Source organism: Cyclobacterium sp., from assembly GCF_014762705.1.
Taxonomy (GTDB): Bacteria; Bacteroidota; Bacteroidia; order Cytophagales; family Cyclobacteriaceae; genus Cyclobacterium.
Genome location: NZ_JABURL010000080.1, coordinates 57,672 through 115,342, shown reverse-complemented (window position 1 = coordinate 115,342; position 57,671 = coordinate 57,672). Strand labels below are relative to the sequence as shown.

Below are 57,671 nucleotides of genomic sequence, written 5' to 3'. Positions count from 1 at the left end.
GCGAATTTTCCTCTATCAGTACATTCGGAGAAATGCCAACCCAGGAAGGCTACAAAATGTCAAAAAATGACACTCACAAAATCATGCATGTGGCACTTCCCATCAGCAAGGAAACGGCTTTGATGGGTTCTGATACCAGTGAACATTATGAAAAAGCCACCTTTGGTGATAATTTTTCCATTTCGATCCATACAGATACAAAGGAAGAAGCCGACAGGTTATTTAATGCCCTTTCAGAAAACGGAAAAAAGACCATGCCCATGGACCACACTTTCTGGGGTTCTTATTTTGGCATGCTGAAGGACCAATTCGGCATCAATTGGATGGTCAGTTTTGAAACAGGGACACCATAAACGGTATTCAAAGATAAGGAATAGACCACCATTTAGTTTATTGTTTTGATCCTTTGCCTGGACGCCGCGAATTGAACGAAGAAAACCCTGACTCCCAATAGCGTAATTTTAGAATAAAAATTATTTTGGCATTTGCTATTTTATTGATCTGAGGAATTCATTCTAAAGCATTATTCAAAGCAAAAAATAATGTTTAAAAAACCCTTGTATTATCATAAATTAATTTTTAAATCAACAGGGTTATAGAATATTATTCCTGATATATCAACTAACACAAAATTAAATATATTTTTTAGGCTGAAAATGCCTTGTTGTCGGTTTCATGGAGTTCTGGCATAGTCAAATGCCCTTATTCTTAACCGTAATTTTTTTAGGGATTGATGAAAATTTAGCTTAAAATCCTTATTACCAAAAACATGAAACCGAAAAATTTTCAAAGTTCTACCAGAATGCAGGTCAAAAGAAAGGACACCTTGAATTGCTTTTTGTTGGCTACACTTACCCTATTTTCTCTGGGCTGTTCTTTTAAAAGGGTGAGCAGGGAATTAGTACAAGTAGAAGAAATAAAACTTAACAGCCAAAATAATGAGTATCTGAAGGTTCACATGCAGAATGGAGATGTTTACATTTTTCATTCCTGGAAGGTGGACAAACCCAACGAAATCATTTTCGGTTTTGGAAATCATTTGGATTATAACCGAAATTTAATTGAAACCAGGGGTGGAACAGGTTTAAGTCCTTCTGAGTCCGAACGTATTCATACCCAATTTTTGATTCCGTTTGATGAGATTGTCATTCTGGAAACCAATCAAAAGGGAAACAACCCAGGTGTGGCGGCAATGGTTTTGGTAGGTCTTACAACAGGTGCCTTTTCCCTCTACTGTAGTATCAACCCCAAAGCCTGTTTTGGATCCTGCCCGACCTTCTATGTTTCCGGATTAGATGTACAAAACCTGGTCGGAGAGGGTTTTTCGTCTAGTATTTCCAAATCTTTTGAAGACACAGACATAGATTTGATAGATTTAAACATGGAAGATGGGGCTCCTTTACAACTAATCTTGAAAAATGAAGCCCTGGAAACACACTTGGTTAATAAAGTCAATTTGCTCTCGCTAAGGAAAAATGAAGTAAACAGGGTTTTTCAATCCTCAAATGGTGATTTCCACGAAGTAAAAGACATAGAAAATCCTCTAAAAGCAACCTATCATTCTCAATTGATAACGGATTTTGTTGCGACGAAAGATGATAAAGAATGGTTTAGTCTTGCTGACACTTTTAATTTGTTAAAGAAGGAAACTTTATTTTTGGAATTCAGCAATCCAGGGGTCAGTTCGGGATTAATTATTGAAAAGCGACAAACCTTAATGACTACCTTTCTATTTTATCATTTTTTTTCTCTTATGGGCAATGCCAGCAGTCATTACCTGGCAGGAATGGAAACTTCAGAACCAGGACTTTCCAAAAAAGTAAGGGCTTTCCAGGAGTTACTTGGTGGGATAGAAGTTTTTTATTTAAATGATAAAGGAAACTGGATTTTCCTTGATAAAATTGCAGAAGACGGTCCAATTGTCACGGACTCCCATCTTGTTACCCTCCCATTGTTAGATACCCCGATTATAAAGATAAAACTTAAACTAAACCAGGGATTGTGGAGGATCAATACTTTAAATCTAGCCGTTTTGGAGCGAAAGGTAGCACCGGAAATACATGTTCCCCTTCAGGTAAAATCCAATACTACCAATTTGGCAGATACGGTTGCGTTGAGTAAACTTAAGGGCGACGGATACCTGGTTACTTTCCCGGGAGAAGCTTATACCCTGGATTACGGTATAACTTACCGAAAGGATAGGGAATATTTCGTTGAAAGTAAAGGATATTATATTGAATGGATGCGAGAAGAGTGGTTGGAAGACCAAAATCTTCAAGGAGCAAGGCGGGCAATGCTTCATCCTGAGAAATTTTTGAAGGAGATGGCATTGCCATTTAAGGCTATAGAGCCTAAAATGGAAGAAATATTTTGGAACACCAGGATTTCAGGCAATGGTACACCGGGTAATGATTATTAAAAAAATTTGTATTGCTCTGGTATTTTCCCTGGCAGCATGTAAAATAAACTCCGTTCCTGTTCCGAATGGAATGGAAGTGGATCGCATTAGTTTGTCCAGCCATCCCTATGGTAGTTATATATCGGGTATGGATACCAACAATAATTATTTTGCTGGTGAATTGATTGGGTTCAGAAATGACACCATGGTAGTACTTTCTCAGACCTTACGTCTTATTACAAAAACTGAAGTATCCCATGCCCGGGTAATCATCTATAAACCAAAAAATTACAATGCGGGTTTTCTTATGTTGGCCCCGAACCTAGTAATGATGGCGGCAGGCATCCCATATGGAGGGTCCGCATTGGTCATTGGTGTTTTATTTTCAGCAGTTGATGTTGCAGGAATAATGTCTGCCAAAAGTTGGGAAAAATCAGGCTTCAACTATGTCGACTGGAGTGAAAACCCCAATAAACTTTTGCTTTACAGCCGGTTTCCTGCTGGAATTCCATCCCAAATTGACCTGACCGCCTTACAAGCAGAAAACAAATATTAAGGCCTGTTTGATTAATTTTAATACAAGGCTCATGGTAGCAAGCCTTTGGCTTCTATTTGGTTAAAAGGCCATTTGCATTTACCCGAAAATTATTTTTCAAATAAATAGTAGCGAATGGATTTTGCATTTTAATACATACCGTATTGGGTGTAGATTGTATCTACATCCCTTTTATCCCTTGACTTACAAGAACGAGGCATTTGTAATGCCGGGTTTCATGAAAGTACGTAAATGTTTTTGCGGTTTTAAATAGCAGGTACATTCGGCCATTGCGAATGGCTTTTTGCCAAGTCTTATCTGTTTATAAACCCGAAGATATGAGGGTGAAGTTGCAAACTTCACCCAGTAAACCTACTTCACCGAGCACCATATTTCTCCTGGCATAAACTGTATTAAATTCCATCAAATAATCTGCCTATTAACAAATCAGACCATCAAACCATCAGATAATCAGACCATCACCTCACAGGTACCCACAACACCGCATCGGCTACCACTGCCCCATTTGCATCTTTATTGGAAACTTCCACAAATGGGGAAGTATTGGATTTTAATTCAAAGTCTCCCAAATGTACCCATTCCCCGGAAGTTTGACCCTCTACCCTGATGTCTTCTTCTTTTACCAACATTTCATGCTCTTCAAATCCATCGCCAAGTAGGATATGAGTTTGGGAACTGGCCTCCTGTGTTCTGGAGAAATAAACATAAACATTATATTTTCCTGCATCCTGCACTGCCGCGGTGAATCGAACGGATTTATCACTACTACCCCCGGATTCATCCCTAAGAAAACTCGGGCCGTAACCTCCCCTACTCACCTGTTCCCAGTCCCCGGTCACCGTCACCATACCTTCATCATCATTGTCCACCAGGATATCTGCCGTACTCCCATCTGCCAGAGGATTGGATTCCAACTCTTCCTGAAGGGCCGACACATCAACTTCCTGAACCGACAGCTCCCCGTCAATGGCCATACAGGCCGCCACTGCAGATGATTGCCCCAATACCATAAATACCGGCTCCATGCGGATAGATCCAAAGGCAATATGGCTGGCCGACATGGCCGCCGGGACAAACAGGTTTTTGGCTTCTTCGGCCTGAGGGATTATGGAGCGGTAGGCAATGGGGTATGGCCCAAAACCACCTATTTCCACATTTCCTTCATTTTTAACCATCTTTTTACCCTCCTTTTCGATCACGATCCGCTGAATATTGTGGGAGTCCATGGTGTAGGCAGCCATGCCAATACCATCCTCCACCACCTCATCTCCTACACAATTGGCCTGGGTCATGACATATTCACCTATCATTCTTCTCACTTCCCTCACATAAAGCTGTGGCGTCCAGTTTCCATTATCCACATATTCGTCTTTGGGGTATCCCCATTCCTGCATTTGCTCCTGGATTTCTGCGGGTACGCGGGGGTCTGTTTTGTAAAAATAAAGCAGGGATTTGGTGTAATGGGTATGGGCATCTATGATTTCCTGCCTGCGTTCGTAATCCGCTTCGGGATACTCATGATTCATGCCAATCATATCAGTGGAAAAGCCGCCCCGGTTATTGATGTCTGTTTTATGGTTGGGCATGTGGCTCCAGATAAAATAATTATTGAGACTTTTTCGGTCGGGTTGGGCTTCAAAAAGCCGGACCAGCAGGTCAAACATGGCTGGATCATACCCTTCCGGTTCGGTGATCTCCACCCTATTGGCCGGGTCATTGGTCAGGCAGATCCGGTAATTGTAGGCCTGAATTTTATCGTCTCCGGTCCCATCCGGTTCCAGCTCATCTTCACTGATACCCCATAGTAATCCGCTGGAGGGGTCACCCGGAGTCTTGTATGGATCTATGCCATCCGGAAACTGGTGGCCGTTCATTAGCTGTACGCCGTTATAGGTCTCTCCATAGACCTCATTGGCTTCCCTGCCGATAGCATAACTTACACCCGACATGGCCATAAGGTCCCCCTCATAGGTGGCATCAATAAACATTTTTCCAGATACAGATCGGTGATCCTGGGAGGGATCACTGGATTTTTCCAGTTGAATTCCCTTGATAAAACCATCTTCTTTAATGGCCTCGATAACACGGTAATCGTATTGCACTTCAATCCCTGCCCTGTCCAGGTATTCCTCCTGAAAGGTTTTTTTCGCCACACTGGGTTCAAATATCCACTGTTCAAACTTGCCATAATGATCTCCCAGTCTCCGGTAAAAATCCCTTGATAATCCTGTCACCGCATATTTGTTGCCAATATCGGTATAGCCCAATCCCCCCGTGGTCAAACCACCCAAATGAAGGCTGGGCTCGATTAACAAAACCGATTTTCCCATGGTTTTTGCCGTATAGGCAGCAATGATACCGGCAGAATTGGCTCCATAAACCACTACATCATAGTTTTCTACTTCAGACTCCTTATTCGTAGAACAGGAAATGGTTAGGAAAGCAAGGACAAAACAAAATGATACAATTAAGTTTTTCATGATATTGGAATTTTGTTAATTGATTCTTTTAAACAGCAATAGCCGCACATCCATGACCTGGTCACCCGGGATCTCCAGGGCCTTCAGTACCAATTCGGATCTTCCCTTTTCCAATTTGATTCTACCCATGGGCATGGGTTTAAAGTCTTTTACATAGGACTCCATTCTTTCCACACGATCGTTCTCCATCCCCCTTAGAGGAGGGTCATGGGCCTCTTTTACCTGTGCCTGAACCTGATTTCCACCGACAGAAAGTTGGATTCTGGAACCCAGATTCTTTTCACTACAGGTATAATACACTTCAACGGCAAATTCACCGGCTTCCATGACCTCCACATTCCAGGTAATGCTATCCTGCGTGCTGCTCCAGTTGGTAAAAAAGGAGTCATTGGGGAATCGGTTGCTGCGCTGTATATTTCCATGAGGGTCAGCATCTCTTGCTGGCATTTGGGTATAGGTAGCTCCCGGGTAGCCAAGGGTAAAGGGTCTGGCATTTCCATCAAACTCAGCAGCCATTTCCTCATTCCAATCTGTTTTCGCAAGGCTAAGTTGCCTGGCAATTTCCGGATACTCAGCGGCAATATCAGTAGATTGCCCGGGATCGGCCTCCATATCATAAAGTTTGCCCTCAGGGTCCATGCGATAATGCTGGGTCCTGACACTGGTATTTCCATTCCAATGGTTAAAGATCATCCTGTCTTCCCAATGGGGATTGTCTTCCAACATGATGGGAGCCAGGCTTTTACCATCCAACGGCTTATCTAAAGAAGGACTAATGCCGGTCAAATCCACTAAAGTGGGCAAAAGATCAATGACTCCTGCTATTTGTGGAATGGATTTTCCCTGCGGTAGCCTGCCTGGCCATTGGATAAAAAAGGGACTTCGAACCCCACCTTCGTCAGTGGAACCCTTTCTGCCTTTCATGCCTCCATTCCAGCGAAAGCTGTTGGGGCCATTATCGCTGAGGTAGATCACAATGGTATTTTCTTCCAATCCCAATTCTTCCAGTTTGCCCATTACCCTACCCACATTCCAGTCTATGTTTTCACACATGGCCAGCGCAGCTTTGGTAAATTGTAAATCTTCATTTTGATTTGCAGGCAAAACCATTTCCAATTCCTTAGCTTCAAATTTATCCCACCATTGGCCTGGTACCTGCATGGGAGAATGGGGAGTATTGTAAGGAAGGTATACCAGAAATGGGGCATCTTGCTTGTCTTCTATAAATTCCAGGGCTTTGTTGGTCAAGTCATCCACGAGATATCCTTCCCCCTTTACCAGCTTGCCGTTTTCCTCCAGGGGAGGACTAAAATAATCGCCCCAATGTCCGGAGCAAAAACCATAAAAATAGTCAAACCCCCGTGCATTGGGATGATAGGGATGCTGCATGCCATTGTGCCACTTTCCGAAAGCTGCTGTGGCATAGCCTGCTTCCTGAAACAGATCAACAAAGGTGGTTTCATCCAAGTCCAATCGCTCCTCTCCAGCTGAGGTACCCCTGACTCCTCCCCTCAGGTGGTACCTTCCGGTTAGTAACTCGGCCCGTGTAGGTGAACAAACCGGTTCCACATAAAAGCGGTCGAAACTCAATCCATTTTGTGCCAACTGATCAATATTTGGTGTATGCAGGTTGGTATTGCCGCTGTGGCTCAGGTCCCCCCAACCCTGGTCATCGGATAAAAAGATGACCACATTCGGAGGGCTGGAGGCTTGTTGCTGCACGGGCTGATCACAACCCATGCAGCAGAAAAGACTCAGGAAAAAAACGAATAGGGGTTCTCGGTGGAAGGGCATGAAAGTTAATTGGAAGCGATTCTGTCGGCTAAAGTTAGGACTTGTCCATCCTGCAGCAATTGTTCCTTCAAAGCTGCATAGGAAAGATCCTGCACAGCGATATCCTGGTTCATGGCCATTACAGCCGCTGTAGCAGCCGATTGTCCCAAGATCATAAATACCGGTTCCATCCGAATGGAACCGAAGGCAATATGGCTGGCAGATACCGCTACCGGAACAACGAGATTTTGGATCTCTTCTTTCTTAGGCACAAGTGAACCAAAAGCAATTTCGTAAGGCTGAGGCAAAGAAACCCCGATATCGCCTTCATTGTGAACGTGGCCATTTTCGTCCACATACCGCTGAATATTGTGTGAATCAATGGTATAAGAACCCATCCCTACAGATTCAGGGGTAGGTTTTTTCTGCAACAACTCATTTTCAGTCATCACGTATTTCCCAATCATGCGCCTTGCCTCCCTGACATAAATCTGATGGGGCCAGTTGCCGTTATCGGTAAACTCATCTTTGGCCAATCCCCATTGCTGAAATTCCTCCTGGGTTTCTTTCGGCACCCTGGGGTCATTGGCGACAAAATAAAGCAGACCCTTTTGGTAATCTTCGTGTTCCTGAATGATTTCTTTTCTGCGTTCATAACTCGCTTCCGGGTAATCGTAGTTCATACCGATATTATCCGAGCTGAAGGGTCCGTGGTTGTTGGTGTCGGTTTTACGGTTGGGGATCATGTCGAATTTCCCGAACCATTCCCTCCATCCGGCATCAAAAATTCTTACTAGCAATTCATATTGGGTAGAATCATAATTATCAGGCCTTGGGAAGGGTACCCGGTTATCGGGGTGGTTGGACATGCAGGTCCGGAAGCAGTAAGCCTGTACCTTATTGTCCCCTTCACCTTTTACGCCAGGATCTTCCTCACTGATTCTGGGTAGTAGTCCGGAAGAAGGATCACCAGGTATCCAATAGGGATCTATGGGCTGGTCCAGCACTTTGAAGTGGTGTCTGTGATGGAAAACACCAGTCTGTACCCCGTTCCATTCCTCATCATACACACTATTGGCCTCCCGACCTACATGGTAAGATACGCCGGAAGCTGCCATCAGGTCGCCTTCATAGGTGGCATCGATAAACATTTTACCTTTAAATTCCTTCCCACTTAGGGTCCGGATGGCAGTAATTTTGCCATCTTCTACCGTAACGCCGTTTTCCCGGTCCAGCCATTCATCCCGCAAAATTTCAATATTCAGCTCTTCTACCCACTCATCATATACCTCTTCAGCCACATGGGGTTCAAATATCCACATGGTACGAAACTCCCCGTCAATGGCGGGAGTTCCCTGACCCTGATTGCCAAAATCTGCCCGATCTTCCCATTTCCAGGCATCTTCCTCCTGGTATTTGTTATAGACGCGTTGGTAGAACTCCCTGGACAGGCCACCGATGACTTCTTTTTTACCCGTATCGGTCCAGCCCAGGCCGCCGGCAGTCAGCCCCCCCAGATGCGTATCCGGAGAGATTACGATAACGGATTTTCCCATTTTTTTTGCCTGAATGGCTGCAGTAATTGCTCCGGATGTACCTCCGTAGACGATTACGTCTGTAATTTCTTCCTGCTCTTCGGCCGGGCCACAGGCAATAAAAGCGAATAGCAAAGAAAGGGCCAACAGGGCACTTTTAAATGTTTGTAAATGTATCATACTTTAATAAATTATAGCGCTTGTAGATTTTCGTTTACTGTGTTTATGGGTTTAATTCCATTTTCTCAGGATCCCAGCCCATTATTTTCTTTTCAAAATAACTGATATTTCCTGCTTCCGTGGGTCCGGAGGCCCTAAGGCCGAATACCGCATCTTCGACGACTGGTTTTCCGGTTTGGATGGAGTCAAAGAAATTAACAAAGTGCTCGTACCGGTCTCCTTTGTAATCAGGGGGAACCTTAAACTCAAACTGCGAAGGGCCTACCAAAGAAGCTTTGGGCGGGTATTTTTTATAGTGATCTGCCTTTATAGCCTCCTGCATGGCTTCGGGGAAGCTGTTGAGAGACATTCCCGGATCTTTGGGAAAAGGTGTTTTTCGCAGTGTTAATCCAGAAAACCCTATTGAAATATCCCCTTCGGACCCTACGATCCGAAAAAGAAAATTATCCCCTCCTCCACTGACCAGATTGGTGCGTAATGCCAGATTGAAGGCAGGATGTTCTGGAGAATCCGGGTAATCAAATAAACCCAAATGAAGGTCAGGAACGTCCCTGCCGTCTTTCCAATACCGAAGACCACCGGTGGCAAGCACCCGATTCGGCCCTTTAGACCCAGTGACAAAGTGCAGCATGGACAGCATGTGAACGTAGAGGTCACCCGCTACCCCGGTACCATAATCCCGGTAATTTCTCCACCGAAAAAAGCGCAAAGGATCCCAGGGTCTGTCTGGAGCCTGTCCCAGATAAGTATCCCAATCAACCGTTTCAGGTGAGGCATCCAAAGGAACCGTATACTGCCAGGCTCCTCTGGCACTGTGCCGGTCTATTTGAGCCTCTGCAAAATTTATTTCTCCGATTTCCCCGGCATCAATCAGTTCCTTTGCTTTGGCATGAATGATGGAGCTCACGTATTGGCTACCTACCTGAAATACTTTACCGGTCTTTTGCTGCATTTGTATAATCGCATGCCCGTCTTCAGATTTTTGGACCATGGGTTTTTCGCAATAGACATGTTTGCCTTTTTCCATGGCATCCAGACATATTTTCTGGTGCCAATGGTCTGTCGTGGCATTGATTACGGCATCTACATCAGATCTCTCCAGGATTTCCCGGTAATCCTTGGTGGTAAACAAGTCCTTTCCCCAAAGCTCTTTGGCCCGGACAAGCCGACCGTCATACAGGTCACAGGCAGCCACCACTTCAACTCCATTTACCATCAGGGCTGTATTGACATCACCTATGCCCATTCCTCCGGTTCCGATGACGGCAATGCGGATGTTGTCATTGGCAGCCGGCATTTTTCCTTGTTGGGTTGGTTTCAGGTATTGTACAGAGGCGGATGAGCGCATGCCTGCTGCCATGGCTGAAGGGACGCCTGCGGCCAGAGCAGCTGAAGTACTGAGTCTTTTTAGAAATGACCTGCGGGTTTTGTTGGGTTTCATGTGTCTATAATTGTTTTTTATTTGCCACATGGAATCTCGCATGGTTGTTAGTCATCCCAGTGTGTGACGGCTACGTCATGCTCGATTTCATGTGTTTATAATTTTATTTCATATGTCAGATGCCTGCCTTCAGACAGGGAATCTTTGACGATTAAAATTAGTATTCCTGTCTGAATCAAACTATAGGACTGAAAGGTTTACTTGTGTTCGAGGATTTGCTGATCTTCTTTGAGCTTTGCAGCCAGTAGTTGGTAATCCAGATCCTGAACAGCCACATTTTGGTCTATGGCCAAAGATGCGGCAGTAGCAGCAGACTGTCCCAATACCATAAAAACCGGTTCCATCCGGATCGACCCAAAGGCCACATGCGTTGAACTCACACATACCGGAACCAATAAATTAGCGGACTCCCCTTTTTTCGGAACAATGGCCCGGTAAGGAATGGGATAAGGATCAGGTACATGGGCTTCAAAGTTACCTTCATTTTGCACGTATCCATTGTGATCCACAAAGCGCTGCACCATATGGGAGTCCATGCCATAAGCGGCTAAACCCACTACATCGGCTACAGGAGGCTCCAGGCCTTCACAATCCCTTTGGGTCACCACATAGTCGCTGCGCATTCTTCGTGCCTCCCGGATATAAAGCTGGGGTGTCCAACCCTCTCTTTCCTCAAATTCATCCTTTGCCATGCCCCATTTGGAGACCACATCCCTCACTTTCTGCGGAATGCGGGGATGATAAGCCAGTGTCCACATCAGTCCTTGCTGGTATTCCAGGTGCCGTTGCGCAATGGCTTCCCGCTCTTCATAGCTGGCCTCTGGAAAATTGTGGTTTTGTCCTACAAAGTCCGTAGAGAAACCTTTTTGATTATTGGTATCCGTTTTTCGGTTGGGCATGGGGGTATTGATCCAGGGTACCAATGGGTCACCATAGTGGTACATTTCTTCCAGAGGCCCGGTGGCCGCCTCGTAATTTCTAAACAAAAGCTCGTATTCGATCTCCTTGTAATTGTCTGGCTTTTCAAAGGGAATCCGGTTATCCGGATGATCGGTCAGGGTCATTCTAAAGCAATATGCCTGAAGCTTATCGTCAGCAGTACCGTCAATCCCAGGGCCACCCTCAATGATGAAGGGCAGTAAACCACTGGAGGGATTTCCTTCTTCCACGTATGGATCCACTCCTGGGATAAAGTTATGGTGGATGGCATTGCGGGAAACATTGTTTTTAAGGGTCCTGTTATAATAGTTTGCCTGTACTCCGTTTAGGGTTTCACCAAATTCGCTATTGGCCTCTCTTCCCACCATATAACTCACCCCCGCAGCTGCCAGCAAATCCCCTTCGTAGGTAGCATCCATAAACATTTTGCCCTTATAGGTTTCACCACTTTCCATGGTAATGGCAGTAATGCGGTTATTTTGTGATTCCACTCCATTGGCCCGGTCCAGGCGCTTTCCGGTCACCAACCTGATGTCTTCGGCAGCCATCATCTGTTCGTATACCGCTTTGGCTGCAGAGGGTTCAAAGGTCCACATGGCATCTTCCCCCTCTTTGGACCTTCCCTGATCAGGACGGGTAAAGTAATCTGACCGGTCCTGCCAGGTCCAGTTGTCCGGATTGTCATAATAGCTTTTGATCCCCTGGTAAAACTCCCTGGAGATCCCACCTATGGCTTGCTTATTGCCAATATCTGTTGCTCCCAGGCCTCCGGTGGTCAGCCCTCCAACATGATTGGAGGGTTCGATCAGGATCACGGATTTGCCCATGCGGGAACTTTGAATGGCGGCGGCTACTCCGGCAGATGTTCCTCCGTAAATGACGATATCATAAGATTGGTTTTGTCCCAGGGCCGGATGAAAGGCCAGAACTGAAAAAAGGAAACATAAAGCGAGTAATAGACTTTTCATATGATTATTATTGTTTTTTAGGGGTCATATGGAATCTTTGACGATTAAAATAATCATGGCCCAATGTGATTAATGATTATTTTAATCGTGTCGATTTCATGTATTTTGATGTTTTAATAAACGGAATCTAAGTAATTATAATAGATTGAATCTAAGCAATTTTTATTATTCCAGCCTTTGTTTGTGGGCTATTAATTCTGTTTTTAATTTATTGTAGGGTAAATCATGAACGGTAAGGTCATTGTCTATGGAAATGGAAGCAGCAATAGCAGCAGATTGGCCCAGCACCATAAATACGGGTTCCATACGAATGGAACCAAACCCAATGTGTGTGGCACTCAGGCATACAGGAACAAACAGGTTATTGACTTCCCCTTTTTTGGGTATAATGGATTTGTAGCTGATTGGATAGGGACCTTTCACAGATGCCTGCACATTTCCCTCATTCTGTACATAGCCATTGTGGTCAACATACCGTTGGATATTATGGGAATCCATGCCGTAAGCTGCCAGGCCCACTGCATCGTCAGCGACTTCCAGCCCTTCACAGTGGTGTTGGGTCATTACATAATCACTTACCATTCTTCTGGCCTCTCTAATATACAATTGGTTTTGCCAGCCATCTTCCCGTTCAAATTCATCCTTACAGGTACCCCATTGTGATACTACATTGCGGATTTTTTCAGGCATTCTGGGATGATAGGCCAGGCTCCACATCAGACCCTTTTGGTAATTTCTATGGGCTTCGATGATTTTTTCCCTTTCCTCATAGGAAGCTTCCGGGTATGCGTGGTTCTGTCCAGTAAAATCCGTAGAAAAGCCATGGTTATTATTGGTATCCGTCTTGCGGTTGGGCATGGGAGAATTGATCCAGGGAAGCCTGGTTTCTCCTGCCTCATAATTCCGAAAAAGCAATTCGTAATTAATTTCTTCGTAACCCGGGGGTTTTTCAAAAGGGATCCTGTTTTCAGGATGGTCTGTCAGGCACATGCGAAAACCATAAGCCTGTACTTTTTTATCACCCCTTCCATCTATACCTGGACCGCCTTCAATAATGTAAGGCAACAGACCACTTTCAGGATTGCCTTTTTCCACATAGGGATCCACTCCTGGTACAAAATTATGGTTGGCAGCATTTTTGGACAAATTGCCTTTCAGCGTAATGCTCCAGTGGTTTGCCTGAACGCCGTTCACCGTTTCCCCATATTCCTCATTACTCTCCCGACCTACGGTATAACTAACACCTGCGGTTGCCATCAAGTCTCCCTCGTAAGTCGCATCCATAAACATTTTTCCGGAATAGGTCTTTCCGCTTTCCATGGTAATGGATTGAATCCTGCCCCCGGATTTGCTCACACCTCGGTCGGAGCGGTCTAACCTTTGATTATAAAAGATATCTATGTTTTCGGCAGCAATCATTTGCTCGTATACCTCCAGGGCAGCTGAAGGCTCGAAGGTCCACATGGCATCCTCTCCTGCTGCAGTACGGGTCTGGCCGCCGTCCTGATACTCCTCCGGGGATTGCCATTTCCAGTTTTCGGGATGCTCGTAATGCTTCCGGATATTTTGGTAAAATTCCCTTGCTATTCCTCCAATGGCTTGTTTGTTGCCTATATCCGTCTGGCCCAGACCACCTGTGGTCAGCCCTCCCAACCTGCTGGAAGGTTCAATGAGGACGACAGATTTGTCCAAACGGGAAGCCTGAATCGCTGCTGCAACGCCTGCGGATGTTCCTCCGTAGATAACCAGGTCATATGGCTCATTCTGCGCCATTCCAACCCGGACAGGTCCCGTTTCCAGCAGCAAACAAATGGTTAAAATCAGATAATGCATGTCAGTTTGGGTTTTATAATTTGCTACCTGGCAGTAGTTATTCAAGTCTCTGCCTGTAGGTAATTAATTCATTTCTTAAGAGCTGATATGGAACAGCCTGTACACTGCTTTTGGCATCAATTGCCAGGGAAGCTGCTATAGCTGCCGACTGACCCAGAACCATAAATACCGGTTCCATGCGAATTGAACCAAAGGCAATATGTGAGGCACTTAGACAAACAGGAACCAAGAGATTTTTCGCTTCACTCTTTTTAGGAACAATGGATCGGTAACTTATGGGATAAGGTCCAGGCACGCTACCTTCCACATTCCCCTCGTTTTTTACAAAGCCATTGGCATCCACATACCGCTGTACGTGATGGGAATCCATTCCATAGGCGGCCAGAGCGATAGGGTCCTCAGCTACTTCCAGCCCTTCACAATGGTGTTGGGTCATGACGTAATCACTCACCATCCTACGGGCCTCTCTTATGTAAAGCTGCGCAGGCCAGCCATCCTCCCGAGCGAATTCATCCTTGCAAGTGCCCCATTTTGAAACCTCATCACGCACTAGCTGAGGGATTCTGGGATGATAAGCCAGCGTCCACATCAGGCCCTTTTGGTATTCCCTGTGTGCTTGCGTGATTTTTTCTCTTACTTCGTAGTTGGCCTCAGGATAAGCATAATTTTGCCCGATAAAATCGGTCGAAAAGCCATGTTTGTTATTGGTATCTGTTTTCCGGTTGGGCATGGCCGAATTGGCCCAGGGAAGGTAAGGGGTTCCATAATCATACATTTTCTCCAGGTCTCCTGCCACTTCGTAATTCCTGAATAACAATTCATAATTTGCCTCATCATAGGAAGCCGGCTTTTCAAAGGGAACCCTGTTTTCAGGATGATCTGTCAGTGTCATCCGAAAACAATAGGCCTGAATTTTTGCGTCCCCGCTACCATCAATTCCCGGTCCTGTAGAAGAAATGAAGGGAAGCAATCCGGAATCCGGATCACCAAGCACGATGTAAGGGTCCACCCCATCCACCAAATTATGATTTCTCCCATTCTTAGCCGGTTTTCCGCCTAGGGTAACACCATATGTATTGGCCTGAACACCATTGAGAGTTTCTCCATAAAGGTGATTGGTTTCCCTGCCAATCGTATAGGATACGTTTGCCGCTGCCATCAGGTCTCCTTCATAGCTGGCATCAATGAACATGCTCCCATAAATTCGTTTCCCGCTTTCCATCTCCAGTGCTTTTATGCTTTGGTTTTTCATTATTACGCCGGTCTTGCGGTTTAGTCTTTCATCATAGACGAGGGTAATGGAACTTTCATTGGCAATCATCTCTTCCAGAACGTGCAAAGCTGCAGAAGGCTCAAAGGTCCACATGGTTTCCTCTCCCTCTTCAGAACGGGAATAGGCCACTCCTTTGTAATTTTTCTTTTCCTGCCATATCCAGTTTTCAGGCTGATCGTAGTACAGCTTTATATTTTGGTAAAACTCGCGGGCTATTCCCCCGATCGCTTGCTTGTTTCCGATATCCGTTTGTCCCAGACCACCGGTAGTAAGCCCTCCCAGCCTGTTTCCGGATTCGATCAACACGACTTGCTTACCCATTCTAGCTGCTTGTATGACGGCGGTGATCCCAGCGGAAGTCCCACCATAAACCACCAGGTCATACTTGCTAACCTGAGAGAACACCTTAGGAGACTGGCCAATGCAAAGAATGGCGCAAAGGATGATCTGAAGGAAAAAAGCAAGACATTTCTTTGCTCCTTTTGCCTGGGCAGCATTAATAGGTATGGGAAGGGATTCCTGCCCCAACCGTTTGGGGAAGGAATCCCTGAAATTATCAATTTTCAGCATCAGCTCCGGTATCAATAACCCGGATTCTGGGTCAATGCTGTATTGGTTTCCAGTTCAATTCGGGGTATGGGCCAAAGGTAATCCCTGTTGGGATTGAAATCCCGGGTTTCTACAACCACCATTTCATCCGCATTGCTGATATGATCGTAGCTAGGTGTGCCGATGGCATCGATCATGGGGGGCTCGTTGAGCCAGCCACCTTCACCATATCGGTTTACCCTGCCCCGGTAGGGACCGGGAATCACCTCTTCGGCAATGCCCCACCTGCGGATATCGAAATACCTGAATCCCTCTATACCCAACTCATGTCTTCTTTCCTTACGAACCAGATTTCTCATTTCCTCCTGGGTCTTTCCTGATGCAATGGGTGGCATTTGAACCGATTCTCTCTGTCGGATAGCATTGATGGCATTATAAACGCTTTCGTCAATTTGGTTCAGTTCCACCTTGGCTTCGGCATAATTCAACAAAACTTCACCCAGGCGGAATATCGTCAGGTTCTGATCAGTAGACCCTACATCTGTTGGATAATTGGCCACATCCACATGTTTGCGGTACAGGTAGCCAGTAAAGGAGGCATAGGCATGTTGTGCTTCGATATTGGGTACCCGTACGCTATCTTCTCCCTGAAATTCCCAGGTCATGGTGCTGTCGCTATGCGTTTCATAGATCCAGTTAACCAATCGGGAACCAGGTACCACCAAGGTGTAATCCAATCTGGGGTCCCGGTTTTCAAAGGGACTTTGTGGGTCATAAAGTGGCGATTCATCAATCGGTAATCCATCTATGCAGTCATAGGTATCTACAAAATCCTGTGGCGGCTTTTTATTGGAATGGCCCAATGCCATTCTGGACCAGAAATTTCTTGGCATATTATGCGTTTGTACTCCCCTCAAATATTGGATGCGGGTGATTACCTCCGGAGAATTATCCCCCGCAAAGGTAAACATGCCTTCGTAATCCGGATCAATTGAATAAGCCTGAGAATCCATAAGCTCCTTTGCTGCACTGGCAGATTCTTCCCACCTTTCATTCCATAAAGCCACGCGCGACATCAACGCCAGGACAGTTCCCTGGGTAATTCTGCCCTTTTCAGTTGCTTCCATGGGCAGGTAGGCCTTTATTTCATTTAGCTCGTCCATTACAAAATCAATCACTTCAGATTTTGGGGTCCTGGGCGTTTGCGATTCCTCCAGGGTCAGTGTAGTTGTCACCAGAGGAACGTCTCCGTACAATTCGGCCAGGTAAGCGTAGAAATAGGCGCGGATAAATCTGGCTTCTCCTACGAGCCGGTCATATTTGGCCGGATCCATTTCATCCCGCAGGTGGCTGCCTCTGGAGGTAATGAAGTTGGTGCGGTTAATGGCCCGGTAGAAATGGGACCAGAAACCATTCGTAAACCCATTGTCGGCATTTTGCTCTCCCCTGCCCAGGGCCTGAAGGGTACTCCCGTTTCGGTCCCAGCCATCATCAGAGGCAAAATCGAAAGACAAAAACCAGGCAATTCCTGCAGGCCAATACCAAAGACGGTTATACACTCCGGTCACGGCCATTTCCAATTCGGTTTCATTTTCAAAATACGTCTCACTGGATGGAGAATCCAGCGGCATCCGCTCCAAAAACTCATCTTCACAAGAAGCAGAGAAGAATAGAACGGGAATCAATAATATATATTTAATTAGATTTTTCATCGGTTCCTGCTGTTTAGAAGTTAACATTCAAGCCCATGGTGTAGGTAGTCATCTGCGGATACCAACCCCCATTGCTAACGGGTGCTTCCGGGTCGTAGCCCTCATAAAAATCCGTAATGGTAAACAGGTTTCTACCACTCAGGTAAATACGTGCCCGCTGGATATTCAGCCTTTCGAGGACATTTTCAGGAAGGGAATAACCGAATTGTAGGTTCTGGCCCCTTAAATAGGCCGCATTCCGCATCCAAAAGCTGGAATTTTGTTCGTTATTAGTTCGGTTCCAGGCCAATCTGGGAAAGGAGGCATCCGGATTATCGGGGGTCCAACGGTCTTTGTGCTGTTCCTGTACTGTACCACCCAGGTAAAAGGGCATGATGCCCTGGCCAAACAGGTAGCCATCCGCTTTGCCTACTCCTTGTAAAAACAAGGAGAAATCAAATCCCTTGTAATCGGCATTAAGCCGCAGACCAAAGGTATGCCTGGGTATAGGGCTGCCAATCACTGCAAGGTCCCGGTCATTAATCATACCGTCTCCATCTACATCGCGGTACTTGATGTCACCCGGAGCAATGTTTCCAAATTGATCGGCATGGTTGTCCACCTCTTCCTGAGTTTGAAACAAACCTTCCGAAATGTAGCCGAAAAAAGAGCCAATGGGGTACCCCTCCCTGTTTACGGTCAGGCCGGTATTTTCAATACCGCGCATGTCAATGATTTCGTTGCGTACATCGGAATAATTGACCATAACGCTATAATTCAAATCCCCTACCTTATTGCGGTAATTGACCATCAATTCAAAACCATTGTTTTTTACCTCCCCGGCATTTTGAAAAGGAGCACTTAATCCAATGGTCTGAGGGATATTCAGCGGAAGGAGAATATCTTTTGTCCTCCTTATGTAATAATCTGCTGCCACATCCAATTTGCCCCAAAGGTTTAAATCCAATCCAATATCAGTGGTTTCGGTCATTTCCCATTGGATGGATGAATTGGCCATGCTGTTCAAAGCCGCACCCGGAGCATTAGCCTCATCAAACACATAATCCTGGGCTCCTCCTCCAAGGGACATAAATGCGGCAAAGGGATACAAACCTATATTTTGATTGCCCAATTGGCCCCAGCTGGCTCTCAACTTCAACTGATCAATGATGCCGGAATTGCCCTGCATGAAATTCTCCTCCGAAATCCGCCATCCGGCAGAAAAGGAAGGGAATACACCCACACGGTTGCCTTCGGCAAAGCGCGAGGAGGCATCCCTACGGACATTCCCCTCCAACAGGTACCTTTCGTCGTAATTATAGGTAACCCTGCCGAATACAGATTGCAACGCCCAGTGAGAGGCGGCACCACCTGTTTGTTCATTCGCCCGGTTACCTGCATTGATCTGCTGGTATTGGGGCAAAGGAAACACCTCCCGATAAGCAGAAATCCACATGTTGGTCTGGTCTTCCTGCTGGTACCCTGCGGTGATTCCAAGGGTATGTACTTCATTGAAAGTTCTGTCCATGGTAACAATTGCCCGGATGTTGTTGTACCATTCACGGTCAAACCTTTCGCTCAAAGAATTACGCTGGGGCACAAAATGGGTAGGGGTTACTCCATCCCGGGCATAGGTCTGGGTAATATTTGAAAAACTTTTGGTATGAGGATTCCAGAACTTGGGGGCATACATCAATTCAGCCGACAACCAATCGGTAATTTTATAGTTCAGACGGAAGTTAAGAATGGCATCCAAACTTTCTTCCGTTCTCAGGCCGCCATCTTTGGCACGCGCCAGCGGATGATCACCATTCCAGCCTTCTCCATAGCGCCCGTTGGACAATATGCCAACTTCATTTGCAGGAATTCTTCGCATCCAGTGAAAAACATATCCGGTGCCTGAGGACGGTTCCCTTTGATATGCCCTTCGTAAAAATATATCTGTGGACAATGTCAATTTATCGGAAACGTTGACATCAGAGTTGAGCCTGAGGTTAAACCGGTTAAAATCGGTATTGGGAATGATACCGTCCTGGTCCAGATAACTGATAGAACCAAAAACCCTTGCTTTTTCACTTCCGGCATTGATACTTACATTATGATTTTGCATAAAAGCCGTATTTTTTAGAGTCAGGGCCTGCCAGTCTGTATTTGGGTACTTATCGGAAGGCATACCGGCCCGGTAATCAGCAAGGAATTGTTCAGAATATTGCGGGTCATTACCCACATTGGTAAATGCTTCGTTGGCCAACTCCATGTGATCCAATGCACCTACAATTTCCGGCATGCGGGTAGGTACCTGAAAGCCTGCATACATGTTGTAATTGACACGTACACCTTCTACCCCTCTCTTAGTGGTGATGAGGACTACGCCATTGGCGGCACGTGCACCATAGATGGCCGCTGAAGAGGCATCTTTCAAAATAGATATGTTTTCTATTTCATTTGGATCCACATTGTTAAGACTGGTTTCTACTCCGTCTACCATAACCAAAGGGTCGGAATCTCCCAGGGTACCGATTCCTCTGATCCGAATGGCTCCCCCATCTGATCCCGGCTGACCGCTTCGTTGGGTGATGGTCACCCCTGGTGCTATTCCCTGTAGGGCCATGGAGGTCTGACCTACCGGCTGGTTCACGATGTCCTCTGAAGTAACCGTGCTTACGGCTCCTGTAAGGTTAACTTTTTTCTGCGTACCATAACCTACTACCACAATTTCATCCAGCGAAGAAAGGTCCTCCTCCATGGTCACATTGACCTCATTTTGGTTGCCCAACTCAATGCGCTGTGATTCGTAACCAATGTAGGAAATCACCAGAACGGCATCATCAGGTACTTCCAGGCTAAAATTCCCGTCAATATCCGTGGCAGTACCAATGGTAGTACCCTCCACCAATACAGTAGCTCCTGGAATCCCTTCTCCGTTAGCGTCTACCACTTTTCCAGTGATCGGGCGCTCTTCTATCAAAATTTCAATGGGTTCTTTGGGTTTCTTATTACCCGGGGCTACATAAATGGAATTGTCTATTTGTTTGAATTTCAAATTGGCGCCCAGGGCTATATCCAATAGCAACTCATTTACGGTTTGCCGTTTACTTTTGAGGTTCAATTGTGCCTTATTGTTCAGAATTTCCTCTCCCAGAACGAAGGAATAGTCTGTTTTTTCTTCCACTTCCTGAAAGATTTCCTCTAAACCCCATTCTGCTTTGCTTAGCCGGATATGGGATTCATCAATGGGCTTGATCTGGGCACTGATCTCATGTGCCATCAATGTCGTCATGAACAAACATTGAATAACCAAACCATACAATAAGTTTTTCGATACCATTTTGATTAGGTACAGTAATTTTCTTTTCATAATTTTAAAGGATTTTGAGTTTTACACTTTAAAGTCAGCAGGGCAAAGCAATTCATTTGGCGATGGAGGTTTTGTCCTGCATTTTTTGTTTCATAGGCGATTCTTTTTGATGGTAACTTCTTTATGATTGATATTGAATTCAAAGCCCATAGAAAAACCCAATCCCGTCAGTACATCGGAAAGGTTTTTGTTCCTGAAAGTTCCTATCACCCTTCGATTAACATTCAGCCCGGGATCAATTTTCATTTCTACCCCATACCATCTTTCCAAATCCTCCAAAATAAGTTTCAGGGGTTTTTTGTCAAAAACCAGCCTTCCTTCTTTCCAGCCGGTAATTTTTTCTACATCAAATTTTTTCACCATAACCCCGGAAATAGCTGTTGACTTATCCATCCTGGCCAATTGCCCGGGCTCCAATTCCATTTTGGATTGAGGACCATCAACAGCGACTCTTCCTTCTGTCAGGGCCACCGAAACCTGTCCGGAGCGGGCAAAAACATTAAAAGCGGTACCCAAAGCTGTAGTAACAATTCCATCGGTTTCCACCCGAAAAGGCCGCAATGAATCTTTGGCGATTTCAAAAAATGCCTCCCCAGATAAACGAACTATCCTATCCTTAACTCCATATAAGGAAGAAAAAGAAACGGTAGTATTGGCATTCAAGGTAATCTTGCTATCATCAGGAAGGGTAAGCTGGAGTTTTTCCCCTTCACCTGTACTTTTCTCAATAATCCTTTCTGAAAGTACAGGTTCTGGTTCCTTGTAATCCACCGCCTGTTTTATAAAAAAGGCACTTGCCAGAAGTAGCAAGAGGCTGACGGCAATTTTACAATACTTCCCCCATGGCCAAATTGGCCTGATTTTGGATTTGGGAAAGATTTTTGAATGAATCTTCTTCAATAGCAATGGATAATCTGTATTGTCAGGTGAATTTGAGTCCGCATTTTTCCAGTGTTCACGGAGGAAGCGATCAAAATTTTCCTTTGCATCATCCTGTTCCAGCCATTCCGTTACCTGCCTGCGTTCCGCAGAATTGGCTGTTCCATTTAAAAATTTGATGAGTAATTCTTTTTCCACTGGGTTTATTGTGCTTTGGAAGTATAAAACACAAGTCAACCCATTTACTTAATGAAGGGTAAAAATTAATAAAATAAAATTTAATAATGGGTAAAATGAAGATTTTAAGAATTAAATTCTGAAAATTAGTATCAATATACTTTCAGAAAAAATATATACCTGTAAAAATCAGCAAAGAAAAGGAGGGGTGATGCAATAATCCCTTTTTAAGGGATTTGGAGGCCAGGTAAAGGTGATGTTCTATGGTCCTTTTTGAAAGGTTCATCTGCAGTGCGATCTGATCACTGTTCAGACCTTTTAGTTTGTTCAATGTAAAGACTTCCTGCTGCACTTTCGGTAACCTGCCAATCATCTCCAGTGCCAACTCTTCCAATTCCTGGTAAGCCAGGGATGCCTCCGGGTCCTGAGCTACCATTATTTGTTCTGTTGCGGCGGTTTCCAGACAGCACTCTTTTTTCCTGTCCCTGATATGGTTGTACATATAGAATTTTACCGATTGAAAAAGGTAACTTTTAAAGGATTTTGATTCATCCAGTTTCTTCCTCCTCTCCCAAATTCTTACAAAAATTTCCTGCACGGCTTCCTCTGCCAGGTGCTGGTCGGTGAAAAAAGTTAAAGAGAAGGCCATTAGCTTTTTGGCATACCTGTGGTACAATTCGTCGAATGCCTTGACATCCCCTTGCCTGAGGCTGATAAGTAATGTTTCGTCCGTATATTTTTCCAGCAATCCCATGATCAAGAGCTATTTGGGTTTGGTTAGGCAGTGGTTAGGCGGAGTAATTTGTAAAGATTTGCCTCCACAATATACCTTTTATTATAATAAATAAAAAAATACCTTTCTCAGGTAGTAAACCTACAAAGGTTTACTTTTCTGTTTTTTCTGTGATCCAACGGATAGCAAAATACTCACAACTGCCCTTGCCTGCATTGCGGATGCCATGAGGGTCAAATGCAGCCAGATAAATCACCGACCCAGCACCCAGTCTGTATGGAGTACCATTAATCATTTCCTCTACCTCACCCTGCAAGATCAATATGATCTCTTCATCAGCATGCACATGTGGGTCATGGCTTTTTTCCCCTTCTTTCAGGGTGGTAATGTGCATTTCCAGTTCTCTAAGGGTTTGGGTCGGTGCCTGCATGACAGCTCTCCTCCCACCTCTGGAATTCTCCCTATATTCCATTTCAGAATAATCAAAAAGCACTGGATTCGTATCTATGGGCGTCAACTCCTCATCAACTAATTCCGATTCCCATTCAATGATAAAAAAGGAAGCCTTATTGTCATTACCAACAGCTATCCTGATGGGCATATGTGAAGGAATCCAGCCCACACTTCTTTGGCCCAGGGCAGTTTCTTCTTCAGCCATTTTTAACGAAAGTGCTCCATCACTGACCAGTACTAAACGCTCTTCTCCTGAATGCAGGTCCATGGTTTCCGAGCCCTGCAAAGTATAATGGATGATGCGAAAATTGTCCAGGGTTTCGGTGGGCCAATCCATCAGTTTCCTCTCTTCTACTGCTCCGTTTATGGATACAGGAAGCATTTCCCATTCAAATACCGCCGATGGATGTGGAAGATGCTGGGCATTTCCCGTGTTTAATACCAATATAAAAATACAAAAGAATAATTTTTTCACAGTGGGTTCAGGGTTTATTTGGTCAATTGAAAGATTTGGGAAATTTAAAACTATTCGGGCTTTAAAACAATTTTATCTTCAACGCAGTAAATTTAGATTTATCCTGGAATAAAATACAGAACGGGAATTGAAGCCTGATATTGAAGAATGGACGGAAAGGTTGGAAATGGGTATACGCATAACTTCAGACTGCCGCGGGTGCAGGGACCTTTTGGTCCATTCGACTGAATCCAGGTCTGCACCCTCGCCGTGAGGAAAGGATAGGTCATCGGTAGAATTAACAATTTAAAAAACGCAGAAATCGGGATGACGGAGAGGTTTTGGTATAACACAGCGCTGATTAGCAACAAAACCTGATGGTTTTGTGAAATTATGGCAGAAATCAAAAAAAAAATTGATCAGCTTTGCCTTCGTTTCGCTTTTTCCCAGGTACTTTTTTGAGCCCCCCTCAAAAACCGGATCAGCCCGGCAATTACGGCATAGTTCATGAGACAAAAATAAAAAGGAATAAAAAGCACCTTGACCTTAATTTTTTTATTCTCCAGAAGGTAACCCAAAAACGCTGCAAGATAAAACAAAACCTGTGCTGTCATCAAAAACTGATAAACCCATCCCTGTGGCCAAAGCAGAAGATTTAGAAAAAAAATCAGGATCAATAAAAAAGGCGTAATGGTCCACCTCAAAACCCTGTGAGATAGATATTGAAAAAACAATACGGGGTTTTTGATGGGGGTAATCTTAAAAAGGAGTCTTTGCATGGACTGCCAGCCACCGGCACTGATCCTTACTTTTCTTTTTAACTCCTCCTCAATGGAGTCAGAGGCTGTCTCCATGGCATAAGCCTCAGGTTCATAAACGATTTTGTATCCTTTGGACGCAATCAACAAAGACTGCATGAAATCATCGAGGATGGTATCTTCAGGTAAAGGTTCATACAGGGAAGACCTGAAAGCTACCAATTCCCCGGCAGCTCCTACCGCAGAGTACAGTTGGGAATCCAATTTTTTTAAAAAGGATTCGTACTTCCAATACATGCCCTCACCTGCAGCGCTTGCTTCTTCCATCGCTTCCATCAGTACCCGTTTTTCGCCTGAGACACAGCCAACATTTTCGAATTGAAAATGTCTGACAATATTCCTTATTGCTTCGGGATTCAGCAGGGTATTGGCATCTGTAAAAATCACAATGGGGGTTTTAATGATTTCCATGGACCTGTTTTCCGCGGCTGTTTTACCTGCTCTACGGTCTTCATGCAATAATTTCACCTGAGGATAACCAGCAAGCACCTCTCTGAAAGCATCTGTAGATCCATCTGTTATAAAAATAATCTCCAGTTTTTGTTGGGGATAATCCAATGATAGAGAATTTTCCACTTTTGAGCCGATAATATCCGACTCATTAAAACAAGGAACCACCAGGCTTACATTTGGAAAAAAGTTTGGGTTTTCGGCCTCCTCAGTGGGAAGAAACAACTTTTTCAGTTTCACCAGGAGGTATAAAATTAAACCGTATCCAAAAAAAGTATAGGCAACAATGATGATTGCCAACCAAAATACAATAACAGTCATATGATTAATTAGGTTACAAATTTGAATTTATAATTAAATTATCGAATTTGTAAACAAAAGTGGAATGCATAGAAAGAAAATTTCGATTGTTTCAAAATTTTGGTTTTTTAAAAAGCAATATTCAAAATTAATTTACCGTCATATTTAAACATTTTGATCATTCCTTTTCCAGGATGTTTGAAACAGGCTATTTTCGCACAAGAATCCATTTGGGTAGTGAAAACTCTTTAAAAGCATGAAAAAATCTAATCAGATTGCTGATTTTTATCTAGGTCGGGGTTTACAAAACGAGAACTTTGAAAAAACAATACTTTTGGCGGAAAGATTGACCGGCTGTGAGCAGGTTTTTTTGGGCTTTTTTGACAAGGAAGGATTATGGTTAATATCATTTTCCAAGGGGGTAAAGGAAACCTATATTTCCGAAAAAGACACATTATATGATTTTTTAAAGTCCGGTAATGATTTTCAGGAAATAAATGATCTCCAAACCAATAAAGCATTGGCTCAAAGTGATTTTTTGGCAAAACTCTCCCCGGCTACCTATTTGGCTGCAAAGCCATTAACCGGCGAAAATGAAAACATTCTGGGATTATTGGTGGTATTGGGAACGAAGGCACCGGAATCCAGCCAGCTAATTTCAGAAAATCTGGGGCTTTTGAACCTACAAATCCGTGATTACATAAAGGCAAAAACTGAAAATTTTGAAGATCGGCTTTTAAGCAAAGCCTTGGGTATTTCTCTGGATTTGATTACTGTCATCAGGTTTGATGGGAAGTTTATAAAAGTTAATAAGGCATTCAAAACCTTGCTTGGCTATGGTGAGGAAGAGCTTTCGGAAAAGCCCATGGCAGATTATATACATCCGGAGGATGTGGAGGGCACCATGGTGGAAATCAACAAACTCATCAAAGGCGAAGCGACTACAAGTTTCAATCACCGGTTAAAAACCCAAAATGGTAGCTATAAAACTTTTGCATGGACGGCTACAGGTGACATAAAAAACAAATGGATATTTGCTATAGGAAGGGATATTAGTGAGGAAAAGGAAAAAGAAGTAAAGCTTTTATCCAGTGAAGAAAAATTTCGGTCCTTCTTTGAAAACAGCCAGGGATTGATGCTGACTCATGACCTTAAAGGCAATTTTTTAAGCTTTAATAACTATGGAGCAAGGTTGTTGGGGTACAGTGTCGAGGAGATGCTGTCGAAAAAATTATGGGACATTATCCCAAAAAGGTACCATCCCGAAATTGACAGCTACTTCAAAGAACTTCTTCAAGATGGAAAAGCCCAGGGCCTGATGACCACAAGGCAGACCAACGGAAGCTTAAAGGTCTGGTTGTACAGTAACACCCTCGAGAAAGATTACCGGGGTAACACCTATGTTATCGGAAATTCCATAGATATTACTGAAAGACTCAGATTAGAAAGAACCATACAGAACGCAAAAGAATTGCTGAGCCAAACACACAGAATGGCAAAAATTGGGGGTTGGAAGTACGACACTGAAAAAAACTTTTTAAGTTGGACAGATATTACCAGAAATATTTTTGAGGTTGATGGAGATTTTAATCCAAAACTGGAAGACGCGTTTGGATTTTACAAGGAAGGTTTTTACCGGGATAGAATGCAAGAACTTTTTGGGCTTGCAAGGGATTATGGAAAAGCCTGGGATGAAAAATTAAAAATCATCACCGCAAAAGGCAAAGAATTATGGGTGAGGACCATCGGTGAAGCCCACATAGAAGAAGGTAAATGCCTTTACCTTTTTGGAACAATACAGGACATCCATGAAACTGTGAACAGGGAAAACCAGTTGATCCAAAAAGAACAGATGCTTTTGGCGATCTCAAGAGCCACTGATGAGTTGCTTTCGAATAGAAATTTATATGAAGCTATTTCCAATAGTCTGGAATTGATCGGAAAAGCTGCGGATGTAGACAGGGTGTATTATTGGGAAAACAGCTTTGCTGAAGGCGGCTCAGTACTCACCTCCCAAAGATTTGAGTGGAGTTCTGATGAAGTGCAACCCCAAATCAATAACCCAGACCTACAAAACGTGCCCATTAATTTTTTCGGGGAATTTGTCGCACCCATGGAGAACAATGAGATTTTCTTTGCCATTTTATCCAAAATGCCGGAAGAATCCTCCACCCGTGAATTTCTGGCAAATCAGAATATCAAATCCATTCTTTCCATTCCCATATTTACCAAAGACGGATTTTGGGGTTTCATCGGATATGACGATTGTAAGTTGGAAAGGGAATGGTCGCAAGCTGAAATTTCTTTATTAAAAAGTTTTGCCAACAGCATCTCCAATGCAATCGACAGAAACATTCTTGAGAAAAACCTTATAGAATCGAAGGAAATGGCTGAAAAAGCCAGTCTCGCGAAATCAGAGTTTTTGGCCAACATGAGTCATGAGATCAGGACCCCGCTTAATGGCATCATTGGATTTACAGACCTTTTGTTGAAAACAGACCTGACTGAGGTTCAAAACCAATACATTGATATCGTTAACCAATCTGCCAATACCTTGTTGAATATCATCAATGACATCCTGGACTTCTCTAAAATTGAGGCGGGAAAACTGGAATTGGATATCAACAAAGCAGACATTTTCGTATTGGCGGGGCAGGCAACTGATGTTGTTTCTTACCAGGCCCAGAATAAGGGTGTCGAAATGTTGCTTAACCTGGAAAAAGACCTGCCCAGATTTATATTTATAGATGATGTCAGGCTAAAACAAATTCTTATCAACCTACTTGGGAATGCTGTAAAATTCACCAATGAGGGAGAAATCGAATTAAAAATACAAACCATTTCCGTTCAAAATGAAAAAGAGCGACTGGTAAGATTTGAAGTCAGGGATACGGGTATAGGGATATCTGAGGAAAACCAAAAAAGGATTTTTGAAGCTTTTGCACAAGAAGACGGATCTACCACTAAAAAATATGGTGGTACCGGTTTGGGCCTGACCATATCCAATAAACTTTTGGCCATGATGGGTTCCGAATTAAAACTGGAAAGTAAATTGGATGAGGGTAGTAAATTCTATTTTGACATCAAACTCAAAACAGAAAATGGAAGTAACCTTAAAAAATCAGATACCAGTTTTATCCAAAAAGTTTTAGTGGTAGATGACAATGAAAATAACCGATTGATCTTGAAGGAAATGTTTTCCCTGAAAAAAATTCATATGGAGGAAGCAGTGAATGGTTTTGACGCACTTCAAAAAATAGAGAACAATGGTGATTTTGATGCGGTATTAATGGATCTTAACATGCCTTATATGGATGGTCTGGAAACGACAAAAAAAATAAGGGAAAATTTCCCGGAAAATAAGGCTGCCACTCCCGTTATGCTCTTACACAGTTCGGCCGATGACGATTACATCTATACAAAATGTAAAGCACTTGGTATCGACATCAAACTATCCAAACCGATAAAAATAAATGCGCTTTACGAAGCGCTGGCTCAACTCAACCCTAGAAAAAAGACTTTTTCTAAAGATTCATCCCCCGTCAATGAAGAAAAGCCATTAAACAACAAACTGACAGTACTTATTGCTGAAGACAATGCCATCAACATGTTTTTGGCCAAAACCATTGTACTCAAAGTGTCTCCCAATACGAAAATCTTAGAAGCGATTGATGGAAAAACGGCATTTGAAATGGCCCAATCCTTCCTGCCTGATATCATCTTAATGGACATCCAAATGCCGGTCATGAGTGGGCATGAAGCAACCAGAAAGATCAAAGCTTCACCAGAACTTAGTCACATTCCCATTGTCGCCATCACCGCAGGGAATATTAAGGGAGAAAGGGAAAAATGTATGGAATCGGGAATGGTCGATTTTGTAGCCAAACCAATTGTGGAAAAAAACATTATCCAGATATTTGAAAAATGGGTAAATCCAGTACATTCATTACAGGCGCCTGACAATAAATCCGCTGTAAATGCTGAACGAAAAAACACATCAACAAAGACTATAAACCCAAAAAATCATTTTAATGTTGAAAAAGTCATCGAATACCTTGGTGACGAGCCCTTGGTTATCAAAGATGTGTTGAAATTGACACTAAAGGAGCTGGACCATTCAAAAAATTTATTGATCAAACATTTTAATGACCAAAACCTTCCGGGATTAAACAGCGAAGGACATAAATTGAAGGGCTCGGCCTTGACAGCAGGACTAAATCAATTGTATGAAATGGCCGTAACCTTCGAAGAGCTGGATTCTTTTGAATCCGGTGGATTAAAGAAGTTGTTTGAGGATTTTTCGAAAGAAATTGAAACGGTAAAAGAATTGATCAACCAGTACATTAAGGATTAGATAAGGGGAACTATAAATTACAGGAAATTAACGCTGTTTTTTAGTTGTTCTTTATATTTGGCGCCGATTGGGATGATTTTTCCATCCACCACAGCCGTATCGCTATCAAAATCAGTTAAATAATGCAGGTTGATTACGTAGGAGCGGTGCACTTGTACAAATTCCGGATTACCGGATAACTTGTCCAGGAAGTTGGAAATGGTAGATTTGATGGTATAAGTTTGTGATTTACACTTCAGGCTGATATAATCCCCTTTTCCCTCGCAGAAGCTTATTTCTGCAAAAAGAATTTTTTTATACAACCGATCATCCTTTACAAAAATAAAGTCTTTTGAATAAGCATTTGGGTCGATCCTCGCCTCTGATTCCTTACATTTATCTATGCCTTTAAGAAATTGAGCATAGGCAAAAGGCTTTTGTAAATAGAAACAGGCATTGGTTTCAAAAGCGGATATGGCATTCTCATGATTTGCCGATATTACGATCAAGGCCCCATCATATTGACTGTGCTTAAGAATCTCAAAACCATTCATTTCAGGCATTTCAATATCCAGAAAAATCAGATCAATATTGCCTTTGTTTTCCACAAGAAAATTCAAACCCTCAATGGAGTCAGTAAACTTCGCCTGCAGATCCAAAGATTTGGTCTTGGATATATAATGAGAAAGCACCTCGATGCTGGCTGCATCATCATCTATGATTACACAACGGATCATTTCATATTCAGGTTTTATGGTTCAATTAAGTGATTCAATCAGTCAGAATGGTTAGATTTTGATGCAATTTCCGGATCACTTTAGCTGGGACTCCCCCAACTAAAGTGTGGGGAGCTACATCTTTGGTTACTACTGCCCCTGCAGCTACTGTTGATCCTTTACCTATCCGCACTCCTTTCAGCACCATAGACCTGGTCGCCAGCCACACATCGTCTTCAATGACAATAGCTGCAGACTTTCCTTCAGCAGACCTGGCATCTACCCCATGAAAATCTCCGTCCATGATAATCACCTGATTGGCTATCTGACAATTTTTCCCAATAGTAATATGTTTGCTTGCCGAAACAATACAGGCAGTATTTACAAAAGTGCCCTCACCAATTTCAAGCAAAGCACCCCTATCCGCAAATAACTGGGTAGTCCCCATATGTGACCAAAGTTTGCAATAATTTCCAATCCTGATTTTGCCAGCGCCTTCCACTCTCAAACCTCCTCTGACAGTTACCCATTTACCCACTTTCTCACAGTTCCGAAGCCTGAATTTGGCATTCAGAAGTCTCCAAAAACCTTGTAATAACTCCTTTGCAAGCAGGCTGTAAAGTTTAAGTATTTCGCCAAAACCTCTGGCTTCCCTGCCAAAAACCGATTGGCTTTTTTGATTCAATTTTCCTGCAATAGTATGCTTAATCATCAACCTTCTAAATAATTAATGAATATATATGCTGAAAATTTAAATTCAAAAAAAAAGGATAAATTAAAAATTTTGTTACTTTTATTTTAAAAATAGTGCTAAAACAGTAAATTATTTTACATAAACCTATTTTTGTCATTGATATATAAATAAATGAAATTTGTGCTGAAAAAATCAACATTCTACTCCCGCCTGATATTCGTTTTGGTCGTAATGATTTTTTTAACTGATAAAAATGTACGGGCGCAAGAAGAAGTCAATACCCTTGAAGGCATCGAATTGAATATTCCCCTGGAAAATCAACTTTATAGTTTAGATAGCCTTATCGGTATAGCCATATCCAATCACCCAACCATCAAACTAAATGAAGCACTTATTGGGTCGGCGGAAGAACGGGTGAAACTGGCGCAAAAATCATGGGCGGATTTATTCCGTGTTTATATCGACTATGGATATGGCAATCAGGCCATCTTGACGACCGGATCCCAAGGTGGGGACTTGAGCAACATCGCAAACGGATACAGGGCAGGGGCCAATCTTAGCATTCCCTTGTCCGAAATTTTCAATAGGAGAAACCGGATCAAACTTCAACAAAATGAAATGGAGGCTACTTTTTTCAAAACCCGCGAGATGGAATTGGTCATTGCCGAACAGGTCGTGGAAGAATACAACAATCTGCTACTGGCACACCGACTGATGCAAATCAGGTATCAAATGCAGGAAAAAGCCAGGACCAACCTGCAACAGATGGAAATGGAGTTTAATTCGGGAAATCTGGATGCATCCAGCTACATGAGAAATGCAGAAATCCATACCGTTGCACAATCTGAATACGAAAATGCAAGGAGGGATTTTTTTGTCGCCACCAAAAAACTAGAAATATTGATCGGACTCCCCTTAGCTAATATCATCCTTAGAAATGACAATTAAACAATTCATTCTTTTAGTTTGGAAGAACAAATTCTTTATCGTGTTGCCACCTATTCTTGCAGCATTGGGGGTCTTCCTTTTGACCAGCAATATGCCCAGGGAATATGAAAGTAAAACAATCGTGTTTACCAACCCAAGTTCCAATCAGGGTGCCACAGATGGTGGGGTGGTGAGGATGGATTTTTACACTTCAAACAATTTATTTGACAACCTTACACTTTTAGTAAAGTCCAGGCAAACTGTAGAAGAAGCGTCCCTTCGGCTGATGGCCCAACACCTTTCCCTTTCCGGTCCGGAGGAATCGATAATCGGTAGGGATCCCTATTCCGAACTAAAATCACATTTCTCCGAAAGGATGTGGGAGGATTTAGCAGTAGTTGGTAATGAAAAGGAAACATACGCGAATGTAAAAAATCATTATTTAAGTTTTGAAGATTCACCGATTGAATACCTGTTGAGGGAACACGACCATTACGCGATTAGCAAAATCATTGAGCGCTTGTATGTTAGTAGAAAATCCTCCAGCGACATGATGGAAATCGCATACAGAACCAATGACCCTGGTATCTGTTACCATACGCTCCGGTTAGTGACCGATGCTTTTACGAGCAGGTATTCGGACATGAAAGAAATGGAAAACATCAATTCCATTACCTATTTTCAAAATCAACTGGTGATTGCGCAGAACAAATTGAGAGCGGCGGAGGAAAACCTCAAATCCTTCATGACGCAAAACCGGATATTGAATTATTATGAACAGGGCAAATACCTGGATATTGCCAAACTAGAGCATGAGCAAGACGAAGAAAGATCCAAACGTCTGCTTTCAGGCACTGAGGCCAATCTGAATGAAATCGAAAGTATGTTTGAGAATTTCGATAAAAGGCAGGTAATCATTCAACGGATAGGTACCCTTCAGGATCACATCGTTTCCAAAAACATGGAGATTCAGGGGCTTGTAGCGCAAAATGCACGATCCCCCCGAATAGATAGGCTGGAAGAAGAAATCGAAAACCTAAAAAACCAAATCGATGAAGCCTCCTCCGAATTGTTTCAAAATAGCAATACCCAAAACGGACTACAGCGGGAGACCATACTTGAAGAATGGCTTCGGTTAAAAATTTTATTTGAGGAGCAGAAACAAGCCCTGGATGTCATGCAAAACAGGAAATTATACCTGTCCGAAAAGATTGAGGAATTTGCACCTCTCGGAGCGGAATTGAAGAAATTGGAAAGAGAGGTCAGTGTAAACGAGGAGCAGTATCTATCCATTCTGCACGGGCTAAATATGGCTTATTTAAATAAATATGACCTGGAAATGTCCTCCTCTCAAAGGTTGATCGATGAACCATTTTTTCCAAAAACCCCCCTGCCTTCAAAAAGAGCATTATTGACGCTGGGTGGGGGAATGGCCACTGGTTTTATCATGTTCTCCCTGGTTTTGCTTACTTTCTTTCTGGACAATACCATAAAATCCGGACCCAATGCAGAAAAAGTGACGGGATTAAAGGTGGCCGGTGCCTGGCTCGACGAAAACCGAATGGAAAATACGGTCGACCAACACAAATTGGCACAAAAAGAAATCATTCAATTTCACAACAACCTGAACAAATACCTTCCCAAAACGGGAAAAAAAATCATTTTGTTTTACAGTTTAAAACCCGCAGAAGGCAAAACGTATTTGATTAAAAAATTGGTGCAGGACCTTGAGAAGCAAAACAGGGAGGTGATGTATTGGGGCATGAAAGAGGATACCGGGAAGATGCCCTGTGCCAGCATGGCTTATCCGGATTTAACGAGCATTCAGGGCAATTTTGAGCAGTATTGGTCTAACAAAATTTCCCAAACTGAGAAGGAATTCATATTATGGGAATTGCCCAATATTGCAGAAGCACCCCTCAACTACTCCCTGATCAATCAGGCGAATGCCCTGGTGATGATATTGGATGCCGAGCGCAAATGGACCCAGGCAGATCTTCATTTACTCAATAATTTAAAGGAAATGGTAGAAGTACCCCACCTGATCTGGCTCAATAAAATGAAAAGTGATGAATTGGAAGACATTATCGGAGAAATACCCAAGAAAAGATCATTCATACGCTCAAAAGTGAAAAAACTGCTTTCCTGATAAACTCAAGGACCAATACATGGATTATTCCCGTTACCCCATAGGCATACCCCTCACAGGACTCCTCCTTGCTCTGCTGATCAGCCTTATTGTGGCCTATACCGGGATTTTGGGAGTTGGTGCACTGACCCTACTGCCTTTTGCAGCCCTGATGTTTCTTTTCATGCTGAGTCACCCCAATAAAGCCCTGATCGTTGCCCTGGTGTTTGCTTTTGTTTCCATTGGAGCCAGCCGGTATATACCCAGCCTGCCTTTGGGCCTTTCGGTGGATTTTGCGTTGGTAGCAGTAATACTAAGTGCCTTGTTTCATACAAAAGTAAAAACAGACTTTCGCTACCTGAAAAACAGCCTTTTTGGCGTCACGCTGCTGTGGATGATGTATAACATAGCGGAACTTTTCAACCCTGAGGCCAGAAGTGTTACTGCCTGGGTCTATGCTGTACGGGGAACGGCTTTGTACATGTTGCTTACAGTCCCCCTCACATTACTTTATGCGCATAAAAGAAAAGACCTGGACCGGCTGATCAAAATCATCCTGTTGTTTTCCATACTCGCTTCATTCTGGGGCCTCAGACAATACTACATAGGTTTGGATGGAGCAGAAAATCGCTGGCTGGATGCAGGTTCCAGATCCACCCATGTCCTTTTTGGGAACCTCAGGGTTTTTAGTTTCTTTTCGGACGCAGGCCAATTCGGTGCAGGCATTGCTCATTCGGGAATGATTGCCCTTGTATTGGCGCTGGGACCCTTTACGCTGAAGAAGCGCATTTTTTTCGCCCTTTGTGCGCTGTTGTTTTTTTATCTAATGATCATGAGTGGAACCAGAGGAGCGTTAATGGTCCCTGTGGCAGGTACGCTGGCTTACCTTTTTGCCTCAAAAAACTTTAAATTAATGACTCTTGGTCTGGCTAGCCTCGCACTAGTCTTTGTATTTTTAAAATTCACTTCCATAGGTAATGATGTTTACCAAATAAGAAGATTAAGGTCTGCCCTGGATCCAAATGATGCTTCACTCAATGTAAGACTTGCCAACAAGGCGAAATTTTCCGAATACCTGAAAACCAGGCCTTTTGGAGGTGGAATAGGTACTTCTGGTTTTTGGGGGCAAAGATTCAGTCCTGGTACTTTTCTGGCAGAAACCCCCAATGACAGCTGGTTCATTAAAATCTGGGCAGAAATGGGAATAGTGGGACTTGCGTTACATGTAGCCATACTCGCATTCATCGCAATGATGGCTTTATTTAAAATCTGGAAAGTCGAAAACCCCCAACTCAAACAAAAATTGCTGGGATTGTTTGCCGGCTATGTGGGGATTGCAGCTGCATCAATCGGAAATCCCTTACTGGGACAAATGCCTACCGGTTTGATACTTTACATGTCCTGGGCCTATTTTTTCCTGGCAGAGGATCTTGATAAGGAAAAGAACAAAGAAATAAAGAATAATGAATAAACCGTTAATTTCTGTCATCACCATTAACTTCAATGGCCTGGTACACACCCTGGATTTTTTGGCTTCATTTCAAAAAGTGAGCTATCCCAATGTAGAAATCATAGTGGTGGACAATGCTTCAACTGAAGATCCTGAGGAAATACATACAAAATTCCCAAATACCATCCTGGTAAAAAACCCGGTGAACGAGGGATTCGCCGGAGGAAATAACCGGGGAATGGAGAATGCAAAAGGAGAATATTTCTTTCTGATCAACAATGATACCGAGGTCGCCCCGGACATTCTGGATGTGCTTCTTCAACGTATGCAGCAAGAAGAAAATGCCGGATTGGTCTGTCCTAAAATTCTTTATCATGACGCCCCGGACACCATTCAATATGCCGGTTTCTCTGCCATAAACCCCATTACAGGGCGGGGCAAGGGCAAGGGCTACCAGGAAAAGGATACAGGACAATACCAAAAAGCGGAAATCACCCAGCTGGCTCATGGAGCAGCCATGTTTATCCCCAAAAGGGTGGTCCTTGACATAGGCATGATGGCTGAACTCTATTTTCTTTATTACGAAGAAATGGATTATTGTGAGCGCATAAAAAATGCCGGGTATGAGATTTGGTACGAACCCGGGAGTTTTATTTTGCACAAAGAATCCATGAGCGTGGGTAAAAACTCCTTGCTAAAAACATACTACATGAGTCGAAACAGGTGGTTGTTTTTGAGAAGAAATGTAAACTGGCCCTTGTTTTTTTTTACAGCAGCTTATTACCTGCTGGTTGCACTGCCAAAAAACCTGCTGGTTTTTGCCACGCAGGCAGAGTGGTCTCATTTTAAAAAATATTTCAAAGGTTTTTCGGACGGGTTGTTCATGAAGAATATCCGGGAAGACCCCGCACTTAATCATTAGTCATGAGGATAGGTATAGAAGCACAACGGATTTTCAGAAAAAAAAGGCATGGAATGGACATGGTAGCCATTGCACTCATCCGGAATCTGCAAAAAATGGATACCAGCAACCAATACTTTATTTTTGTCAATGAAGTGGAGGATACTTCCCCGATCAGTCCCACGGAAAATTTCGTCATAGTACCCCTTACTCCTTCTCCCTACCCTGTCTGGGAACAATATCATTTGGCAAAAGCAGTAAAAACCTATCAGCTGGACCTTCTTCATTGTACCAGCAACACTGCACCAATTTCCTGCAAGGCCAAACTGCTCATCACTTTACATGATATCATCTATCTCGAAAAATTAAATTTTAGAGAAGGCTCCTGGTACCAAAGAATGGGCAACCTTTACCGCCGATGGAACGTGCCAAAAGTCGTGAAAAAAGCCTCTTGCTTGTTTACTGTTTCACGCTACGAACAAGAGCGGATCGTAAGGCAATTTGGCATGCAGCCAGAAAAGGTCAAAGTGGTATACAACGGAGTAGCAGGGCATTTCAAAAAAGAAAGCCCCGAAAAAAGAAAGGTGATCCAAAAGAAGTATGGATTGCCAGATACATTTATGTTGTTCCTGGGCAATACAGATCCCAAAAAAAACCTCAAAGGAGTATTGAAAAGCCTCGCCTTGCTGGAGGAAAAAAAAGTTGATTTTCCTGATTTGGTCATGCCTGATTTTGGAAAAGATGTTTTGATATTGATGCTAAAGGCCATAAACTCCCCTCAACTGATCCATAAAATCCACCTGACGGGCTATATACCCAATGATGATTTACCTTCCATTTATAGCCAGGCATTGCTCTTCTTATACCCTTCCCTCAGGGAAAGTTTTGGCTTGCCTATACTGGAAGCCATGGCTTGTGGCTGTCCGGTCATCACTTCCAATACCTCCTCCATGCCGGAGGTAGCCGGAGAGGCTGCCTTGCTAATTGATCCCTTTGACCCGGAAAGTTTGAGCAAAGGAATAGCATCCCTGCTTGAAAACCGGGAAACCAGGCAAAAACTAATAGAAAGTGGATATAAGAGACCACCATTGTTTGACTACCAAAAGGGTGCGGAAGAAACCCTGGTCAGCTATAACCAAATCCTGAATCCCGAATGAAGGATAAAAAATATTGGCTCAGTAGTGGTTTTTATACCATGATGCACAGGGGCGTGGATTTTTTGCTTGGTTTCATTGGTTTCATGTTATTGGTTAGGATCATTTCTCCGGAAGATTTCGGCGTTTGGGTTTTGCTTATCACCATTGTATCCATCATAGATATGGCCAGAAATGGCTTTATTCAAAATGGTTTGATCAAATATTTTGTTGGAAAAAAACCAGGCGTTCAAGCCAAAATCCAAACAGCAGCCATTTGGTTGAACACCGCACTTAGCATATTGATTTTTTTAATTATCTGGTTGCTTGCTTCACCTTTGGCAAACCTATTGAATGCTCCGGACTTGGCAGAAATCCTTATCATTTATTCCTGGGTGATTCCCGTATTGGTAATTCACACCCATAATCTGGTCCTGATGCAGGCCAGTTATGATTTCAAAGCTTACTTTTTTGCAGGGATCAGCAAAAGTTTGCCCTTTTTTCTGGTAATTCTATTGGCTTACATGAACTTCTTTGAACTAAGCCTCAAGTCTCTTGCCTGGTACCAAAATGGAACCTTTTTGCTGGCCTCTCTGATGTCTGCCTATCAGGTAAGAAAATATTTCAGCCTCCGGTGGAAGGCTCGTGCATATTGGCTGATCAAGTTATTTCACTTCGGGAAATTCGTTTTTGGTACCAACCTCGTTTCCATGCTTACCAACAGCCTGGATAAATTTTTTCTCGGAGCTCTTCTTTCCCCTGTTCAGGTGGCCATGGCCAATACGGCTGGCCGGGTGATGAACATGGTAGAAATTCCCGTAAATTCCATTGCCTCCATCAGCTATCCCAAAGCGGCAGAAGCCCACGACAAAAAGGATTCGGAGGAGGTAGGTCGGCTCTATGAAAAAACTTTGGGGATGATGCTGGCCCTGACGGTCCCATTTTGGCTATTTTGTCTTGTATTTGCGCATTATATCATATTATTTATCGCAGGAGAACCCTATTTGAATGCAGTCCCATTTTTAAGGGTCATGGCATTCCTGGCCCTGATCAAACCCTTCGACAGGCAGTCCGGAGTTTTTCTGGACGCCATAGGCAAGCCCTTCTACAATATGATCATGGTCTTTGGTACCTTCATTTACGGGGCAGGTTTAAGCTGGTTATTAATCCAATGGACCGGATTGCTGGGAGCAGCATATGGTTTGGTGATTTCCATTTTTATCACTGTTTTAATCAAACACTTCATACTTTCAAGATACATCAATATCCATATTTGGGCTTGCTGGACACAGGCTGCAAAAAATTACCTCAGGGCATTTAGAGAGGCGAAAAAAAGGATTGGAAAAACGCTGCGTTAATATCATTCCCATCTCTCTTTAAGGTGATGAAACTCACCTTTACGCCTGGCCCATAAAGGCTCAATATCAATGACCTCGTTATGCGTAGTGGCCATAAAATCTTTATTGGCCCTCCTGATATGCAGCATTCCGGACAATTGCCCCCATACGAACAAGGGGATTTTTGGAATGGCTTTCAAAACTTTACCGGGGGTCCTGTTAAAAGTAAGGATTGTTAAAAAACCCAATACGAATAAAAACAAACTGCCTGTAACAAGAAAAAAGTAAGTCCATTTCAACCATAAGGCAAAGATCGCCAGCACAAGACCACCCCCAACCAGCATGACCATGGGGGGCATGGAGACCATCAGGGAAAAATAAAGCAAGTTCCAATCCCACTTGATAATTCCCTTAAGTAAAAGCCTCAATGACACCGGAACCTGAGCAAAATAGCTGTTGAGCCAGCGCCCCCTTTGCCTACCGATCTGTTGGGCAGCTGTGACCTTTTCATCAAAAATAATGGCGGCTGCGGCATAGGCTATCCTATGACCACGCTCTACCAATTGAAGTTGCAGTGATTTGTCCTCTGCCACTACTACCCCTTTCTCCTTCAATACCAGCAATTCCCCTGAAATATTTTCCCGGTAAACTTCCTTCTCCAGGGACATACCGGAGCCGGCAATGGTGGAAGAAGACCCTAGTAAATAGGGTACATTTCTCACCGCAAAATCGTAATAATACTCGCCCAAGGCATCCAGTGCAGCATAGGTTCCCTTAATATTTTTGGCAATTCTTTTCCCCTGAACTGCCTTAAACCCCATGGCGTGATACTGGTTGATCACCCTTAAAAAATGAGCAGGAACCAGGTTATCCGGATCGAAGACCACAACATGGGTATGATTTGCCTTCATTGAATTCAGGGCCAGGTCCAAAGAAGCCACCTTGCTGTGTAGAAAAATTTCAGGTTGCAGTATGCTTAACCTTTCATCTGAAACAGGAACCTCTAATGGCTCCATGATCCCATCGGCTACCAGATAAATGTGAAAATCAGGGTAATCCTGTTTCAACAGGGAACGGACCAGGGGCCAGGCGATTTCACCCTCTTTGTATAGTGTGATCACACAAGCAAAATCTGCGGAAAAACCGGGGTCAGGATCCATCTTTTCTTTCCTGAAAACTGCCGCCGTGGCACTGATCAGGGGAAACAGGAGATAAAAACAGCATATCCAGGTAATTATTTCAAACAGCACCAAAGCATCAAAAATTAATGGTTATTTTTATCCTAAATTTAAGGTTTCCAATGTGGAATCCTTTTAAAAATCTAAGAAAAAACAGCTTGAATGAATAATTTTTCAATTTCCAGTCTAAAACAACTCCCTATAGTAATGACTAGTATGTCCAGGTGGGACGGTGATTTTTCTTCTGCCTCCTGGTCGCTGGCCAAAACCTTTTCCCGGGACCAGGTGGTATTGTATGTTGATTATCCTTTTACCCTTTTGGATTATTTCAGAGAAAGAAAAAAGAAGGCGATAAGGATCAGAAAACCTGCTTTACTTTGGGGCAAAAATAATTTAAAACCTTTACCGGAATATGGTCCCCATCTATATGCGCTAACCCCGCCTTTGATGCTGCCTATCAATTGGCTGCCCGAGGGGGTGATTTATGGTTTTCTGGCAAGGTGGAATGACAGGCGACTGGCCAAAAGCATAAAAAAAGGATTGAAAAGGTTAAAATTAGAAGATTTCATTTTTTTCAACTCCTTTAATCCACTTTACCTGAGCCAACTGCCCAAAAATTTCAAGCCCAGGGTGATTGTATACCAATCAAGAGACAATATCCGGGCTTTGGAACCTTATTTGAGAAAGCATGGGGCAGGAAATGAAATTAAGGCCATCCGTAATGCGGATATCAGCCTGGCCACTTCCCGGCAATTACAGGAAGACCTGCAGGTTCTTTCCAAAAAAAATGTGGCTTATTTTCCCAATGCTGCAGATTTCAACCTGTTCAAATCTGCGTATGAAACAAAGCTTTCTTTACCAGAAGACCTGCAAAATATTCCTTCCCCTATCATTGGATATACCGGCAACATCTGCCACCGACAGGATTATGATCTGATAGCCCATATCTGTACTGCAAATCCTGAAATAAGCCTGGTATTGGTGGGCCCCAGAAACCACCAGGGGCATACCCATATTGACCTAGATAAGATTCCCAACCTTTTCTTTACCGGACCAAAAGGAATCGAGCAATTACCCCGGTACCTGGCTCATTTTGACCTTTTGATTTTACCCTTTTTGTGTAATGAGGTGACCAGGAGCATTTACCCGCTCAAAATCAATGAGTATCTGGCTTCTGGTAAACCTATAGTAGCTACACCTTTTTCTGAGGATATACGTTCCTTCTATCCCCTGATCAGACTTGAAAATGACCCGGAAAATTTTGCCCTGGCCATTAAGCAGGAACTTGAATCCGACAATCCTGAAAAAGCCAAAAAAAGATATGTGGAGGCTTCTAAAAACACCTGGGAAGAAAGAGTAGCTCTTTTTTGGAAATTGCTGGATCAGACATTTTCGCTCTGAAAAAGAGCAGGAATAGTGCGCAGCAAAATCTTTAAATCAAACCAAAGGGAGAAATTTTTAACGTAATCATTATCAAGACTAAGCCTTTCTTCTTCCGACATTTCCCCTCGTCCCCTTTTTTCAACCTGCCAAAGGCCTGTAATTCCTGCCGGCCCCAAAAAACGGAGGGCATATTTATCTGTGGTTATTTTTTCAGCTTCATACAAAGGGAGTGGGCGATTTCCTACCAGTGACATGTCACCTTTAAGTACATTCCAAAGCTGTGGTAACTCATCGATGCTGGTATTTCTAATGAATTTCCCAATCCTGGTAACACGGGGATCATCTTTTATCTTGATAAAAGCGGAGTCTTGATTGCTGTACTTTTTGGCCAAAATGATTTTTTCACAGACCATTTGGTTATCATCATAAAGGGGTTGCAAGCATCCCCCTCCCGCTTGTTCACAAAATTCACAAAGCTCCTTAACCACCGTGGTTCCTGTTGGGGGTATGCTTTCTTCGGCTGGCGATTTCTCCGGATTGTTGTATTGGTTAAGGTGCTTGAGTTGTTGAAGTTTGGCATCGGCATCGGGATCCATGGACCTGAATTTGTAGAATTTAAAAATCGTATAGCCCGTACCTACCCGGTAAGAATAATAAAAAACCGGACCTCTTGATTCCAGTTTGATTAAAATTGAAACGATTAAAAACAAGGGGCTCAATGCAAATAATATCAACCCTGAAACAAAAACATCGAAAAAACGCTTCAACCAGGGAATACTGTAGGGCTCAACCTGGGTGATTTCCGTATCTTTCAGCCTTTTGATCGGATGCTTGAGTTGGAATTCCAGCCTGCTCTTTAACTTTTTTTTATTGACAGGTTTGGTAAAAATATCCGCAACCCCCTTACCGATGGCTTTGAGGATTTCTTCCCTGTTCGCTTTGTCCATGATGAGGAAAAAAGGCAGGTGTCCAAACCCCAGTTTTTCCATGGTTTTTTTTAAAGAAAGGCCATGAACATCCTGTAAGGCAGCATCACTCAGCACCAAACAAAATTCCTTTGGAGATTGGGCTAGATGGTTATAAAAAACAATTCCATTGGAAAAGCTGACTATCTCAAATTTATCCTCCACTGCCTGAATCACCGATTCAATTAACTGCCTACTTTCGGAAATCAGCGCAATTTTAAGGAAATGATCAGCCATTGATAGATTCCATTGCAAGTTTTCCCGACCTCCTCAAAATGGAATTAATCCTTGCCTCAAGCTCTTTTGGGTTAAAAGGTTTCACCATGAAATCGTCTGCTCCCAGATTCAAAATGTCAATCTTTTTTTCAGATGACTCAGTAGCGGATAGGACGATCAATGGTATCTCGGCAAAAAAGCCACTGGAACGAATAAACTCAACAAATTCCGACCCGTTGATATCGGGCATATTCAAATCACAAATGATAATATCGGGCAGGTTACCTTCATGCATGACGGCGATAGCGTCTGCCGGTTTACTAAAAACCTTTACGTCAAATTTTTCCTTGAAATAATGTTGAATGATAAGCAAAACCGAAGGCTCATCATCAATGGCAAATAATCTATACCCGCTTTTCATAGCTACAAGTACTGTTAGGTGAATTATAATTACCACTAAAGGTAAATATCTACAAGCAAATAAAAAAAGGTTTATTCAATTTTATTTTAATTAAAATAAAATATATTGAGGTTTTATTTATCTAAAATATGGATATTTAATAAAATACAAAATTTAATATTTAAAAAACTAATTAGTGGGTTTAAAAAAGAAATTACTATTATTGATAAAAAAAGGCATTGCCTCCCGATTGGAAACAATGCCTGTGTATATCCTGCAAATAGGATCAATACCCTCCTTCTTTCAATACCTGATCGAAGTACCTGATCGTTTCTTTCAAACCTTCTTTCAATTGAATTTTAGGTTCCCAACCCAGTTCTTTTCTGGCAAGATCAATATTGGGTTTTCGCTGCATGGGGTCATCCTGAGGTAAGGGCAGGAATTTCAGCTTACTTTTTGATCCGGTAAGTTCCAGTACGTTTTCAGCCAGCTCCAACATGGTAAATTCCACGGGGTTACCTATGTTTACCGGGCCTATAAAACCTTCACGGCTGTTCATTAATTTGTGCATGCCGGAAATCAAATCACTCACGTAGCCAAAACTTCTGGTCTGTTTTCCATCTCCAAAAATGGTAATGTCCTCTCCTTTCAGCGCCTGTACAATAAAATTGCTCACTACCCTTCCGTCGGAAGGGTGCATCCTTGGACCATAGGTATTAAAAATACGCATCACCTTGATACTTAATTTTTGCTGCCTGTGGTAGTCAAAAAACAAGGTCTCTGCACACCTTTTGCCTTCGTCATAACAAGCTCTGGGCCCGGTCACACTTACACTGCCTTTATAGGATTCCGGCTGAGGATGGATTTCAGGATCGCCATACACCTCACTGGTGCTGGCCTGCAAAATCCTTACTTTCAATCTCTTTGCCAAACCCAACATGTTGATGGCACCCAATACGCTGGTCTTGGTCGTTTGAACGGGGTCAAACTGATAGTGCACCGGGCTGGCGGGACATGCCAGGTTGTAAATTTGATCTACCTCAACATACAATGGAAGGGTAACATCATGCCTTAGAAATTCAAAATTTTTATTGTCCAGCAAATGGTGAATATTTCTTCTTCTTCCGGTAAAAAGGTTGTCCGCACACAGAACTTCATTCCCTTCACTTAAGAGTTTGTCACAAAGGTGGCTGCCCAAAAAACCAGCTCCACCGGTTACTAAAATCCTCTTCATTTTTTTTTAAAATAATTGATTTAAAAACAAGCCTTTAGAATGCTAAAGTATAAAAATCAAAAATAACAATATATTTCCCATTGGTATAATATTTTTTTAAAGTAATTCAATTTTACTTACTTTTGGTCAAAATATTATTCTTGATATCAGGTACCAAACCCAAATTACAATCAACATGAACCAAAATAAACTTATTATTGCCTCTTTAGTTACTCTTTTCACTTTTTCCCTGAGCTACATTACTCTCGCTCAGGACGGTAAAAGGGACTTGTATGAGCTTAAAATATACCATATAGCTAATAGCGATCAGGAGAAAATGATAGATCAATACCTGAAATCCGCTTTTATTCCTGCCGCCCACAAAGCCGGTGTGAGTAATGTTGGCGTATTCAAACCTCTTCCTTCAGAGGAAGATGCCGGTGAAAAAATTTATGTCTTTCTTCCCTTTAAAAATTCTAAAGCATACTTCGAATTTCAAAATAAGCTGGAAAAAGACCAAACTTATCAAAATGCCGGAAAGGAGTATATCTATGCTGCTCATGACAATCCTCCATACACAAGGTTGGAAACCCGTTTACTGCAAGCTTTTACCGGAAACCCCAGAATGAATACCCCGGAGCTTTCTTCACCTAAAAATGAGAGGGTGTACGAATTGAGAAGTTATGAGGCGGCAACGGAAAGGCTGTACCGACAAAAGGTAAAGATGTTTAACAGCGGCGAAATTGATATTTTTGATAAATTGGACTTCAATCCGGTTTTTTATGCAGAAACCCTTGCAGGTGCCACCATGCCCAATCTCATGTATTTGACAACATTTGAGAACATGAAAGAACGCAATGCCCATTGGGATGCATTCCGGGTGGACCCTGACTGGGAGGCCATGAAAGACCTGGAAGAATACCGCAACACAGTATCTAAAAATGTCACCCGCCTTTTGAGGCCTGCCGACTATTCAGATTTTTAATTTTGTTTGATACAAAGTTACAGGGACCAGCTGTTAAAATAGCTGGTCTTTTTTGGCTTAACCTATTTCATCAACCACAAAACTTTCCGGATTCAATTTTTTATTGATCAGTTTAAGATCTTCCAAAATTTCCATGGTCTTTAGCAGGTGATGTGCTGGTACCTTTTTATGAGTAGCCCAGCTTGTCTGGGAAATCCACTCTCTGACATCTGTCTGCTGGAGTTGATACCTTTCACTAATGCGCTTTACCGCCGCCTCTTTATCTTTCATGATGGATAAGTTAATTTCATAAAGGGCATCCCTTATCTGAAAAGCAAGAGGACCATTATCCTGCAGCATTTTTTCCGAAGCTACTATTACAAAACAGGGCCAGGGCGTAGGTATTTCCCCTATTCTTTTGAACAATCCTTTGTCGACTAACGGTTTGGTCGTATATTTTTCCCATAAAAAAGCTTTGGGACTGCCTTTCTTAAACGATTGGATGGCACCTTCCAGATTACCAATAATTTCAAAATCTATTTCACTGGTGTCCCATCCTTCCTTTTGGGCCAATAAATAAGTCATTAAATGTGAACCTGAGCCCATTCTGCTGACCAGAAAAGGTACATTCTTCAGTTCTGAAACCTTTTCTAAATCTGTTTTTGCAGGCACATGTATTCCCCAGACCAAGGGAGAGTCCACATGAAAGCCAATAATTTTACCAGGATTACCCTCAATTTTGTCCTTTACAAAACTTTCGGTAAGCACAATGGCCAGGTCAGTATTTCCCTCCCTTAAGGCCCTGTTCATGGCGCCGGAACCTCTGGATTCATTTTCCCAAACCAGCTGTACATCACTGTCCAAAAAAGGCTGATTTTCCACAAGCTTCTGCCAGGGGAAATTAAAATGCTCTGGCACACCTGTTATGTTGATTTTTTCCATAAACAAAGATATAAAGGAAATTTTATAGTTTCTAACAGATAATATGAAGCCTGTTATACTAGCTTTCTTTGGTCAAATGGTTTTTTTCAGCCTAATAATAAGGCATTTGTTCAATGGTATTCCTATCTTTGAATTATAGTTTCCATTCAAAAGCATTTGAACAGGGATCAACATTTAATTTAAACATAAATCATTCAATATGAAATTTAAACCTGGAGTTAAATATGGTGAAGAGCTGAAAGACCTGATCGCATACGCTAAGGAAAGCGAATTTGCGATGCCGGCTGTTAACTGTATCAACAGCAATACGGTCAATGCCGTACTGGAAACGGCCAAAAAAGTGAACTCACCTGTAATGATTCAATTTTCCAATGGGGGAGCCCAATTTTTTGCAGGAAAAGGTCTGCCCAACGACAAACAACAGGCTTCCATAGCAGGTGGTGTATCCGGTGCCATGCACGTTCAAAAAATGGCAGAGGTATATGGGGTTCCTGTCATCCTGCACACCGATCACGCAGCAAAAAAACTGCTGCCCTGGATTGACGGTCTGCTTGAAGAAGGCAAAGCCTACTTTAAAGCTTTCAAGAAACCCCTGTTCAGTTCACACATGTTGGATCTGTCAGAAGAACCTTTGGAAGAAAATATTGAAATTTCCGTAAACTACTTCAAAGAGTTTGCCAAGTTGAAAATGGCCATCGAAATAGAACTTGGTGTTACAGGAGGTGAGGAAGATGGGGTGGACAATACCGAAGTGGACAGCTCCAAACTCTATACCCAACCAGAGGAAGTGGCGTATGCATATGAAGAATTGAAAAAAGTAGATGACATGTTTACCGTGGCAGCTGCCTTTGGGAATGTTCATGGGGTGTACAAACCAGGAAATGTTTCCCTTAAACCAGAAATTCTTAAAAATTCTCAGGATTATATCAATGAAAAATTTGGTACGGTGGGCAAACCCGTCAACTTTGTTTTCCATGGAGGATCCGGTTCCAGTGTAGAAGAGATAAGAGAGGCCAATAGCTACGGTTCAGTCAAAATGAATATTGACACTGATCTTCAATGGGCTTTCTGGGAGGGTGTGTTGAAGTATTATCATGAGAAAGAAGACTATCTTCAAACGCAACTTGGTAATCCGGAAGGTGCAGATAACCCGAATAAAAAGTCTTATGACCCAAGGGTCTGGCTCAGGAAGGGCGAAGAAAATTTTGGAAAAAGGTTAGAGTTGGCCTTTGACATGCTCAATGCCATCAATAGAAATTAAATTTTCTAACAGCCTTAAAAAAGCTACCCAATCCGGGTAGCTTTTTTTTTTCAGGGATTCAGCCATTTTCGTAAGTATGCTTTTCTCTCGCCGAGATCGGTCACCTGTATGGTTTTCACCTGGCTTTCCCGAAAGCTTTCCGACCAATTGGGAAGGGTTCCTGGATCCATTTCGTTTTTTTCTATTACAAGGGGTTTTCTATTGGATAGGTTTTCCAAAAGATCTGGCAGATCATAAGCTGGCAGGGCTCCGGCAACTGTATAGGCAATATTGGCAGGGTCGTAATTTTCCTGCGCCACCAGAGACCTGTAAGATAGCATGGGGTCTATGAGCGCAATTGAAGCAATATCCGGATTGTAATTGGCTGCATGGAGCAATACTGCTGCCATCTGACCTTTGGCCAGACTTTTTATTTCATCTGCTCCCTGAGACTCTTGCAATACTTTAACCAACCGGTTGACATCTCCAGCATGCAGGCCCACAATACTTCTACCGATCAGGATGCTGCCAAACCACAAGTTATAAGACTCCCCCTGAAAGTTTGAATCTCCCGTAAATCCACCATTGCCCATTTCTCCGGTGTTTAACAAATCCGGAGCCAAAACCATCTGGCCTTCCTGTACCAATGCTTCCATGGTACCCCCTACTGCTGCATCAATGCCCTTTCCCTCAGGATCCAAATAAATTACAGCTTTGGAAGTCATTTTATCCGGCCTCATCAAAAGGTAGGGAACCCAATAGTCTCCTTCTCCCTTCATTAAATACTTTTCAACGACGTACCCATCTCTTTGAAACCTTCCTGTCATCATGGTTTCTATATCCGAAGAAGGCTCCCGGTAACCTGAAAGCTCTCTTGAACGGCTTATACGTTCAGCCAGGGAGCCTTTAAGCTCCTTTGGTAAATGGGTCTGATTGAGTTCCTGAATGGTTTTACCTGGATAACTGCTAAGAACCTGTCCAGTCGGGGTAACCTGCAGTTCCTCACGACTCAGGGTATCTATGTTCTGGTCTTTTGAAGAGCCTGGCCAATCCAGGTGTTTTTGAAAAAAAGCATACATGAACTCTCTGTTTTTGAGGGTTGAAGCATGCCCAGCATCATCCTCCACCATGTCAAATCTATCTGAGAGACCATATGAATCATAAATCCTTTGAACCTGATCTCTGGCTTCTCTGGCCCCTTCAATGTTGAAAATATCCCTGGTTGTGGTGATCATCAGGTTGGGCTTGGGAGCCCTTACCAGCAAAAGATCCGGCTGATCCAGGCCGGCGGCAATGCCCCTGAAAAAGTTTTGTTCTGCATCCTGAGGTCCATGGGTGAGCAGCAAGCGCCTGAAATTGGTAATGTAATTTTCCGGAGCTGAGGCATAAATGCGCGAATCAAATGCTGCAATATATGCCGCCTGGGTTCCTCCTCCCGATCTGCCGGTAATACCGATTCTATCTGGATCCACCTCAGGTCGGCTAATCAGGTAATCCATTGCCCGGATACCGTCCCATATCATGTATTTGGCCTGGGAAGTACCGGCTACAAATGCCTGAGCACCGGGATAGGAATGTTGTTTTGTGGGGCCGCCAATGGTAGGTTTGTTGGTGGAAGGATCAAAATATTCCAGGCGCTCACCTTGCCCCACCGGATCAAATGCCAATACGATAAAACCTTTTTTAACCAGGTTTAATATCACATGTTGATAGGTAAAACTCCTGTATGATTCCAGGGCATGACCGGAACAGTAAATAATGGCCGGTGCCTTTCCGGCCAACCCATCCGGTAGAAACAGGGTAGAGCTCACATAAAACCCAGGCTGCGATTGAAATACCACATGCTCCATACGGAAACCTTCCCGCTGCACCGTACGGGTAATTGCTGCTTTTAAGGGGGTTTTCTCTGGGAAAGGCCCAACTACCTGCATTAATTTTTCCTTGATTCCAGCTTGCCAATCCTGCCATTCTGCTTTTGATTGGATGTTTTCCAAGGCTTTTTCCCTTTCATCCAGTAACTCAAAAGCCTGCCGGGTCTGATGTCTGTATAAAGCATTAGGCCCATCCGTAAAACTGACCCAATGGGATTGGATAACCTTTAAATCCTCTTGCGCATGGGCAGGCAAAAACGCACAGGCGAGCATGAATAAAGTCAGAAAAAAGGTCTTCAACATGGTTTAGGTTTTTAGAAATAAAAAGGGTTAAAAATAAGACTTATTGTTCCCCTTGATCCACAAAAGTAGAATAAGCCTTATTTATATTTTAATTCAAAAGGAAATCATATAGCAATTACACCTGCTCAGGTACCACATATGGAGGCCTGCTGGGCCGGGTCAGCATGGTATCTGCTTCTGTATCATTGGCGAATTTCTCATAATCTCCCATAAACTTTAATCCCCTTTCCAATCGGTAAGAAATATTGGCAATTAATGGAAGGGCGGAAGAATAATATCCTTCCATGATATCACAATTCAGACTTTCCTTTTTGCCATCTCGGATAGCATCCAGGAAATTGGCATAATGTTCGGCTCCCCCAGGTGCTGCCAGTACATTAGAACCTGATTCTTGTGGAGCTGCTTGCTGAGAGCTTGCAAAAGGCTCCTTTTCATCTTGCCTGAAGGCTTTCCAGGTGCTGCCATTAAGCTCCAGGTACCCGTCGGTTCCATAAAACATGTTTCCGATTTTGATATCAAGACTGGACTCTCCGTGGGTATATCTGCCCCGTGTTTCAAATTCCAAAATTTTTCCATCATCATATTTGAAAATAGATGTTTGGGTATTTGGTGTCTCCTGAGAACATTGCTGAGGTGTCATCCCATAAATATCCCCAGATGAATAAACGGAAACAGGATGTTCATTCTTGTTCAGCCCCCATCTGGCCACATCAAACTGGTGTGGCCCCTGATTACCTGTATCGCCATTTCCTGTATCCCAGTGCCAATGCCAGTTGTAATGTCCTTTTTTCTCATTATATGCCCTGTAGGGAGCAGGACCTAACCATAAATCATAATGCAAACCTTCAGGAGGAGTACTGTCTCTGCTGATGCCAAATGAATTTCTGGGCTTGTAGCAAAGCCCTTTGGCCATGTACACTTCCCCTATATTGCCATCATGTAAAAACTTCATGGCTTCCATGACGTTTTTTATCGATCGGTTTTGGAAACCCACCTGCACGATACGGTCATATTTTCTGGCCGCCTCGATCATTTTTCTACCTTCAAATACGTTGTGACTAGCTGGCTTTTCTACATATACATGCTTTCCTGCCTGGCAGGCCCAAATGGTTCCCAGGGCGTGCCAATGATTGGGTGTGGCAAAGGATAAAGCATCCACTTCCGGGTCTTCAAAAACCCTTCTCATGTCATATGCAGTACCAGGTTTATCCCCTACCCTGTCATTGACCAGTTTCACCTTTTCAGCCCAGGTATTTTCATCCACATCGCATAAGGTCTTGATCACCACATTGCGGCTCTCTTTTAATTTACAGAATTGATTGATGTGATTGGTACCTTGCCCCCTTATACCTATTACCGCCAGGTGCATCCTGTCATTGGCTCCCATGATTTTTCCATAGGATTTGGCACTCATGCTCATGCCAGCTAAGGCTACTCCGGCACTACCCATCAAGCTTTTCTTGATAAATTCTCTTCTTTCGGTCATTATTCTTTTGTTTTTTTAGGACTGACTGCTATAAACTGGAAATAAAATTTTCGAACATTTGCTTTTGCGCCACCATGGAAGCCACTTTATCCGCCGGATTGCTGTGTGCTTCCAGCAAAATCCAGCCCTGATAATTGGCCTGGTCCAATAAGCGAAAAAGATCCTGATAAGGATAATCATTTTCATCAAAAGCCCTTACGTGGGTGGTGTCTCCCAACCACTTTTTCACCATATTGAAATTCGCCTCCAATCCCGGTTCCATCAGGTCAGTATCGTTGCTGTTCCAACATATCTTTACATTGGAAGAGGTAACCTGGTCAAATATCGCCTTCATCACGGGAAGTTGCTGGGTGATCCTGCCATGAACTTCCACACGGACCAACTGACCATGGTCGGCCCCAAATTCCCCCACCTCACTAAGGGATTTAGCGATCTGTGCGATGGTCTTCTCTCTTGAAACACCTTCAGGAAGGGTATTTGGTTTTACTTTAATGCCTGTTGCTCCTATATCGTCACAAAGTTGTATGTAAGCCTTGGTTTGCCTGATGTTTTCCACAACCAAAGCCGGGTCAGTGCTGTGATATTCAAAATTGCTTCCATAACCCACGCAGCTAACCGGACTAGCTTCAAATCTGCTCCGGATCTCCTTTCTTTCAGCCTTGCTCAGGTGTGCTTCCACCCCATGGGCATGTTCTGTCCTTAACTCTACCCCTTTATACCCGGTTTTCTCACAATTACTGATCAATTCTGCCAGGGACCAGTCTTTTCCCCATAGGTATGTTACCAGACCAAAATTCATTTTTGATACTTTCACACTGGCCGTAGCTGGCAAAGACCAGGAACCCAAAGTACCCATTGCAAGGCCGGAAAGCATGCTTTTTTTCAGGAAATTTCTCCTGTTATTTTGATTGTTCTTCATACAAATTACCATTTAACATCGAATACGGAAGTGATGGCTGTTTCAGGTAAAGGGTTTTTTTCATTAAACGGGTACAAATCTTCCTGGGCCTCCAGTTCAACTTTATCCTCATTTAACCTTCCATCCGCATGCATGGCCTTGGAAAGATCCAATCCCAGATGTTCGGCTAAAAAGGGATAAACTGCCTGTCTTTTTTTGTCATCATATCCATGATTATCGGCTGGAATATGGATGTTTTGAACCATTTCCTTTTTACCTTTCAATCCATAAATGTATTGCAGGTGGGGGTATTCCACCTGAGGTGTATTTTTGGTCCAATCTCCTCCTACAGATACCAGCAAAAGAGGTTTTGGAGCGACCAGAGCCGCAATTTCCACATTGTTGGTTTGGAAATTTTTACTCTTATGAATGGGCATACCGCTTTCACATACACAGCCACCGAAGAAATGGGCAGATACCATGACTACAGGAGCTATCACATCGATCCGATCATCCACAGCAGCCAAAAGAAAGGATTGGGTAGCCCCCCCTGAAGCTCCTGTCACGGCCAGCCGCTCAGGGTCTGCGCCCATTGACAGAATAAAATCCACTCCCCGTATACTGTTCCATAGCTGGAGTTTTAGCACTTCCCCGTCTTCTCTGTGGTCCCAGCCCAACTCCTTTTGCTGACCATAGCCCACGGCATCATAGGCCCAGACCATGGCCCCCATCCTGGCCATGGAGGCAAATCTTTTCTGTGCATCTGGCCGGTAACGGCCCACCTCTCCTTCCTTATCCCAATGGCCATGAGGACTGAGAATTCCTGGTGCTTTACCCGAGAATTCAGCTGGTATGTACAGGCTTCCAGTGACAAATACTCCGGGTAAGCTTTCGAAAGCTACATTCCGGACGCTATAACCATCATATTCCCTAATCTCGCCCATGATGGGGTTCATGGGACCCTTTTCAGGCATATTGTCCAAGCCCGTTCCCTTTAAAATTTGCTTGCGAATGCTTTTGGCCCTTTTGTCCCAGGCCTTTTCGCTGGTATATTCAGTCTGCATCATTTGCAGAAAACCAGCTCCTTCTTCTTCTGTCCAGTGGGCACCTACGCAAAGCATATCATCCGATGCGGAAGATTGAGCTTTGGAACCCCATATGGTGAGGAGCATTAATAAAGAGAAAAAGAACGAGCAGTTTAATGGGTAATGGATTATTTTCATTTTCATAAAGGTTTGTGTCAAGCTTTTAACCATTTGTCCCACCAGGAAAAGGCTTCCTGCTGCATGTCCGCATCAAATTTATGGGGACCGGGATAGTAGGAGGCCTTGTAATTGTCGCTGAATCCAGCCTTTTCATAGATGTCTGCCAGAATTTTATCTGCTTTTTCCATCTCTGGTAAGGTGTACAATTGATCCTCCTTATCGTTTAATACCAAGGTCGGCAATGGCACCCTTAACCCCAGGATTTCAGGGAAATCAAGTTCTTCAGGCAACCTGGGAACATATGTCATCCAGGTATGGGTGTAGGACTTATTCAAAATGAAATCTGTCCAGGTACTCATAAAACCCACACAAACGGCACATTTGATCCTGTGGTCTAACCCGGCCATCATCACCGTTCGCAATCCTCCACCGGACAGGCCTCCACAGCCCACCCTTGCTTCATCCACATCAGGTCTGGCCACAAGCAGGTCAAGAGCAACCTTATCCTCGGCAAAGAAGACCCCCGGCCAGGTAGTGCCACCACAAAACAGAGATTTTGCCATAATATGTTCGTGGTTACCTGCCCAGTCATTGTAGGCAGCAATATTACCGGCATTTTCCGGATTCTTGTCCGTCAGACCAGAATGCAGGTGATCAGGGACATCCTCCATCATTACCCTTCTGCTGGCAAATGTAAAAGCATCTGAAACCATCACCACATAACCTCTTTTGGCGATCTCATTGGCCCATGCCTTACCTTCATAGTAATGGTCCTGATGTTCAACCATCAACTCATGTTGGCTTTTTCCTGTTCTGGTGATTTTTCTTAATCCAAAATACTTATTACCTCCATGGTCATGAAAAGCCAGAATGGCAGGTAGTTTACCTTTGGCACCTGCAGGCTTTAGCACCAGTGCCTGTGTAGGCCTGCCATAGGGAAGTTGCCAGGATATGGATTCGATTTCCAAGCCATCATGCACATGACTATCATGCCGCGTGACAACAGGAAGCGGGCCTGTATCTGGAATACCCATGCGCTCCCTGGTTCTATCGAGGGCCAATGCCTTCCATTGCTCCAAATTGGTGAATGAAGGGTTTCTGTAGGAAAATTTGGGCAACGAATCTTTAATCAGACCATCCACCCATGGTCCATATGGGCCGATAATGCTTTGACCATTGACTGCCATCCTGTTGGTGTTTTTTGTAAAAACTGATGCATGAGATACTGGCATGTGAATGCCGGCGGCCAATCCGAAGCCTGCCAATCCTGCCTGCTTGATAAATGATCTTCTTGGTTTTTCCATAATAAAATCCGGCTATGCAACAGGCAGAATTATTGTGCCATTTCCAATGCTTTTGTGGTGACATAATATTTGGCCAGCATATTGGGCACCTCCCATTCGGGCAATTTACCTGCTGTCAGGTACTCAATATATCGCTCTGTCACTTCCCTGAAATGGTCCTCATGGCTGGTTCTGAAAGCCTGGGGGATTTCTATGCGCCAGGCATCTTTATCAGCTACCTTAACCACACCCAGGCCCTCGTATTTCTCTGTTAAATTTTCGACCTGCTCTTTGAGGGTTTTTTCAAAATCGGCCAGGTCTACTCCCTCAACCGGTTCTATGTACAATTCAGTAATGTATTTTTCTTCGGCATCCTGACGAATCACCAGATTGGACTTGCTGCCCCGCATGATAGAATAATGGGTATCAGCAGACCCTTCAGGCGCTACATAGTTCCAGATCACAGAGACCTTGGCATGAACATCATTGATGGTGTAATTGATCTCTCCATTGCCGTAAACTTTCAAAATACCATCTTCCACTACCCCTCCCAGGTAATCCGGGTAAGACGGTAAACCCGTGGAGCGGGTAAATTGATCCAGGGTCAGATCAGTGGTCCATCTCCTGGCATTGATCATTTCGATGTCATTTTCGTAATCGATAATCTCTTCCGGGAAACTTTCCCATTGCACCAAATCTACCAGGTGAGTGGTCACATCAACGATTCCATTTCCTTGCTGGCTCACATCATAAAACCAGGCCGGCCTGATCAAAGGACTGCCGGATACCTGTTTGTAAAAATGGTGAACGCTTTCCTTCGTAATGGCGGGATCTTCCAGGCTTCCTTTTTCCAATTCACCAAATACTTCCGGTATCATGGAAAACTCCCTTTGAAGAATGGTAGATATTTCAAACCTTTCTGTCATGATATCGAAAAGAAGCACATTGTTTTCTTTGGCCAACTCAAAGGATTCTTTAAGCATTTCGAATCCGGCAACATCTATGGCCATGGGTTTATCTGCCAATACATGGAGACCAGCAGCAACGGTAGCCTTGATATTGGCGGTTTTTTCTTTGTTATTTCCTGCGGTAACCATCACGTTACCCTTTTTCTCACTAAGCATTTTTTCTAAATAATCATCCCCTGTATACACTTCCATCTCCCAACTGGTTGGATCTTCAGGACGCGTATTATAACGCTCAATTGCCTGCAGGTAGGCCTTTAGTTCAGGACCATCCGGCGCATACACATGAACCTTGGGGTCCACCTGATCATACATGGACTTCTTAACCAGGTGGGCATGAAAATGCCCGGGGTCCAGGGTAAGCAATTTGATTTCGTTCTTTTCTCCGGTAAAGGTTGTTTTCACTTCTTCTTCCTCCATTTTTTCGTTGGAACATGACACAGCTAAAAGTAAAATTGATGCAGCCACAGGTGACCAAAATTTACTATTGATTTTCATAATTTTTGTTTTATAATTTAGATGATAATTGGTTAAATTTTACAAAAAAGATATTTTACACTTAAATATCTGAATTATCCCCTCTACTGTATTCAATTTTTGGGGTTAATGGGACAACAAGGAATTAAATATAAAGAATAAAGCAAAAGAATAAAACATATATTAGCGCAATCGATTGCATTTGCTGGATTATTTCCTTATCATTCATTTTAAATGGCTTCAACGCTGCTATGCCCCATATTCTGCGTCCAGAAAAAATAAATGAGAAAGAAAGAAAAAATCACCATCCATGACATTGCTTTGGAAGTTGGTGTTACCGCCTCCACGGTTTCCAGAGCCTTGAATAACCACCCCAGAATTAGCGCAACAACGAAAAAAATGGTCTTGGATGCTGCAAAGGCCATCAACTACAAACCCAATAGAATTGCCGCTGCCCTTCGCCATGGAAAGAGTAAATTGATAGGTATCATTGTGCCTACCATTAACAGGAATTTCTTCTCCTCCATTGTTCGCGGAATTGAGGAACATGCCAATGCACTGGATTATAAAGTCATGATCAGCCAATCCTATGATGATTACAAAAAAGAGGTAGCAACCATCGAGGCCTTGCTGGATGCCAGAGTGGATGGGATCATGGTCTCTTTGGGAAAAAACACGCATAATTTCGACCATTTTGAATCTGTACTTCAAAAAGGCATCCCCCTGGTTTTTTTTGATCGGACCACGGATAAACTGAATGTAAATCAAGTCATCATCAATGATTATCTATCTGCCTATCAGGCCACAAGCCATTTGATTGAGCAAGGTTACCGGCATATTGCCCATTTTACCAGCCACATGAAAATCAGGATTTATCAGGAAAGATTAAGAGGTTACGAACAAGCACTTTTGGACAATGGTATTAATTTTGATCCTAGATTAGTGGTAGAAAGCAACATGCAATTGGACGGGGGACAAATGAGTACTCATCGACTATTGGATAATAATTTGGGGTTCGATGCCATTTTTTCTGCCAGTGATTATGCCATTGTTGGGGCTTTGCAGGAATTGAAACGAATCAATGTAAAAATCCCTCAAGAAGTTGGTTTGGTAGGATTCAGTAATGAGCCTTTTACTGCTTTCACCGAGCCCACTCTCAGCACGGTGGATCAAAAAGCCATTGATATGGGACAAAGTGCGGCTGCATTGTTTTTCGAAATGGTTAATGCTGACCAGAGAAATAAGCCTAAAGTAAAAAAGGTCCTTGATGCCAATTTGATCGTCAGGGCCTCTTCCAAAAGATTGCAATGATTAAATTTAAACCCTAATTAAATTCTTTAAAATGAAACCTTTAAACAGACAAAACACAGGAAAAACTTCTCCAAGACCCTTGAAAATCGTTCAATTCGGAACTGGTAATTTTTTGAGAGGTTTTGCCGATTGGATGGTACAAGTGCTCAACGATCAGGCTGAATTTAACGGTGATATACAAATGGTGCAGGTGCACAGCAGAAAACCTGCCCGTATAATCAATGAACAGGAAGGTCTTTATCATGTGATCGTCAGGGGGTTTCAAAAAGGTGAAACCGTGGAAGAAAATCAGCTCATCGATTGTGTAAGAGGGGCCATTAACCCATACATCGATTACAAAGGGTTTTTGGAATTGGCCAATTCTCCTGAACTTGCCTTTATCTTTTCCAATACCACGGAAGCAGGAATTTATTTTGAAGAGAAGGACAGGGATTGGACCATTACGCCGGAATCCTTTCCGGGAAAATTAACCGCACTGCTCTTTCAGCGGTTCCGGCACTTTGACGGTGATCCG

The 57,671-nt window shown here is 43.2% G+C and carries 41 protein-coding genes (2 of these 41 cut by a window edge); 15 read left to right on the top strand and 26 right to left on the bottom strand.

Annotation, left to right across the window (positions count from 1 at the left end):
* The 3 genes from HUJ21_RS15300 to HUJ21_RS15290 all read left to right on the top strand — a co-directional run.
* Nucleotides 1–353, top strand: partial view of a VOC family protein gene (locus tag HUJ21_RS15300; RefSeq protein WP_291371271.1) — the 3' portion only. Its footprint begins 79 nt before the window's first position; the window shows 353 of its 432 coding nt (coding positions 80–432); the start codon falls outside the window, past its left edge; its stop codon occupies nt 351–353.
* A 416-nt stretch (nt 354–769) separates the two neighbouring features.
* Nucleotides 770–2,419, top strand: coding sequence for a hypothetical protein (locus HUJ21_RS15295; protein ID WP_291371269.1), 1,650 nt, complete (start codon nt 770–772; stop codon nt 2,417–2,419).
* Nucleotides 2,409–2,954: a hypothetical protein gene (locus HUJ21_RS15290; protein WP_291371267.1), complete on the top strand. Its 546-nt coding sequence runs from the start codon at nt 2,409–2,411 to the stop codon at nt 2,952–2,954. The genes HUJ21_RS15295 and HUJ21_RS15290 overlap by 11 nt, the downstream gene beginning before the upstream one ends.
* A gap of 458 nt (nt 2,955–3,412) precedes the next feature.
* On the opposite strand, the gene HUJ21_RS15285 is transcribed toward HUJ21_RS15290, so the two are convergent.
* The 13 genes from HUJ21_RS15285 to HUJ21_RS15225 form a co-directional block, all read right to left on the bottom strand.
* The gene (locus HUJ21_RS15285) at nt 3,413–5,434 is read right to left on the bottom strand and encodes an FAD-dependent oxidoreductase (protein WP_291371265.1); all 2,022 of its coding nucleotides are present in this window, start codon (nt 5,432–5,434) and stop codon (nt 3,413–3,415) included.
* A 15-nt stretch (nt 5,435–5,449) separates the two neighbouring features.
* Nucleotides 5,450–7,228 (bottom strand): arylsulfatase, encoded by a 1,779-nt coding sequence (locus HUJ21_RS15280; protein WP_291371263.1) that lies wholly within the window; start codon nt 7,226–7,228, stop codon nt 5,450–5,452.
* 5 nt (nt 7,229–7,233) lie between these two features.
* On the bottom strand, nt 7,234–8,922 hold the full coding sequence (locus tag HUJ21_RS15275) for an FAD-dependent oxidoreductase (protein WP_291371261.1): 1,689 nt from the start codon (nt 8,920–8,922) through the stop codon (nt 7,234–7,236).
* 43 nt (nt 8,923–8,965) lie between these two features.
* Complete coding sequence (locus HUJ21_RS15270) at nt 8,966–10,363, bottom strand: Gfo/Idh/MocA family oxidoreductase (protein WP_291371259.1); 1,398 nt, start codon at nt 10,361–10,363, stop codon at nt 8,966–8,968.
* A gap of 197 nt (nt 10,364–10,560) precedes the next feature.
* Entirely contained in the window at nt 10,561–12,270 is a 1,710-nt protein-coding gene (locus tag HUJ21_RS15265; protein ID WP_291371257.1) for an FAD-dependent oxidoreductase, read from the bottom strand.
* Between the two features lie 165 nt (nt 12,271–12,435).
* Entirely contained in the window at nt 12,436–14,103 is a 1,668-nt protein-coding gene (locus tag HUJ21_RS15260; protein WP_291371256.1) for an FAD-dependent oxidoreductase, read from the bottom strand.
* Nucleotides 14,104–14,140: 37 nt separating this feature from the next.
* Nucleotides 14,141–15,946 (bottom strand): FAD-dependent oxidoreductase, encoded by a 1,806-nt coding sequence (locus HUJ21_RS15255; protein ID WP_291371254.1) that lies wholly within the window; start codon nt 15,944–15,946, stop codon nt 14,141–14,143.
* Between the two features lie 11 nt (nt 15,947–15,957).
* On the bottom strand, nt 15,958–17,637 hold the full coding sequence (locus HUJ21_RS15250; protein ID WP_291371252.1) for a RagB/SusD family nutrient uptake outer membrane protein: 1,680 nt from the start codon (nt 17,635–17,637) through the stop codon (nt 15,958–15,960).
* 13 nt (nt 17,638–17,650) lie between these two features.
* Entirely contained in the window at nt 17,651–20,974 is a 3,324-nt protein-coding gene (locus HUJ21_RS15245; RefSeq protein WP_291371250.1) for a TonB-dependent receptor, read from the bottom strand.
* Nucleotides 20,975–21,064: 90 nt separating this feature from the next.
* Nucleotides 21,065–22,051 carry a FecR domain-containing protein gene (locus HUJ21_RS15240; RefSeq protein ID WP_291371248.1) on the bottom strand — a complete coding sequence of 329 codons (987 nt, stop codon included), beginning with the start codon at nt 22,049–22,051 and terminating at the stop codon, nt 21,065–21,067.
* A 142-nt stretch (nt 22,052–22,193) separates the two neighbouring features.
* Nucleotides 22,194–22,784: an RNA polymerase sigma-70 factor gene (locus HUJ21_RS15235; protein ID WP_291371246.1), complete on the bottom strand. Its 591-nt coding sequence runs from the start codon at nt 22,782–22,784 to the stop codon at nt 22,194–22,196.
* Between the two features lie 130 nt (nt 22,785–22,914).
* On the bottom strand, nt 22,915–23,691 hold the full coding sequence (locus HUJ21_RS15230) for a cupin domain-containing protein (protein WP_291371244.1): 777 nt from the start codon (nt 23,689–23,691) through the stop codon (nt 22,915–22,917).
* Between the two features lie 398 nt (nt 23,692–24,089).
* Nucleotides 24,090–25,259 (bottom strand): glycosyltransferase family 2 protein, encoded by a 1,170-nt coding sequence (locus HUJ21_RS15225; RefSeq protein ID WP_291371242.1) that lies wholly within the window; start codon nt 25,257–25,259, stop codon nt 24,090–24,092.
* A gap of 235 nt (nt 25,260–25,494) precedes the next feature.
* On the opposite strand from HUJ21_RS15225, the gene HUJ21_RS15220 reads away from it, so the two are divergent.
* On the top strand, nt 25,495–29,592 hold the full coding sequence (locus HUJ21_RS15220) for a PAS domain S-box protein (RefSeq protein WP_291371240.1): 4,098 nt from the start codon (nt 25,495–25,497) through the stop codon (nt 29,590–29,592).
* Nucleotides 29,593–29,609: 17 nt separating this feature from the next.
* Here HUJ21_RS15220 and HUJ21_RS15215 read toward each other — a convergent pair whose 3' ends face one another.
* Together HUJ21_RS15215 and HUJ21_RS15210 are read right to left on the bottom strand one after the other, a co-directional pair.
* A complete protein-coding gene (locus tag HUJ21_RS15215) occupies nt 29,610–30,308 on the bottom strand; it encodes a LytTR family DNA-binding domain-containing protein (RefSeq protein ID WP_291371238.1) in 699 nt (232 codons plus the stop codon).
* A gap of 34 nt (nt 30,309–30,342) precedes the next feature.
* Nucleotides 30,343–30,999: an acyltransferase gene (locus HUJ21_RS15210; protein WP_291371236.1), complete on the bottom strand. Its 657-nt coding sequence runs from the start codon at nt 30,997–30,999 to the stop codon at nt 30,343–30,345.
* Between the two features lie 153 nt (nt 31,000–31,152).
* On the opposite strand from HUJ21_RS15210, the gene HUJ21_RS15205 reads away from it, so the two are divergent.
* Genes HUJ21_RS15205 through HUJ21_RS15180 form a run of 6 tightly spaced genes read left to right on the top strand, consistent with a single transcriptional unit; the run spans nt 31,153 to nt 38,878 of the window.
* Nucleotides 31,153–31,929 (top strand): TolC family protein, encoded by a 777-nt coding sequence (locus tag HUJ21_RS15205; protein ID WP_291371234.1) that lies wholly within the window; start codon nt 31,153–31,155, stop codon nt 31,927–31,929.
* Nucleotides 31,919–34,057: a lipopolysaccharide biosynthesis protein gene (locus HUJ21_RS15200; RefSeq protein WP_291371232.1), complete on the top strand. Its 2,139-nt coding sequence runs from the start codon at nt 31,919–31,921 to the stop codon at nt 34,055–34,057. The genes HUJ21_RS15205 and HUJ21_RS15200 overlap by 11 nt, the downstream gene beginning before the upstream one ends.
* 19 nt (nt 34,058–34,076) lie before the next feature.
* Nucleotides 34,077–35,507, top strand: a complete 1,431-nt coding sequence (locus tag HUJ21_RS15195; RefSeq protein ID WP_291371230.1) for an O-antigen ligase family protein — start codon at nt 34,077–34,079, stop codon at nt 35,505–35,507.
* Nucleotides 35,500–36,408: a glycosyltransferase family 2 protein gene (locus HUJ21_RS15190; RefSeq protein ID WP_291371228.1), complete on the top strand. Its 909-nt coding sequence runs from the start codon at nt 35,500–35,502 to the stop codon at nt 36,406–36,408. The genes HUJ21_RS15195 and HUJ21_RS15190 overlap by 8 nt, the downstream gene beginning before the upstream one ends.
* A 2-nt stretch (nt 36,409–36,410) precedes the next feature.
* Entirely contained in the window at nt 36,411–37,544 is a 1,134-nt protein-coding gene (locus tag HUJ21_RS15185) for a glycosyltransferase family 1 protein (RefSeq protein WP_291371226.1), read from the top strand.
* Nucleotides 37,541–38,878, top strand: coding sequence for an oligosaccharide flippase family protein (locus tag HUJ21_RS15180; protein WP_291371224.1), 1,338 nt, complete (start codon nt 37,541–37,543; stop codon nt 38,876–38,878). Before HUJ21_RS15185 ends, HUJ21_RS15180 begins: the two co-directional genes overlap by 4 nt.
* Nucleotides 38,879–38,880: 2 nt before the next feature.
* Here the strand turns inward: HUJ21_RS15180 and HUJ21_RS15175 are convergent, their stop codons facing one another.
* Nucleotides 38,881–40,107, bottom strand: coding sequence for a glycosyltransferase (locus HUJ21_RS15175; RefSeq protein ID WP_291371222.1), 1,227 nt, complete (start codon nt 40,105–40,107; stop codon nt 38,881–38,883).
* A gap of 90 nt (nt 40,108–40,197) precedes the next feature.
* On the opposite strand from HUJ21_RS15175, the gene HUJ21_RS15170 reads away from it, so the two are divergent.
* The gene (locus tag HUJ21_RS15170; RefSeq protein WP_291371220.1) at nt 40,198–41,436 is read left to right on the top strand and encodes a glycosyltransferase; all 1,239 of its coding nucleotides are present in this window, start codon (nt 40,198–40,200) and stop codon (nt 41,434–41,436) included.
* On the opposite strand, the gene HUJ21_RS15165 is transcribed toward HUJ21_RS15170, so the two are convergent.
* From HUJ21_RS15165 to HUJ21_RS15155, 3 genes are all read right to left on the bottom strand, one after another.
* A complete protein-coding gene (locus HUJ21_RS15165) occupies nt 41,418–42,620 on the bottom strand; it encodes a sugar transferase (protein WP_291371218.1) in 1,203 nt (400 codons plus the stop codon). The two genes, HUJ21_RS15170 and HUJ21_RS15165, sit on opposite strands and share 19 nt — an antisense overlap.
* The gene (locus HUJ21_RS15160) at nt 42,613–43,020 is read right to left on the bottom strand and encodes a response regulator transcription factor (protein ID WP_166148424.1); all 408 of its coding nucleotides are present in this window, start codon (nt 43,018–43,020) and stop codon (nt 42,613–42,615) included. Before HUJ21_RS15160 ends, HUJ21_RS15165 begins: the two co-directional genes overlap by 8 nt.
* 265 nt (nt 43,021–43,285) lie before the next feature.
* A complete protein-coding gene (locus HUJ21_RS15155) occupies nt 43,286–44,233 on the bottom strand; it encodes a UDP-glucuronic acid decarboxylase family protein (RefSeq protein WP_291371215.1) in 948 nt (315 codons plus the stop codon).
* Nucleotides 44,234–44,408: 175 nt separating this feature from the next.
* Here HUJ21_RS15155 and HUJ21_RS15150 point away from each other — a divergent pair, with 175 nt between their 5' ends.
* Nucleotides 44,409–45,197, top strand: a complete 789-nt coding sequence (locus tag HUJ21_RS15150; RefSeq protein ID WP_291371213.1) for an NIPSNAP family protein — start codon at nt 44,409–44,411, stop codon at nt 45,195–45,197.
* A gap of 57 nt (nt 45,198–45,254) precedes the next feature.
* Here HUJ21_RS15150 and HUJ21_RS15145 read toward each other — a convergent pair whose 3' ends face one another.
* The gene (locus HUJ21_RS15145; protein WP_291371211.1) at nt 45,255–46,118 is read right to left on the bottom strand and encodes an ABC transporter substrate-binding protein; all 864 of its coding nucleotides are present in this window, start codon (nt 46,116–46,118) and stop codon (nt 45,255–45,257) included.
* A gap of 199 nt (nt 46,119–46,317) precedes the next feature.
* On the opposite strand from HUJ21_RS15145, the gene fbaA reads away from it, so the two are divergent.
* Complete coding sequence (fbaA, locus tag HUJ21_RS15140; protein ID WP_291371209.1) at nt 46,318–47,379, top strand: class II fructose-bisphosphate aldolase; 1,062 nt, start codon at nt 46,318–46,320, stop codon at nt 47,377–47,379.
* A 50-nt stretch (nt 47,380–47,429) separates the two neighbouring features.
* On the opposite strand, the gene HUJ21_RS15135 is transcribed toward fbaA, so the two are convergent.
* The 6 genes from HUJ21_RS15135 to HUJ21_RS15110 form a co-directional block, all read right to left on the bottom strand.
* Entirely contained in the window at nt 47,430–49,532 is a 2,103-nt protein-coding gene (locus tag HUJ21_RS15135) for an acetylxylan esterase (RefSeq protein WP_291371207.1), read from the bottom strand.
* A gap of 115 nt (nt 49,533–49,647) precedes the next feature.
* Nucleotides 49,648–51,018, bottom strand: a complete 1,371-nt coding sequence (locus HUJ21_RS15130; RefSeq protein WP_291371205.1) for a Gfo/Idh/MocA family oxidoreductase — start codon at nt 51,016–51,018, stop codon at nt 49,648–49,650.
* Nucleotides 51,019–51,046: 28 nt separating this feature from the next.
* The gene (locus HUJ21_RS15125; protein WP_291371203.1) at nt 51,047–51,937 is read right to left on the bottom strand and encodes a TIM barrel protein; all 891 of its coding nucleotides are present in this window, start codon (nt 51,935–51,937) and stop codon (nt 51,047–51,049) included.
* Between the two features lie 5 nt (nt 51,938–51,942).
* A complete protein-coding gene (locus HUJ21_RS15120; protein ID WP_291371201.1) occupies nt 51,943–53,139 on the bottom strand; it encodes an acetylxylan esterase in 1,197 nt (398 codons plus the stop codon).
* A 17-nt stretch (nt 53,140–53,156) separates the two neighbouring features.
* Nucleotides 53,157–54,425: a prolyl oligopeptidase family serine peptidase gene (locus tag HUJ21_RS15115; protein ID WP_291371199.1), complete on the bottom strand. Its 1,269-nt coding sequence runs from the start codon at nt 54,423–54,425 to the stop codon at nt 53,157–53,159.
* Between the two features lie 29 nt (nt 54,426–54,454).
* Nucleotides 54,455–55,867, bottom strand: a complete 1,413-nt coding sequence (locus tag HUJ21_RS15110; protein ID WP_291371197.1) for a putative oxidoreductase C-terminal domain-containing protein — start codon at nt 55,865–55,867, stop codon at nt 54,455–54,457.
* 261 nt (nt 55,868–56,128) lie between these two features.
* Here HUJ21_RS15110 and HUJ21_RS15105 point away from each other — a divergent pair, with 261 nt between their 5' ends.
* Both HUJ21_RS15105 and HUJ21_RS15100 read left to right on the top strand, forming a co-directional pair.
* On the top strand, nt 56,129–57,157 hold the full coding sequence (locus HUJ21_RS15105) for a LacI family DNA-binding transcriptional regulator (RefSeq protein ID WP_291371195.1): 1,029 nt from the start codon (nt 56,129–56,131) through the stop codon (nt 57,155–57,157).
* A gap of 31 nt (nt 57,158–57,188) precedes the next feature.
* Nucleotides 57,189–57,671 carry the 5' portion of a tagaturonate reductase gene (locus tag HUJ21_RS15100; protein WP_291371193.1) on the top strand. 927 nt of this gene lie beyond the right edge of the window, so 483 of the gene's 1,410 nt are visible here — the first part of the coding sequence; it begins with the start codon at nt 57,189–57,191; its stop codon lies off the right edge, out of view.

Excerpts from the sequence above, each read along its gene's own strand:
- HUJ21_RS15135 (WP_291371207.1), bottom strand. The coding sequence starts at position 49,532 with ATGTTGAAGACCTTTTTTCTGACTTTATTCATGCTCGCCTGTGCGTTT.
- HUJ21_RS15195 (WP_291371230.1), top strand. The coding sequence starts at position 34,077 with ATGGATTATTCCCGTTACCCCATAGGCATACCCCTCACAGGACTCCTC.
- HUJ21_RS15270 (WP_291371259.1), bottom strand. The coding sequence starts at position 10,363 with ATGAAACCCAACAAAACCCGCAGGTCATTTCTAAAAAGACTCAGTACT.
- HUJ21_RS15255 (WP_291371254.1), bottom strand. The coding sequence starts at position 15,946 with ATGCTGAAAATTGATAATTTCAGGGATTCCTTCCCCAAACGGTTGGGG.
- HUJ21_RS15260 (WP_291371256.1), bottom strand. The coding sequence starts at position 14,103 with ATGCATTATCTGATTTTAACCATTTGTTTGCTGCTGGAAACGGGACCT.
- HUJ21_RS15150 (WP_291371213.1), top strand. The coding sequence starts at position 44,409 with ATGAACCAAAATAAACTTATTATTGCCTCTTTAGTTACTCTTTTCACT.
- HUJ21_RS15145 (WP_291371211.1), bottom strand. The coding sequence starts at position 46,118 with ATGGAAAAAATCAACATAACAGGTGTGCCAGAGCATTTTAATTTCCCC.
- HUJ21_RS15190 (WP_291371228.1), top strand. The coding sequence starts at position 35,500 with ATGAATAAACCGTTAATTTCTGTCATCACCATTAACTTCAATGGCCTG.
- HUJ21_RS15285 (WP_291371265.1), bottom strand. The coding sequence starts at position 5,434 with ATGAAAAACTTAATTGTATCATTTTGTTTTGTCCTTGCTTTCCTAACC.
- HUJ21_RS15220 (WP_291371240.1), top strand. The coding sequence starts at position 25,495 with ATGAAAAAATCTAATCAGATTGCTGATTTTTATCTAGGTCGGGGTTTA.
- HUJ21_RS15265 (WP_291371257.1), bottom strand. The coding sequence starts at position 12,270 with ATGAAAAGTCTATTACTCGCTTTATGTTTCCTTTTTTCAGTTCTGGCC.
- HUJ21_RS15275 (WP_291371261.1), bottom strand. The coding sequence starts at position 8,922 with ATGATACATTTACAAACATTTAAAAGTGCCCTGTTGGCCCTTTCTTTG.
- HUJ21_RS15155 (WP_291371215.1), bottom strand. The coding sequence starts at position 44,233 with ATGAAGAGGATTTTAGTAACCGGTGGAGCTGGTTTTTTGGGCAGCCAC.
- HUJ21_RS15290 (WP_291371267.1), top strand. The coding sequence starts at position 2,409 with ATGATTATTAAAAAAATTTGTATTGCTCTGGTATTTTCCCTGGCAGCA.
- HUJ21_RS15250 (WP_291371252.1), bottom strand. The coding sequence starts at position 17,637 with ATGAAAAATCTAATTAAATATATATTATTGATTCCCGTTCTATTCTTC.
- HUJ21_RS15205 (WP_291371234.1), top strand. The coding sequence starts at position 31,153 with ATGAAATTTGTGCTGAAAAAATCAACATTCTACTCCCGCCTGATATTC.
- HUJ21_RS15185 (WP_291371226.1), top strand. The coding sequence starts at position 36,411 with ATGAGGATAGGTATAGAAGCACAACGGATTTTCAGAAAAAAAAGGCAT.
- HUJ21_RS15120 (WP_291371201.1), bottom strand. The coding sequence starts at position 53,139 with ATGAAAATAATCCATTACCCATTAAACTGCTCGTTCTTTTTCTCTTTA.
- HUJ21_RS15130 (WP_291371205.1), bottom strand. The coding sequence starts at position 51,018 with ATGACCGAAAGAAGAGAATTTATCAAGAAAAGCTTGATGGGTAGTGCC.
- HUJ21_RS15105 (WP_291371195.1), top strand. The coding sequence starts at position 56,129 with ATGAGAAAGAAAGAAAAAATCACCATCCATGACATTGCTTTGGAAGTT.
- HUJ21_RS15170 (WP_291371220.1), top strand. The coding sequence starts at position 40,198 with ATGAATAATTTTTCAATTTCCAGTCTAAAACAACTCCCTATAGTAATG.
- HUJ21_RS15295 (WP_291371269.1), top strand. The coding sequence starts at position 770 with ATGAAACCGAAAAATTTTCAAAGTTCTACCAGAATGCAGGTCAAAAGA.
- HUJ21_RS15180 (WP_291371224.1), top strand. The coding sequence starts at position 37,541 with ATGAAGGATAAAAAATATTGGCTCAGTAGTGGTTTTTATACCATGATG.
- HUJ21_RS15160 (WP_166148424.1), bottom strand. The coding sequence starts at position 43,020 with ATGAAAAGCGGGTATAGATTATTTGCCATTGATGATGAGCCTTCGGTT.
- HUJ21_RS15110 (WP_291371197.1), bottom strand. The coding sequence starts at position 55,867 with ATGAAAATCAATAGTAAATTTTGGTCACCTGTGGCTGCATCAATTTTA.
- HUJ21_RS15115 (WP_291371199.1), bottom strand. The coding sequence starts at position 54,425 with ATGGAAAAACCAAGAAGATCATTTATCAAGCAGGCAGGATTGGCAGGC.
- HUJ21_RS15245 (WP_291371250.1), bottom strand. The coding sequence starts at position 20,974 with ATGAAAAGAAAATTACTGTACCTAATCAAAATGGTATCGAAAAACTTA.
- HUJ21_RS15200 (WP_291371232.1), top strand. The coding sequence starts at position 31,919 with ATGACAATTAAACAATTCATTCTTTTAGTTTGGAAGAACAAATTCTTT.
- HUJ21_RS15165 (WP_291371218.1), bottom strand. The coding sequence starts at position 42,620 with ATGGCTGATCATTTCCTTAAAATTGCGCTGATTTCCGAAAGTAGGCAG.
- HUJ21_RS15225 (WP_291371242.1), bottom strand. The coding sequence starts at position 25,259 with ATGACTGTTATTGTATTTTGGTTGGCAATCATCATTGTTGCCTATACT.
- fbaA (WP_291371209.1), top strand. The coding sequence starts at position 46,318 with ATGAAATTTAAACCTGGAGTTAAATATGGTGAAGAGCTGAAAGACCTG.
- HUJ21_RS15235 (WP_291371246.1), bottom strand. The coding sequence starts at position 22,784 with ATGGGATTGCTGGAAAAATATACGGACGAAACATTACTTATCAGCCTC.
- HUJ21_RS15280 (WP_291371263.1), bottom strand. The coding sequence starts at position 7,228 with ATGCCCTTCCACCGAGAACCCCTATTCGTTTTTTTCCTGAGTCTTTTC.
- HUJ21_RS15210 (WP_291371236.1), bottom strand. The coding sequence starts at position 30,999 with ATGATTAAGCATACTATTGCAGGAAAATTGAATCAAAAAAGCCAATCG.
- HUJ21_RS15215 (WP_291371238.1), bottom strand. The coding sequence starts at position 30,308 with ATGATCCGTTGTGTAATCATAGATGATGATGCAGCCAGCATCGAGGTG.
- HUJ21_RS15125 (WP_291371203.1), bottom strand. The coding sequence starts at position 51,937 with ATGAAGAACAATCAAAATAACAGGAGAAATTTCCTGAAAAAAAGCATG.